Source organism: Paenibacillus methanolicus, assembly GCF_008124765.1.
Lineage (GTDB): Bacteria > Bacillota > Bacilli > Paenibacillales > Paenibacillaceae > Paenibacillus_Z > Paenibacillus_Z methanolicus.
Genome location: NZ_VNHS01000004.1, coordinates 346,029 through 403,254 on the forward strand (window position 1 = coordinate 346,029; position 57,226 = coordinate 403,254).

Here is a 57,226-nt window from a genome sequence, read left to right on the forward strand (position 1 = left end):
GTGCCGTCGGGTTTTTGCGTTGGCGGCGCTTAAAACTCATTGACCATGTTGTTTGATTGCGTTATATTCTACTAAAACCACATAAACAGTCATTATTCAAAGAAAATGGTCAATGGAGGCAGGGCGAATGGGAAGAACGATCGTGCTGGTGCTGGATGGGCTGCGATACGATGTCATGCGGTCATCAATGGGGTATTTGAATCATTTGATAGAGAAGGGGCAGGCGGCGGCATACAAGGTGAAATCCGAGCTGCCCAGCCTGTCGCGGCCGCTCTACGAGGTGCTGCTGACCGGCACGCCCGCGCACGTGAACGGGATCGTCTCGAACGCCGTCGCGCGCCTATCGAATCAGGAGAGCTTGTTCCATCTTGCGCGCAAGCACGGCCTGACGACGGCGGCGGCCGCTTATCACTGGGTCAGCGAGCTGTATCAGAAAGCGCCTTTCGAGTACGCCGACCGCATCCAGCTGAATACGGACCGGCCGATTCAGCACGGCATGTTTTATTTCGACGACCGGTATCCGGACTCGCATCTCGTCGCGGACGCGGAATTTCTGCGCACGTCGTTCGATCCGGATTTCCTGTATATCCACACGATGAACGTCGACGATGCCGGGCATAAATTCACGTCGGATTCGGCTGAGTATCGCGGGGAGGCGCTGCGTCTGGACGGGACGCTGGCGATGGTGCTGCCGGCTTGGATCGCCGCGGGCTACAACATCGTCATCACGGCCGACCACGGCATGAACGAGGACGGACATCACGGCGGAACCGGCGAGGCGGAACGCGATGTGGGCTTAATCGGAATTGGCGAGGCATTCGTCCCGGGCGAGTATACCGATCAATACGTGCCGCAGCTGGCGGTCGCGCCGCTGATCTGCCGGTTGCTCGATATTCAGCCGTCGCAAGCCATGACGACCGATTCGTTCCCGGGTTTGCGGGTGGAAGCGGCAGCGAAATAGCCGGCATTGAGTGGGCGGACTGGATGAATTATTTCCCGGAAAATGATGAGTCGTGTCGAGCGCATGTTCACGGCGGAAGCGAGGACGGGAATGGCGGATTTCAAGGAGCGTGAAGAACAAGCGGGGGGCGCGGATCGAGATGAATGGATCACCAGCGTGGGCGTGGATCTGGGCACGAGCACGACGAAGCTCATCTTTAGCCGGTTGCGCGTCGCCAAAGTATCGGATGCAGCTTCTTTGCCGGCCTATCGAATTGCGGAGCGAGTGATCGATTATGCGAGCGCCATGCACCGAACGCCGCTCGAAGGCGAGGATCGGCTGGATCTTGGGCGAATCGCGGCGCTCCTGGCGGAAGAATACCGACGCGCGGGACGGGGGCTGTCTGACGTCCAGACCGGCGCCGTCATTATTACCGGCGAGACGGCGAACAAAGCCAACGCCGCCGAGGCGCTGCATGAGCTTGCGGGTCGCGCGGGCGACTTCGTCGTGGCGACGGCCGGCGCGGATTTGGAAGCGATGCTGGCGGGGAAAGGGTCCGGCGCCGAAGCGTATTCGGCTCGAACCGGGCAAACCGTCCTCAACGTCGACGTTGGCGGCGGGACGGCGAACGCGGCGTTCTTCCGGAGCGGCGAGCTCGTCGCCACGGTCACGCTTCGCGTCGGCGGGCGGTTGATCGAACTGGACGCGAGCGGCGAAGCGATCAACGTGGCGGCCGCCATCCGCCCCTGGCTGCGGGCGAGCGGATTCGACGTTGCGCGCGGCCAGCGGTGCGCGCTTGGCGAATACGAAGCGGTCGCGGCGTCGATGGCGGACGCCCTGCTCGGCTATTTGACGGGACGAACCGCTAGCGGCTGCGTCAGTACGCTGCTCGTGGGCGAGGCCCCGCCTCTGCTGCCGCCGTTCGATGCGCTGATGCTGTCGGGCGGGGTGGCGGCGCTCGCGGAGCGGGCGAAGCCGGCGTCGATCGCGGAGGCGGCCGCGTACGGCGACATCGGTCTTCTGCTCGCCGATGCGCTCGTTCGCGCCGCCGACCGCATGAACTTGCGCCGCGTTGCGGCCGCGCATACGTCCCGGGCGACGGTGATCGGCGCCGGGACGCGGACGGTCGAGATCAGCGGGGCGACGGTGCACGTCGCGCCGGGCGTGCTGCCGATCCGCAACCTGCCGGTCGTCCGCGTCGCGCTGCCGGATTACCCGGCAGCGGAAGCGATGCGGGTAGAAGCCGAGATCGCGGGAGCGACGGAGGTCGCCATGCGCAGGTACGGCGAAGCGGCCGCGCATGGGGCAGGCGGTTCGACGGAGGGATCGGGCGGCGAGGAGCGTGGCAAGACGATCGGCGAAGGACCGGACGTAGAAGAGCGCGGAAGGACGGTCGGCGAGGGTCTGGATGAGGAGGAGCTCGGCGGGGCCGTAGTCGAAGATTCGGGGCAAGGTCGACCCGACATCCCGGTAGCAGGCGAAGGGGCGAACGCGCAAGCGACGGCGTCAGGCGACGACAACCAAGGCTCGCATGCGCCAGACCATCGCGCCCCGTGTTTCGCCCTATTGTTGGCGAGCGGCAGTTTGTTGTCCTATGCCGATTTACAGATTGTCGCAGATGGGATCGCGTCGGCTAGCCGTATCTATCTTCCCGATGCGGTGCCCGTGATCGTTGTGTGCGAGCGGGATATGGCCAAGGCGCTCGGGCAATCGCTGTCGCTTCGGTTCGGCTCCGAGCGGAAGGTTGTCTGCCTCGACGGCATCTCGGCGGGCGACGGGGATTATATCGATCTCGGCGAGCCGCTGTCCGGACGCGCGATCGTGCCGGTTATCGTCAAGACGCTTGCTTTTGCGGCCGGCCACAGTGAGGAGGAGACGCTTTGAAGCTGAAGACGACGGTCCGGGGGCGGACGTACGCGTTCGCGGACACGAAGGAATTGCTGGCGAAGGCCAACGAAGAGAAGTCCGGCGATCAGCTGGCGGGCATCGCCGCGGCGGATGCCGCCGAACGGGCGGCCGCCAAGCTGGTGCTGGCGGATATGCCGCTCTCCGCGCTGCGCGAGCAGCCGGTGCTGCCGCCGGTGCTGCCGCCGGAGCTGGACGAAGTGTCGGCCGTCATCGATAGCGGCGTGGACGCAACGATTTACGCCGAGATCAAGCATCTGACCGTCGGCGCGATGCGGGAGCGGCTGCTCGCCGAGAGCGGGGGCGAGCTGCTGCGGCTGGGTCGCGGCATGACGAGCGAGATGATCGCGGCGTGCGCCAAGCTGATGAGCAACCTCGATCTGCTGCGCGCGGCGCGGGCGATCGAAGTCGTCGCGCGTTGCAACACGACGATCGGGCAGCGCGGCGTGCTCAGCGGGCGCGCCCAGCCCAATCACCCGGCCGACGACCTGCGCGGCATCGAGGCATCGCTATTCGAAGCGCTCGCTTACGGGATCGGCGACGCGGTGATCGGCATCAATCCGGTTATCGATACGCCGGAGAGCGTGCGGGCGATATTGCAGATGACCCGGGAAACGATGGACCGCTTGGCGGTGCCGACGCAGAACTGCGTGCTCGCGCATGTGACGACGCAGATGCGGGCGATCGAGCTCGGCGCGCCGATGGATCTCATCTTCCAGAGCCTCGCGGGCACGCAGGCCGGCAATGCGGCGTTCGGCATCGATAAGGCGTTGCTCGACGAAGCGGACGCGATGATTCGCGAACGCGGAGCGGCGGCAGGCCCGAACCGCTGGTATTTCGAGACGGGGCAAGGCTCGGAGCTATCCGCCGAAGCGCATCACGGCATCGATCAGTTGACGCTTGAAGCGCGCTGTTACGGGCTGGCCCGCCATTACAAGCCATTCATGGTCAACACGGTGGTCGGCTTCATCGGACCGGAATATTTGTACGACGGCAAGCAGGTGACGCGTGCGGGGCTGGAAGACCATTTTATGGGGAAGCTGCACGGCCTGCCGATGGGCGTCGACGTCTGTTATACGAACCATATGAAGGCGGATCAGAACGATATGGACAATTTGGCGGTGCTGCTCGGTTCGGCGGGCGTCAATTTCCTGATCGGCGTGCCGCTCAGCGACGACTGCATGCTGAATTACCAGTCGACGAGCTATCACGACATCGCGACGGTGCGGGAGCTGCTGGGGCTGCGACCGGCGCCGGAGTTCGAACGATGGCTGGAAGCGAGGGGCCTAATGGAGAACGGCGCGCTGACCGGTGCCGCCGGAGACCCGACCATTTTTCGTTGAAAGGGGACGTGCGGCCATGACTTGGCAACCGAAATCCGCCGAGCTGCTGCGCCGGCTGCAGCGTTCGACGCCGGCGCGGATCGGCGTAGGCCGCGCGGGCAGCCGGCCCACGACGGCGGAGCTGCTCAAGCTGAGGCTTGATCACGCGGCGGCCGTGGACGCGGTGTATAGCGAAGTGCCGGATGAGCTGTTGGCGGATATGGGCTGGTTCGCGGTCGATACGTCAAGCGGCGACAAGGAGACTTACCTGAAGCGGCCGGATCTCGGGCGTAAGCTTACGGCAGAGGCTGAAGCTGTGCTACGCAGCCGCTGCGCGATGCGGCCGCAGGTGCAGATCGTCGTCTCCGGCGGCTTGAGCGCGCAGGCGATCGAAGCGAATATTCGCGATATTTACCCGGCTTTGCTCGATTCGCTGCGCGTGCTCGGCCTGACGTGGGGCACGACTTTCTACGTGCGCAACGGACGGGTGGCGTGCATGGACGCGATCGGCGAGCTGCTGTGGCCGGAGGTCATGGTGCTGCTGATCGGCGAACGGCCCGGCTTGGCGTCGGCGGATTCGATGAGCGCGTATATGGGCTACAACCCCAGGCTGGGCGCCTTGGAGTCCGATCGCAACGTCATTTCCAACATCCACAAGCGGGGCACGCCGCCCGTCGAAGCCGGCGCGCATATCGGCACCGTGCTGCAGGCGATGCTGGACCAGCGGACGAGCGGCACGAAGCTGCGGATTTAATCGGCGGAGGAGAGCCGCGTCACCACGGGTGATGCGGCTTTTTGGCGTGCTCAGGCGTGGCGCTGCGCTGCACGTTTATTTGAAGGCGGTGGGCGAGTGATAATGTTTTGCAGAGCGCTAACGGATGCTTGGGGCGTCGGCGGGCGAGCGATAGTGACGTGTAGAGCGTTAACGGGTGCAGGACGCGGCGAAGCCAGGGCGTGGGGAGAGGGCGAACGTCGAGACTTCATGCGTTTCACCCCGCAGCCTCCGCCATTTTTAAACGAAATTTAACTTCCCATCTGTCTGGCGATTTTCTATGATGAGGGCACGATAAGGCTGACCCGGCGGGCCGGGACTTCCTTCTACTTCCTACTCTTACGAAAAGCTGGTGATCCGCAACATGCGAAGCGTGCTTTATATAGAAGACGATCCTGAAATCGGACGATGGACAAAAGGGGATTTGGAGTCGCGCGGCTATCAGGTGGCGTGGCTCACCTCGGGCGAAGGCGCGGCGGAGCGGGTGCGCGAGGCGGATATCGTCGTGCTCGACGTCATGCTGCCGGGCCTGGACGGCTTCACGGTGGGGCAGCGGCTGAAGCGTGAAGCGCCGGACGTGCCGATTCTGATGCTGTCCGCGCGCAGCTCGGTCGACGATAAGCTGCAGGGGCTGCAGTTCGCCGACGATTATTTGACCAAGCCGTTCCATCCGGACGAGCTGGCCGCCCGGCTCGAAGTGCTCTTGCGCCGCTTCGGGCGGGACGAGGAACGGGACATCCGCATCGGCCACCTCGCGATCGATCCCGCGCAACCGTCGGTGGTCGATACCCGCAGCGGGGAGGAAATCGCGCTGACCGCCAAACAGCTTCAAATCCTGTTGTACTTCCTCAAGCACCCGAACCAGATTGTCACGAAGGAGCAGATTTACGAGGCGGTCTGGGGCGAACCGTACATCGAAGGTGACAAAACAGTGATGGTTCACATCCGCTACCTGCGGGAGAAAATCGAGCTCGATCCCGGGGCGCCGACGATTCTAGAGACGATCCGCGGCTTGGGCTACCGGGTGAAGCGATGAAGGTCTTTCGCTTCTTCAAGCTCAAAGATTCGCTGCTCTCCAAGTACGTGCTCATCATCCTGTGCGCGATGGTGCTCCTGCCCATGATCCTGCCGATCGTCTCGCTGCTGACCTACATGCCGCTCCAGTGGCGGGAGTCGCTCGGCGTGACGGACGACCGCTACCGGGACGCCGCGACGCTGGAGAAAATGTGGCACCAGGAGGCGGCGAAGCTCGAAGACGCAAGCGAGCCAACCATCGCCGCCAGCTTGCGCGCGATTCAGACGCGTTACCCCAAAGCGGCGGTGTTCCGCGTCGACGCGCAGGGGCGGACCGGGTTTCAGCTTCCCGAGGATCCGAAGCGGCCGGCGGTCTGGACGACCGCCTACACGGTCGCGTTCATGAAGGAACGCTTCTACGGCGACCCGTTCACGATCATCGCGTTCGTCGGGGACGATCAGGCGCAAGGCTTCATCGGCTTCGAGCTGCCGCGAAGCGCAATGAACCCGAGCGGAGCCGCGTCGCGGTATGGGTCGGCTTGGCTCGGCATTTCGGTCGTGCTCGGCGGCTCCATGCTCATTCTGGCGGTGTTCCTCTTTATCTCGCTGCTCTTCTTCTACCGCATCCGCAGACGGCTCGTGCGGCTGCAAGCGGCCATGACGGATCCGTCCGCGGAGGGCGGCATTCCCGCGCAGGTCGCCGTGCTGAATCGGGACGAGATCGGCCGGCTGGAGCAGGCGTTCAACGACATGGTCGTGAAGCTGGCGGCAAGCCGCGCCCGCGAGGCGGAGGAGGACGCGCTGCGGCGCGAGCTCATCGCGAAGCTGTCGCATGACCTCCGCACGCCGCTGACGGCCATTCGCGGACACGCGTACAGCTTGCGGGGCGAACGCTTAAGCGAACGCGGCGCGGAGTCCGTCGCGTTGATCGAGAGCAAGACCGGTTACCTCGGCCAGCTGATCGAGAACCTGTTCTCGTATTCCCTGCTGTCGGCGGGCAAATATCCATACCGTCCGGAGCGGGTCGATATCGCGCGGCTGGCGCGCACCTTCTTCATCGGCTGGTACCCGGTATTCGAACAGGCGGGCTTCGAGATCGACCTGGAGCTGCCGGAAGAAGCCGTCAATTGGGAGATTGACCCGCAGTGGCTCGGGCGCGTGCTCGATAATTACTGCCAGAATGCGCTGCGCCATGCCGGGAGCGGGCGTTACGTCCGGTTCGCGCTGCATCCGGATGCCGGGGGCCGCATCGTCATCGAGGATCGCGGGCCGGGGATGAGCGGCAGCTCGCCGGAGCGAGGGGCGGGTCTCGGGCTGTCCATCGCCGCGCTGATGCTGAAGGAGATGGGGCTGCGCGGCGAGGTGCGCACCGGCGAGACCGGCACGCGCATCGCGATCGCGCCCCATTTTTTAAACGAAGCTTAAACGGAGCGGGCATGTTCTTTTAACCTGGCTTCGCTATGCTAGGTAGCGAGGTGAAGAACATGAACGAATGGATATTGCAAACGAACGGGCTGACCAAGAAGCTGGGCGGCAAAGCCGTCGTGAACGACGTCAGCCTACGCATCCGGCAGGGCGATATTTACGGCTTCCTGGGGCCGAACGGCGCGGGCAAGACGACGACGATCCGCATGCTGCTCGGCTTGGCCAAGCCGACGCAAGGAAGCGTGCATATATTCGGCAAGGAACTGAAGCGGGAACGGATGGCCATCCTGCGCAAGGTCGGCTCGCTGGTGGAATACCCTTCTTATTACGGACATATGACCGCTTACGATAACTTGGAGGCGCTCCGCCGCATCCTGGACGTGCCGCGGCAGCGGATCGACGAGGTGCTCGCGATCGTCCGGCTGACGAAGGAAGCGCGGCGGGCGGTGAAAGGCTACTCGCTCGGCATGAAGCAGCGGCTGGGGATCGCGTCCGCGCTGCTCGGACAGCCGGATCTGCTCATTCTGGACGAGCCGACGAACGGCCTGGACCCGGCGGGCATTCTCGAGATACGCGAGCTGATCAAAAGCATGCCGCAGGCGCACGGCGTCACCATTCTCGTCTCCAGCCACCTGCTGTCCGAGATCGACCAGATGGCGAGCCGCGTCGGCATTATCGCGAAGGGGCGGATGATCTTTCAGGACGAGATCGGCGCGCTTCGCCAGCGGTCGCAGGCTCGCATTCGCTTCAGCGTCAGCGAGCCGGAGGCCGCTTGGAAGCTGCTGCTGGCCAGCGGTTATCACGCCGACTGGGACCGCAGCCGGCTGAGCGCCGAAGGCGGCGACGACCGCGCGGTGGCGGCGATGGTGGCGAAGCTCGTGGAGCATGACTTCGCGGTGTACCGGGTGGAAGAGGAGAACGCGTCGCTCGAGCGCATCTTCCTGGAGATGACCGGCGGGGAGGGGAGCCTCTGATGCTCGCGCGCATCCTCTCCGCGGAGTTCCTGAAGATTCGCGGCAAAATGCTCTGGTTCCTCGCGGTGCTCGGCCCGCTCGGCGTGGCGGGGCTGCAGGGGCTGAACTACGGCCTTCGCTACGACTATCTCATGAATCTGTACCAAGACGATCCGTGGGGCGGGCTGATTCGCGACGTGAGCGCCCTCACGCTGCCGACGCTGTTCATCGGGCTGGCGATTCTGGCCTCGATGGCGGCGGGCATCGAGCATCAGACGAACGCATGGAAGCAGACGCTCGCGCTGCCGGTGCCGAAGACCGCCGTGTTCGCGGCGAAGGCGCTGTTGAACGTCCTGCTGTTGTTCGTCTCGAGCACGCTGCTCGCCGTTATGACCATCGCGCTCGGGGCGACGCTCGGGTTCGATCTGGGCGATATTCCGTACGGGGACCTGCTGCAAACGTTGTATTACCCGTTCTTCGCCGCCCTGCCCTTCATGGTGCTGCAGGTGTGGCTTAGCGTGACGCTGGCGAACCAGGCGGTGCCGCTGACGGTCGGCATCATCGGGATGATCGTGGCGATGTTCGGCTCGCGCTTCGACGATTGGGTGCCCTACAAATGGCCGCACCTGCTCAACGGTGCCGGCGAGCCGCTCTACTCCGTCCTAGCCGGCGCGGCGCTCGGCGTCGTGCTATTGCTCGCCGGGATGGCGCAATTCGCCCGAAAGGACGTGAGTTAGCATGCTGCGATTGGTACGATCGGAATGGATGAAGCTCAGACGGACGGTCATCTGGATCGTGGCGGCGGCGAGTCCGCTGCTCGCCGGCGTCGTCGGCTATGCCGGCACGAGAGGGACGGATGGCGAAGGGGCGGAGTGGATGTCGGCGCTTGCCTTGATGGCCGCGCTGCACGCGATGCTGTTCCTGCCGCTGCTCACCGGCGTGTTCGCGGCGCTGCTGTGCCGCTTCGAGCACGCGGGCGGGGGCTGGAAACAGCTGTTGGCGCTGCCGGTGTCGCGCACGCAGCTGTTCGCGGTCAAGTATATGTACGTCATGTTCTTGTTGCTGCTGACGCAGCTGCTCTTCCTGGCGGCGCTGCTCGGCGTCGGCGCCGCGCTCGGCTTCCAGGGGCCGGTGCCGTGGCTCGCGATTCTTCGCTCGGTCGGCGGCGGCTGGGTGGCGTGCCTGCCGCTCGCCGCGCTGCAGCTCGGCGTCTCGACGGCGCTGCCGAGTTTCGCCGCGCCGCTGGCGGTCAACGTCGTGCTGACGATGCCGAATTTGCTCGTCATGAATTCCTCGACGTACGGACCTTACTATCCGTGGGCGCAGCCGCTGCTGGCGATGATCCCGATGGAGGGTCACGGCATGGCGGCGATCAATTTGTCGGCGACGACGCTGTTCGGCGTGATCTTGGGCAGCTTCGTCGTGTTCCTGACGGCAGGCTGGGCGTATTTCATGCGCAAGCCGGTTTGAGGCCGGGAACGAAGCGTCCGAAGGACTGCCTAAGGGAGTGCCGGAATACGGCCTAGGCATGCCTTTCTAACAAGCTCGGTCAAGCACGATTGCGGCCTCGTGCCGCAATCGTGCTTTTTTGCGTCCGGGCTACTGGCAAACTTCGATCTTCCGTTTCGTCAAGTCTTGCCCTTCGCGCCCGGCTTTGGTAAGGTCAGGGCAGATAAGTAACGCGAAGGAGGAAGCGGGCATGAAGCTGGACCGTCTGCTGGCCATCACGATGCTGCTGCTGAACCGCCGCAGAGTGAGCGCCAAGGAGCTGTCGGATCGGTTCGAGGTGTCGCTGCGCACGGTCTACCGGGACTTGGAGACGATCAATCAGGCCGGGATCCCGGTCGTCTCGTATGCGGGGGCGTCGGGCGGCTACGAAATCATGGACCAGTACCGGCTCGATCGCCAGTTCCTGTCGATGGAGGAGCTGCAGTCGATCATCATCGCGCTTCGGGGCATCCGCTCCTCGATGGCGGAGCAGGATATCCCGGCGCTGCTGGACAAGGTCGGAGCGCTCGTGGCCAAGTCGGAGCGCGGGTCCGCCGGTCTGATGAGCGAGCAGGTCGTCATCGATATGAACCCGTGGCAGGGCGGCGCCGCGGTGAAGGAGCTGCTCGCGCGGCTGAAAGACGCGATTCGGGAGACGCGGGTCATCCGATTCGTCTACACGAGCGGGCGCGGCGAAGAATCGGAGCGCGTCTGCGAACCGCTCGGCGTCGTGCTGAAAGGGTACTCGTGGTATTTGTACGGCTACTGCCGGCTGCGGCAGGACTATCGCATCTTCCGGCTGAGCCGGATCGAACGGCTGGCGGCGCTCGAGCAGCGCTTCGAACGCCGCGACTCGGTCCCGGCGGAGATTACGTACGACCGGATCGGAACGGGCGGCGAGGCCGAGGCGCATGTCAACCTGCTGCTTCGCTACCAGCCGAGAGCCAAGGCGACAGTGATGGATTATTACGAGCCTGGCCAAATCACGGTCGAGCCCGAAGGCACGCTGCTCGTCGCCGCGACGCAGCCGGAAGAGCCTTGGCTGTACGGCATGCTGCTGGCGTGCGGGACGGACGTGCAGGTGCTGGAGCCGGAACATGTGGCTCGCGAACTCGCGGCCCGGGCTCGGGCGATCGTGTCGCTGTACGAGCGGGAGTCCAAGCTGGCGGTGCCGCAGGCGGACGCGTGAGACCGGCGGCGGGAACCGATCGGAGCGAACAGGGATGCAGCCGAGGGGCCTGGCTGGCGCGCGGAATATCAAAATTCGCGTGGACGAGTTCGAAACGCTGCCATACTGTTGTCAGTTGAAGTTGGGTATGCTGTTGACGTGCAGGCGGGATGGCCGTCGCAACTACGGACAATAGCAAGGAGGAATTTCCTTATGTTTACATCGATCACAGCCTTCGAGGCCGGCTGGATTCACGAATCGAAAGCGACGCAGCGGGTCATGGACGCGCTGACCGACGCGTCGCTGAGCCAGGCGGTCGCGCCGCAGCACCGTACGCTCGGCCAATTGGCCTGGCATATCGCGTCGACGCCTCACGAGATGCTCACCCGCACGGGACTGGAATTCCCGGCGTCCTGTCACGAGGAGAAGGCGCCGGCATCGGCGAAGGCGATCGCCGATGCCTATCGCGAGACGAGCGCGGCGCTGCTGGCCGCGATCAAAGAACAATGGAACGACGCGAAGCTGCAGGAGACGGTCGACATGTACGGCGATCAGTGGCAGAACGGCTTGACGCTCCACATCGTCATCATGCACGAGGTGCACCACCGCGGCCAAATGACGGTGCTGATGCGGCAGGCGGGCCTGCGCGTGCCCGATCTGTACGGCCCGACGCGCGAGGACTGGATCGAGTGGGGCCAGGAGCCGCAGTTGTAGCCGCGAGGCGACGATGGCGCAGAATCGAGGAGGCCGGGCGGCGAGCCCGGCTTTTTGGCGTTCTTGACGGAACATCCTGGGCGGCGCGGCGTGTTCGGATAGCGAATATTAGTGCCGGCACGTTCGAGACGCTCGCCATATCGGGATTCTCGGCATCGTATTAGGCTCCGGGCGACTAGCCATTCGCAGCCACCCTCGACGTACGAAGACCGCGTCGCTCCCTCTTCCGTCGCTCCTAGGACCGGACAATTTTTATGCGATCACCTCGGTTTGGCGATCCGATTCGCTTCTGTCCGCGTCTATTTATATATAATAGAGGTAATGGCGGTTAGAGGAGGCGGAGGCTAAAGTGGGGAATTGGCTCGCGGAGATTCGGAAAGGGTACGGGCGCAAGCTTGCGCGGCTGCATGCCTGGAACGGCTGGCTCGTCGTGCTGCTTGCGCTGAGCGGATTGGTGCTGTTCGGCGGCTTCTGGCGCGGCGTGCTGGGCGAAGGGCGCGTGTGGGTGCGATGGCTCCACATCGGGGCGGGCATCGCGTCGCTCGCGCCGGTGCTTTACTACCTGCTGCTGGCGGGCAAGCACTGGAAACAGCTGCGAGGCAAATTCGCCCAGAAGGCGAACGTCGTCATCGTGCTGGCGCTGCTGCTCGGATGGCTGATTTCGGGTTTAGCGCTATGGCAATTCCGCCTCGTCGGTCCGTTCTGGTCGAACGCGGCGCTCGCGACGCACGATTTGCTAACGTGGGTCGGATTGCCGTACATCATCTATCATTCGATCACGCGCACGAAGTGGTTGAAGGAACCGCATCGTCGTACGGTCCGAATAGACGGCGGCGGTCCGGCGAACGCGGGATTGCATCCCGCCGCGGGGCCGCAGTCGATCATGACGCGGCGGGCGTTCATTCGGACGGCGATCGGCGCCGGTCTCGCGGTGACGCTCGGTCCTTCGTTCCTCCGCTGGGCGGGCGGCATCCTCGGCTCGGGCGCCGCCAATACGGAGGAGCTGATCCGCAAGGACGCGAACCGGCTGACGCCGGCGCCGCAGCCGCTCCCCGATTCGATCACGCCGATCGGAGGCGGAAGCAAGGGCAGCTTCCGGGTCTACACGGTGACGCCGATCCCTTCCTTCGATAACGCGACCTGGCGGCTTGCGATCGACGGGTTGGTCGAGAAGCCGCTCGCCTGGAATTGGGAGCAGTTCGTTGCGCTGAAGCGGACGGTGCAGGTGAGCGATTTTCACTGCGTGACGGGGTGGTCGGTCTATGCCAATACGTGGGAGGGCATACCGCTGAAGGAATTGCTCCGCATGGCTGGCGTCCGAGCCTCCGCCCGCACAGTCAAGCTGTACTCCGGCGACGGCGTGTATACGGATTCGCTCACGCTCGAGCAGGCCGCGATGGACGACGTCATGGTGGCGGTGCTGCACGACGGCAAGCCGATTTCGAGCGATCTCGGCGGACCGGTGCGGCTGATCGTGCCGAAAATGTACGCGTACAAATCGGTCAAGTGGCTGAACCGCATCGAGCTGATCGACACGGACCATACCGGCTACTGGGAAGAGCGGGGCTACGCGAAGGATGCCTGGGTGTAAGGGCTCGGAGTTGCGGGAAACATAATGCGAAAAACCTCCACGCCTCGTACGCATACGGGAGTGGAGGTTTTTGGCCTGAATGGCGGCTGCCTGAAGCGGCGGTCGTTATTTATCGGTTTTGTTCTTCGTCGTCTGGAAGTTCGTCACGGACTTGGCATCTTCGATCGTGTCGTTCACGAACGCCATGTCCTGGTTCTTGGCGGTCATGTTCGTCGTGCCTTTGTAGTTGCCCGCATGCGTCTTATTCTCCATGCTCTCACCTCCCGTAATCTTGGCCGCGTTAGTATGCCCGGCGCGTCTTCCCGACATACGGACGGCGCTTGCCCGGAGCCCGCTTGCCTTTCCATCGCTGTCCGCTTCGGGTATAATGTCCAAAGAACTGTATTTCGTGAGCTGAGGTGTCTATATAATGGGTTTGAAAGCAGGTATCGTCGGATTGCCGAACGTCGGCAAATCCACGTTGTTTAACGCAATTACGCAGGCGGGCGCGGAGTCCGCGAACTATCCGTTCTGCACGATCGATCCGAACGTCGGCGTCGTCGAGGTGCCGGATCCGCGGCTGGACAAACTGACCGAGATGGTCGTGCCGAACCGCACCGTGCCGACGGCGTTCGAATTTATCGATATCGCCGGCATCGTGAAAGGCGCGAGCAAAGGCGAAGGCTTGGGCAACAAATTCCTTGCTCACATCCGCGAAGTCGACGCGATCGTGCAAGTCGTACGCTGCTTCCAAGACGAGAACATTACCCACGTGTCGGGCAAAGTCGACCCGATCTCGGATATCGAGACGATTAACCTCGAGCTGATTCTCGCCGACGTGGAGTCGGTGGAGAAGCGTATCGAGCGCAGCCGCAAGAACTTGAAGGGCGGCGACAAGAAATACGCGCAAGAGGTCGAAGTGCTCGAGCGGATTAAAGAAGCGCTGTACAACGACCAGCCGGCGCGCAGCGTAGAGCTGACCGACGACGAGAAGCAGCTCGTGCGCGAGCTGCACCTCCTGACGATGAAGCCGATCCTGTACGCGGCGAACGTGAGCGAGAGCGAGGCGGCGAATGCCGACGACAACCCGTACGTGAAGCTCGTACGCGAATACGCGGCAACCGAAGGCGCGGAAGTCGTGCCGATCAGCGCCAAAGTCGAGTCGGAGATCGCGGAGCTCGAAGGCGAAGACAAAGCGATGTTCCTCGAGGAGCTCGGCCTGGAAGAGTCCGGTCTGAACCGCCTCATCCGCGCGGCTTACAAGCTGCTCGGCCTGTACACGTACTTCACGGCCGGCGTGCAGGAAGTGCGCGCATGGACGATCCGTCAAGGCATGAAGGCGCCGCAGGCGGCGGGCGTTATCCACACCGATTTCGAGCGCGGCTTCATCCGTGCCGAAGTCGTGGCGTACGATGATCTCGTGGCGGCCGGTTCCATGAACGCGGCGAAGGAGAAAGGCCAGCTGCGCCTCGAAGGCAAGGAGTATGTCGTGCAGGACGGCGACGTCATGCACTTCCGTTTCAACGTGTAGCGCGAACGCCTCGAAAGGAAGGACCCGGGAAGCCGGGTCCTTTCGGCGTGTGTGCGGACGGGCGCGATCGCCCAGAATTCGCACATTTATGGCGCGGGCTGCGTTATGTTATACTATATAGATACGACACTAACGAAATTATACGATTCAGGGGTGAATGCACGTGTTAGACCGTTTGCAAGCAGTCGCCGACCGGTACGAGAAATTAAGCGAGCTGTTGTGCGATCCCAATATAGCGAGCGATCCGAAACGTCTGCGCGATTTCTCGAAGGAGCAGTCCGATCTGCAGGCTTCGTACGAGGCGTACACGGAATACAAGCAGGTTCTCGAGCAGTTGACCGACGCCAAAGCGATGCAGGGCGAGAAGCTGGACGACGAGATGCGCGAGATGGTGAAGATGGAGATCGACGAGCTGTCCGAGCGCAAAGACGAGCTCGAGGAGCATATCCGCGTGCTGATGCTGCCGAAGGATCCGAACGACGACAAGAACGTCATCGTCGAGATCCGCGGAGCGGCGGGCGGCGACGAAGCGGCATTGTTCGCTTACGAGCTGTACCGGATGTATTCCAAATATGCGGATACGCAAGGCTGGCGCGTCGAGCTGATGGAGTTCAGCGAGAGCGACCTGGGCGGCTTTAAGGAAGTTATCTTCATGGTGGCCGGCAAGGGCGCGTACAGCAAGCTCAAATTCGAAAGCGGCGCGCACCGCGTGCAGCGGATTCCGGTGACGGAATCGGGCGGCCGTATCCATACTTCGACTTCTACGGTTGCGGTTATGCCGGAAGTGGAGGAAGTGGAAATCGAAATCCTCGATAAGGACATTCGGATCGACACGTTCTGCTCGAGCGGCGCCGGCGGCCAGTCCGTCAACACGACGAAGTCCGCGGTTCGCGTGCTTCACGTGCCGACGGGCATCATGGCGACGTGCCAGGACGGCAAATCGCAGAACGAGAATAAGGCGAAGGCGCTGCAAGTGCTGCGCGCGCGTATCTCTGATATCCGCCGCCAAGAGGAAGAGGCGAAATACGCGGGCGAGCGCAAGAGCAAAGTCGGCACGGGCGACCGCAGCGAGCGGATCCGCACGTACAACTTCCCGCAGAGCCGCGTTACCGATCACCGCATCGGGCTGACGCTCCACAAGCTCGACTCGGTCATGAACGGCGACTTGGACGAAGTCATCAACGCGCTGACGCTGACTGCGCAGACGGAGTTGCTGGAGAAAGAAAACCTCGCGTAATCGTTCAACGGAAAGCTGCCGTCCCGCAAGGGCGGCAGCTTTTGTTATGCGTGGCGCGGACGGAGGGAAGGGCGAGGCCGGGCCAAGCGCCTTTGGAGTCCTCATCCCTTTATAGCGGCGGGCGCGTGCAGGAGCGATCGTCGGATCGCCGTCCTTTGCCCGATGGATCGCGGACAGGTGGTCAAAGATAGCCGAAAGGCGGAAGGATGTGAGGTGGACATGACGTCTACGGGGATGACGGGTTATGGCGGAGGAAGCGCCCCGAATGAAACGATCGGCGCGCGGATCGTACAGGCCGTGCGGCTGCTGGCGGAGCAGGGCATCGGTGAGCCGCGCGAGAACGCTGAGCGGCTCATGATGCATCTGCTCGGCGCGGACCGCGCCCGGCTGTTGATGGATTGGGGCGAGCCGCTGCCGCCGGAGCGCGCCGAAGCTTGGCAGGCGCTGGTGGCGCGCAAGGCGGAGGGCGAACCGCTGCAGTATATCGTCGGCGAGCAATGGTTCTACGGCTTGCCGTACGCGGTGACGCCGGCGGTGCTCATTCCGCGCCCGGAGACGGAGCTGCTCGTCGAGGCGGTGCTGGAGGCCGTCGATCGGCTCTGGCCGGGAGCGGCGGGGGTTGATGCCGGGACCGGCCAGGCATCTGATGGGCAAGCCGCGCCGATGCTGTTGGGCTCGGAAGGCGCGGTCCCGTCTGGCGCGGACGCCGCGGCGGAGTCTGCGCCAGACGGGGCCGGTTCGCCGGCGGTGCCGACGGTGCTGGACGTCGGCACCGGCAGCGGCGCGATCGCCGTGACGCTGGCGGCGCTGCGCCCGGCGTGGCGGGTGGTCGCGTCCGACCTGTCGCCGGACGCGCTCGGCGTCGCCCGCGCGAACGCGGCGCGCCACGGCGCGGCGGCGCGCCTGCGCTTCGCGCAGGGCGACCTGCTCGCGCCGTTCCTGGCGCGGCGCGAGGGAGAGGCGGTCGCGGACGGCGGCGACGGGCTCGCCGGCCTGCGGATCGACGTCCTCGTCTCGAACCCGCCGTACATTCCGGCGCGGGATATCGAGGACCTCCAGACGGAAGTGCGCGATTACGAGCCGCGCCTGGCGCTCGATGGCGGCGAGGACGGATTGAATCCGTACCGCGCGATCGTGGAGCAGCTGCCCAAGCTGGCCGCGCTGCCGCGTATCGTCGCCTTCGAGCTCGGGATGGGGCAGGCGGAGGCGGTCGCGGATCTGCTTCGCGGCCTTGGCGCCTGGTCCGAGATTCGCATTATTCGGGATTACGGCGGCATCGACCGGCACGTCATGGCCATCGCCCCTTATCTATAGGTTAGCTGTTCGCCGAACCCCCGCGTCTTTGCGAAGACGCGGGGGTTTTTATATGCGCCCGGGCATTCCCGCAGGCTGCGATGCAGCGATTTCGTGGTTTCGTTCGTGCGCGACCGCCCACGCTAGTGGCTTCCTCGACGGCGTCGGCTGTTCGGTCGCAAGCGATGCGCTTCGCGTTTTCCGACTTGTATACAATCGCGCATTTATGGCAAATATCCAACTATAGAAAGAATGGTCGGAGGCGCTAATGGAAATTACGGTTATTACGGGCATATCCATGCTTTGTCTCCTCACCCTGCCGGTCATCGTGCAGCGCGTGCATCCGTTCGAGGCGTTCCTGGTGTGGGGCTGGGTTCTATTCATGCATAGCAACTATATGTGGCTGATCGGCATGAACGGTGAACTCTTCGCGCTGCCGAAGCTGATGCGGGCGGTCGTCGCCCACGCGCTGGCGGTGCAAATTATTTTTCCGGCCATCGCTCTGCACTGTATCCGCTACGGAACCGATGCCTCTAGCGGCCGTGCCAACCATCCGCTCCTGTTAGCCGTGGCGGCGGTGGCTCTGCTGGCCGGATTCGAGCAGCTTGAGGTGCTGCTCGGCGTTGTTGACTTGAAGGCGAAGTGGCATTGGGGCTATTCGCTAGGGTATTGGTGCGTCTTCGCGCTGTCCGCCTATGGGGTTTGGCGGGTGTCGCGAAGGCTGGCACGGAAGGAAGTCGAGGCATGAAGCTGTATTGGCCGGCGCAATTTGACGCGAATGAATGGTTTCTGCTGCTCTCTCTACTGGCGGTCGGCGGTTTCTCGCTATGGCTTCCGCGCCGGTTTCCGTTGATCATTACGGCTTTGTTGTACGCGATGGGGCCCGTCATGGCGATGAATGCCGACTTTCTGCTCGGCGTGCCGCCGATCGACGTCTACAACATTAACGATTCGGGCCGCTACGAGGTGTTCGATCTGTTGTTCTATCTCGTCTATGCGCCGTTCTCGTATGTGTTCGTGTATTTCTATAACCGATGGCGCGTTCGGGGGCTGGTCGTCAGCCTGTACGTGCTCGGATTCTCCGCATTGGGCGTCGGCTACGAGCAGATCGCGAATTGGTGCCACGTCTTTCAGTATAAGAACTGGAATCTGGGCTATTCCTTCGCGATTTACGTATTCGTTCAAACGTTGTATTTGGCTCTCGCCTGGGGAATTCGGCAAATTTACGAGCACACGAAGCGCGAGGATGCGCCCGAGTGGCCATGATCACCAACGAAAAACCTCCGTTCCCTTTGGGCGCGTGCCGCCAACAGGGAACGGAGGTTTTGACGTTTGCGAGGATGTTATCCTTTGTAGCTGTCCTGCCAACGCAGCAGCCGCGCTTCCAGCACCTTGACGATGGAGTCCGACAGCTTGCCGACGAGGGCGAAGATGGTAATGCCGACGAAGACGATATCCGTCTGCATGAACGAGCGCGCGTCGTTGATCATGTAGCCGATCCCGGTATCCGCGCCGAGCAGCTCGGCGACGACGAGGCACATCCAGGCGAGGCTGAGCGACAGCCGGATCCCAAGCAGAATGTTCGGCAGCGCGGCCGGCAGCACGAGCCGGACCATCTGGCGCAGCCGCGTGAATTCCAACGCCCGGGCGACGTCGAACAGCTTCGCGTCGACGGTGCGGACGCCGAGGAACGTGTTGACGTACAGCGGGAAGAACGCGCCGAGCGCGATGAGCAGCACCTTCGACAGCTCGCCGAAGCCGAACCACATGATGAACAGCGGCGTAATGGCGAGCAGCGGCACGGTGCGCAGCATCTGGACGGTCGGGTTGACCGTCTCCTCGAAGCGGCGGTACATGCCGACCAGCATGCCCAGGATCAGTCCGCAGCTGGCGCCGAGCACGAAGCCGAGCCCCGCCCGCACGATGCTGACGCGCAGGTGATGCGGCAGCTCGCCGGAGCGCGTTAATTCGACGTATTGGTTGAGGATGAGCAGCGGGGAGGAGAACAACTGCTTCGAGATGAAGCCCGTCGCGCTGAACAGCTGCCATAAGGCGAGGATGAGCGCCGGCAGGATGGCCCCCCGGATGAAAATGCCCCATTTGCCTCCGGCCTTGCGCCGTGCCGCCGCCGGTCGCGGGACGGCGGCGAGGTTGCCTTTGGCGGTTATAGGTGCTGCCATGAAAATTCACGTTCCTTTCGTTTACCGCCGCGCCGGCTAGTTCGCCGTAAGCGCGTTCTCGCGGTTGAGGTCACGTTATCGTTAAATGCTGTACGCTTCTTGCTCGTCATGATGCTCCAGCTTCTCCAGCACGAGCGTCCGCAGCTCGGTGAACGAGCGGCCGGTCCGCTTGCGCGGATAAGGGAGATCGATTGGCACGATCGCTTTGATGCGGCCGGGACGCGCGTCCATGACGACGACGCGGGTGGAGAGGAAGACGGCTTCGTCGATATCGTGCGTAACGAGCACCATCGAGGTTCGGTTCGTCTGCCAAATATCGAGCAGCGCCTCCTGCATATGGCCCCGGGTAAACGCGTCCAGCGCCCCGAACGGCTCGTCGAGCAGCAGCACTTCCGGCTTGCGCAGCAGCGCCCTCGCGATCGCCACGCGCTGGGACATGCCGCCCGACAGCTGGCGCGGATAGGCTTTCTCGAATCCGCCGAGCTTGACGAGCCTGATCAAGTCGTCGACTCTGCGGCGAACGTCCGGATCGCGCAGCGACAGGTCGGCGGCGATATTGTTCTCGACATTCAGCCACGGGAACAGCCGATGCTCCTGAAAAATAAACCCTTTCTCTTGCGACGGCTTCGTCACCGCCTTGCCCTTGAGCAGCACTTCCCCCTGAAAATCCTGGTCGAGGCCGGCGATAATCTTCAGCAGCGTGCTTTTGCCGCAACCGCTCGGTCCGATAATCGTCGTGAAGTCGCCGTCGTGCACCGTCAAATCCAGCGTGTCGAGCACATGGGTCGCGCCTTGTTCGCCATGAAAGGTTTTGCTGACGCAATTAATCGCCAGTACGGGTCCTGCCGTCATAAGCCAACTCACTCCTTCGCCCTCGCATATGAGCATAAAAAAAGAGACCGGCAGCGCGAAAAACGCGCTGCCGAATCTCCAGGTAGACTAGTCGATTCGCCCGTCACAGACTGACTCATCCGTTACGTTGTGCCCTATCTTAGCATTGCGGTCGGATCGTCGTCAATACCCGACTAATCGGGTAGGAGAATTATTTTTCGAATGGCGGGATGGAAATCGGAAGCAATGCTCTGGTAAGATAACGGGGATTCGACGTCTTACGGCGACAGGAGGAACAGGAACATATGCCACGAAATACGGAACGAGACCAGCAGCAGCGCGAGGAGCGGCGGAAGCAAATCCTCGACGCCGCGGCCCGCGTGTTCGCCCGCCGGGGCGTCCTGACGAAGATGGCCGACATCGCGGCGGGAGCCGGGATGAGCCATGGGCATTTATACAACCATTTTGCCTCGAAAGAGGAAATTTTGCTTGCCGTCATCGAACGGGGACAGTTGATTTACGGGACGATTCTCCGAAGGGCGCTCGCGATGCCCGGCACCGCGGCCGAGAAGTTCCGCTACATTGCGGTTCGTTCGCTGCCCGGCGTCGGCGATCCCGATATCTATCTGGTGCTGCTGCAAGCGGTGTTCACGGACGTGCTGACCGGCGAGGAGAAGCGGACGATTCTGGAGCGGGCCGGGCACAATCTGGCGCTGCTCATTGAGCTCATCGAGGAAGGCCAACAAGACGGCACGGTCATGGAGGGCGACCCGGTTCAGCTGGCGACGCTGTTCGGCACGCTGATCCAGAATTTGATGCTGCTGGAGATGCGCGGGTACGCGCCGGCTACGCCCGAGACGATCTCGCTGCTGCTGACGATGCTGGCCCCCAAGCAGGAGGCGGAAGCGCCATGCGTTGTCGGGTCATGGGAAAAAGAGGGTTGACAACGTGCTTTGCCCCCTGCTACGATTTGTTCACGCCACAAGCTGAACGGAAAGTCACCCTGTGAGAGGAGCTTGAGGCCGCATATGTACCGATCGCATCGGAATCGACTGGACGACCAGAGATTCGGCCGCAAGCCTGGAATCTGCGCGTGGAGTCTTTTTTTCATACCTAAATCCGATTATTCGGGTAAGAATTTAATTGATTGTGAAGGGGCGTTGGTCATGAGCGTTACGACGACAGACTATTTATCCCGCGATTATCTTCCGACCCGGGAATTCCGGGCAGGTGCCCGTCATTTACAGCGTTTGCCGGAAGGTGCGGAGGAACAGCCGTACACGTTGTTCGCGCTGAAACCGCTCGGTCCGATCATCGGCGCGGAGATCGAAGGCGTCGACCTTGGCCAGCCGGTCGGGCCGGAACTGAAAGCCGAACTGCACCGCGCGTTTCTGGAGTGGAAGGTGCTGTTCTTCCGCAACCAGACGATCGACAGCAGCCAGCAGTTGGCGTTCGCCAAGCTGTGGGGCGAGCTGGAGAAACATCCGTTCCTTCCTAGAGGCAGCGCCGAAGAAGTGACTCGCTTCGAGAAAGGCGCGGACATGACGGGCAACGAGAACGTCTGGCATACCGACGTCACCTGGCGCCTCGACCCGGCGCTCGGCTCGGTGCTGCGGCTGTCCGAAGTACCGCCGCACGGAGGCGATACGCTGTGGGCCGACATGGGAGCGGCGTACGATAATCTGCCCGAGGACGTGAAACGGCGGATCGACGGTTTGACGGCGATCCACGATTTCACCCCGAGCTTCGGCCGCCGCATGACGCCGGACATTCTCGCGGCGAAGCAGGAAGAATTCCCGGCGGCGGAGCATCCGGTCGTCCGCACGCATCCGGAGACGGGACGCAAGACGCTGTTCGTCAATGCGGCGTTTACCGTACGCATCGTGGGGCTTGAGCCGGAGGAGAGCGAGCGGCTGCTGAACTACCTGTTCCGCCAAGCGCAAACTCCGGAGTACCAAGTGCGCTTCCATTGGGAGGCCAACTCGGTGGCATTCTGGGATAACCGCGCGACGCAGCATTACGCGGCGTCCGATTACTTCCCGCACCGCCGCGTAGCCGAGCGGATCTCGATTGCGGGCGACCGTCCTTACTAATGGGGCGGGGCAACACTTAAAGCACAGCTTCCGAAGCGAGTTTTGCTTGAAGCTAAGCTAATACAGAGAAGTACTATCACGCAAAACTTCAGGAGGTTCTACCAATGAAAAGGTTCACGTTATCTTGGGCGGCGATCGTGCTCGTGTTCGCGCTGGTGCTGGCTGGTTGCGGGACATCGAACGAAGCCGCGAACGCGGGCGGCTCGGCCAACGCGCAAGCCAGCGGCGGCGAAACGGAGAAAGCCGCGGCGGGCAATGCGACCGATGACGATGCCGCGAAACCTTCCGGCGAGAAGGCGAAGGTTAACATCGCCATTAACGGCGGATTGAATCCGCTCATCATTGCGCAGGAGAAAGGTTGGCTGGACGAAGCGTTCGGCAAGCTGAACGCGGAGATTTCCTGGAGCAAGTTCACCAGCGGCCCGCCGCTCTTGGAATCGCTCGTCGCCGGACGCGTGGATCTCTCTTTCTTGGGCGACGGCGCCGCGATCACCGGGGTATCGAACAAACTGCCGTTCCGCGTCGTCGGCCTCATCACCGAAGGCGAGCGTCTGAACACGGTGCTCGTCCCCGCGGCTAGCGAGATCGCGAAGATCGAAGATTTGAAGGGCAAGACGGTCGGCCTGGCCAAAGGCACGACGTCGCACGTCTATTTGATCAAAGTGTTGACCGCGCACGGGCTGAAGCAGGAGGACGTCAAGCTGATCAACCTGCAGTTCGACGACGCCCAGGCGGCGTTCGAAGCGGGCAAGTTGGACGCCTGGGTCAGCATCGACCCGTACGTGTCGATGAACGCGGCGCAGAAGAAGGCCAAGGCGCTGGACGCCGGCATCGCCGTGCAGGCGCCGGTCTCGATGATCGCCCATACCGATTTCGCGAAGAATCATCCGGAGATCGTCGTGGAATACCTGAAGCAATACAAGCAAGCGCTCGACTGGCAATATGCGAATCTGGACGAAGCGGTCGCCATTTACGAGAAGCTGACGAAGATCCCGGCGCCGATCTTGAAGCAGGTATTAGAGAATAGCCAGACGGGATTGTCCGCGTACACGCAGAAGGCGTTGGACGCTCAGCAAGCCTCGGCGGACATTTTGCTCGAGAATAAGTTCTTGAAGCAGCCGACGACGTTCAAAGACGCGGTGGACGATTCGTTCGTGAACGAAGCGCTTCAATAACGCCCCATCCGCATCTGTAGCGTCATTGGCAAGCGACTTACCCATATTCGGCGGAATCCGCCCCAAGGAGGAAGAAGAGAATGAGTGAAATCGTGAAGAGCCAAGCGGTAGAGTTGGAAGTCGTGCCCGTCGCGGGCCGAATCGGCGCGGAGATTCGCGGCGTGGAGCTCTCCGCGGACTTAGCCCCGGAAGTGATCGAGGCGATCGAGGAAGCGCTGCTCGCCCACAAGGTGCTGTTCTTCCGCGGCCAGCATCAGCTAGACGACGCCGGCCAAGAAGCGTTCGCCAAGCGGCTCGGCGAGCTCTATGCCCATCCGACCGTTCCGGTGAAGGCGGGCACGAGCGCCGTGCTGGAGCTCGACTCCGAACATGGCGGCCGGGCGAACTCTTGGCATACGGACGTGACGTTCGTCGAAGCGTATCCGAAAGCATCCATTCTTCGCGGCGTCGTCATCCCGCCGGCGGGCGGGGATACGGTATGGGCGAACACGGCGGCGGCTTACGACGATTTGACGCCGGAGCTGCAGGAGCTGGCGAACGGTCTGCGCGCCGTGCACTCCAACGCGTACGACTACGCGGCCGTCATTCGCCGCGAGGCGACGGCGGACGATATTCGCAAGCACCGGGCCGTATTCGCCTCGACGGTGTACGAGACGGAGCATCCGGTCGTCCGCGTCCATCCGCAGACGGGCGAGCGTCATCTGCTGCTCGGGCATTTCGTGAAGCGGATTTCGGGCTTCAAGTCGGCGGATTCGGAGCGAATCCTGGCGATTCTGCAGGAGCACGTGACGCGTCTGGAAAATACGGTCCGTTGGCGCTGGGCGGCAGGCGACGTCGTCATCTGGGATAACCGCGCGACCCAGCATTACGCCGTGAACGATTACGGCAGCGAGCACCGCGTCGTCCGCCGCGTCACGATCGCCGGCGACGTGCCGGTCGGCATCGACGGCCGTCGCAGCGTCTCGCTGCTGCCCTTGCCGGAGGAGAACGAAGAGAAAGCCGTGTAAACCGGCGCGACGCGCAAAAAGCTCGGACTGTTTGGCATTATGCCGAACGGTCCGAGCTTTTTAAATTGGCGGCCATCGAGATAAGGACATAACGTCAGACCGGCCTAGACGAGGTTGCCACAGCATACCTGCGCCGCCCGCGGAGAGGTTGGCTTCCGATCCATTGCCGAGTCAAGCGCCTGCCAACGCTCCGCGCCTGGCCGCATCCGCCCGACTTGTTAGTTCCCCGTCTGCAACAGCGCGGCGATCTCGACCGCAATTTCTTCATGCAGCCGATCGCGGTTCTCCCACGTCACCGGCAGCACGCGCACGCCGGGCAGCGCCTTGAGCGCGTCGGTAGCCGCATCGCGCTCCTCCATAATGCTGCCGAGCACGATGCCTTGCTCCGGACTTGCGAGCAACCCTTGAATGAACGGGAGGAAGTCCGGATCGCTCATCTGCATCCGGCCGATCTCGTCCGCCACGACGATTTTGCCGCTATCTACGGTCTCGGTCAGCGACCGACGCACCTCCTCGTTGAACCACCCGGCGCGCACGCCATAGCGGCCAACCCGGTGCGGGCTGTTCAGCCCGACATGCGCCAGCGGCAGCGATCCGCCGCCGAGCAGCACGCAAGTAAAGCCCATCCGCTCGGAAGCGTCGCGGATTTCTTCCGTATAGAAGCCGCCGAAGCGCTCGGCGCCCACCGTATCGATGATTCGCTTCAGCAGCGTCGTTTTCCCCATCTGAGACTTGCCCGTTAGCAAAAACGTATGCATGATGCATGCCTCCCCGGTATCATAATCGGCATCCGGCTGGATGGTACCATTCTATGACAAACCGCGAATGCCTAACTCTATTATTTAACCGCTAAAGTATTTCGCGCAACACCCTCATTTTGGGAATAGGCCCGGACAAGCCTGGTCATGCGGGCTTTTTCGCGTATCCGAACCTCTCGTCTATCCTCGTTAAATTTCGTAGAACCGCTAGGTTTAAGCGCGAGATTCCCGGACATACTGGGGATATAACGTTCCGGGACGCAAGCCAAGTGCACCGACGGGTGCCGCGAAGGAGCTTGTGTATATGATCCGCACTTATACCCGTTTCCCTTATCAAAAATCGTTTGGTTACCTGTTCGTCATTCTCGCGATTTTGTTCATGAGCTGGGAGAGCCAGCGCGCCGATGCGGCTATTGCCGGCGGCGACATTCCCGAGGAATCCATTCGTCTGCGCATTCTCGCCAATTCCGACAGCGCGATCGACCAGGCGGTCAAACGCCATGTCCGCGACGCGGTCGTCGAAGAGATGGGCCGCTGGGTGAACGCCCGGCATTCCATCGAGGAAGCGCGCCTGACGATTCATGCCCATATGTCCGATATCGAGCGCGTCGTGGCGGAGGAATTGCAAAGCCGCGGCTTCGATTACGGCTTCAAGGCCGAGCTCGGCATCGTGCCGTTCCCGACCAAAATGTACGGCAGCAAAGTATACCCGGCCGGCGATTATGAAGCGCTCCGCATTACGCTGGGTGAAGGCGAAGGCCAAAACTGGTGGTGCGTGCTTTTCCCGCCGCTCTGTTTCGTGGACGCGGTCAGCGGCGAAGCGACGGCGGCGGCCGCGACCGTAACGACGGCAGCGGCGGATGCGCCAACCGGCGGCGAAGGCGCTCAGGCGCAGGCAGCGGCAACGAACGCGGATGCGCAGCAAGCGCCCGAGGTGAAGTTCTTCCTGTGGGAAGTGCTGGAGTCGATCTTCTCGTTCTTCAAAAGCCTGTTCGCATAACGCCATACACCTGCAAGACGACAAGCCCCGTCAGGCGAAGCCATAGCGCCAGGCGGGGCTTTGTCGTGCGGCTAACACGAAGCGGCGCATCGCCTCGTCGAACTTCCGTCTGGACAGGGTGTGGTATACTATATGGCAAAAGAAGAATGCCACAAAGGATTGAACGCAGATGAACAGAACGATAGAATGGCGCGTCGACGCGCGCGCGCCGAAACCCGAGGAGCTGGCGGAAGCGGCTGGTCTACTTCGGGAAGGGGATACCGTCGCCTTTCCGACGGAGACGGTGTACGGTTTAGGCGCCGACGCGCGCAGCGACGAAGCCGTCGCCCGCATATTCGAGGCGAAGGGGCGGCCGTCGGACAACCCGCTGATCGTCCATATCGCGGACCGCGCGCAGCTTGCCGGGCTAGCGCTGCCGTGGGGCGAGCTGGCGGAGCGGCTCATGGACCGCTTCTGGCCGGGACCGCTCACGCTCGTGCTGCCCGCCGCGCCGGGCGCGGTGTCGTCTCGCGTGACGGCCGGCTTGGATACGGTCGCGGTGCGGATGCCGTCCCACCCGGTGGCGCTCGCGCTCATCGCGGCGTCGGGCTGTCCGGTCGCGGCGCCGAGCGCGAACCGCTCCGGCCGGCCGAGCCCGACGCTCGCCGCGCACGTGGCCGCCGATCTGGGCGGACGCATCGCCGGCATCGTGGACGGCGGCGCGGCTGGCGTGGGACTGGAGTCGACCGTCGTCGAGATCGACGGAGAGACCGTGCGCATCCTCCGCCCGGGCGGCGTCACGGCGGAGGAGCTGCGCGAGGTCGTCCCGCGCGTCGAATATGACGCGGTCGCCGCGCCGGGCGCCGGGATGGGAACGGCGACCGCCGCCGGCGATTCTCGGGCTGCGGACTCCGAACGCCTGGCGGCTTCGCCGGGAGATGACGTGCCTGTTCGCTCCGGCTCCGCCGCCGCGTCGTCGCAAGGGCTGCGCCCAACCAGCTTCTCTGCCGATCCGGTTGTCCATCCGGCCACGGTCGCCGCGCAGCCGCCGGGCTTGTCCGCCGACGCCGCGCTGGCGCCGCGCTCGCCGGGCATGAAATACGCGCATTACGCGCCGCGCGGCGTCATGGAGCTGGTGCAGGGCGATGCGGAGGCGCGCCGCGCTTACATCCGGCGCGAGGCGCACGCCGCCCGTGCGCGCGGCGAGCGCGCCGGCATCCTCACGTTCGACGAGCGCGCCGGCGGCTACGACGCCGACGACGTGCTCTCGCTCGGCAGCCTGGCGCGGCTGGAGACCGCGGCGCAGTCGCTGTACGCCGCGCTCCGCGAATTCGACGACCGGGGCACGCAGCGCATCTGGGCCGAATCCGTCCCGGAGACGGGGATCGGCCACGCGCTGATGAACCGGCTCGTGAAGGCGGCGGGCCACCGGGTCGTTCGCGTCTAGCCAGGTCCGGCCCGTCCGGTCAATCATGTTTCGCCCCTTGTCCGCATATGCTCTGAGGAGACTGGGACAGGGGGTGTGGCGATGATCGAGGCGAGCTTGCAGACCGGCCAACTGTTGACGCTTATCATCATGGCGGTGGCGCTCGGGATGGACGCATTTTCACTGGGAATCGGAATCGGGTTGAAAGGAATCCGGCTGCTTGATATTGTAAAGCTAAGCGTCATTATTGGGCTTTTTCATATTATTATGCCGCTGCTGGGCATCTTCACGGGGCAATACGTCAGCACGCTGCTCGGCGGGGTGGCTACGGTCGCGGCGGGCGGACTGCTGTTGCTATTGGGCGGCCACATGATTTACAGCTCGCTGCGGGGCGAGGATGTCCCATCGTTCAACCACCGCTCGGTATTCGGCTTGACCGTGTTCGCGCTGAGCGTCAGCATCGATTCGTTCTCGGTCGGCATATCGCTTGGCATGTTCGCCGCCGACGTGTTGCTGACGGTGCTGCTCTTCGGGTTCATCGGCGGGCTAATGTCAATCATGGGGCTGCTGTTGGGACGCAAAGTGAGCAAGGGGCTAGGCGAATACGGCGAGGCGCTCGGCGGAATTATTTTGTTAACCTTCGGCATCTTGTTTATACTGTAGGCAGCGGAACGAACGCAACGTTAAGGAAGATCGCGCCGGGCGGCGCCGCTTCCGCACGAAGAAGGAGGGGGACCAGCGTTGAAACGGATTTTGTTTGTATGTACGGGCAACACCTGCCGCTCTCCGATGGCGGAGGCGATGCTGCGCGAGCAGGCGCGCCTTCGCTCGCTGCCGATCGAGGTTCGCTCCGCGGGCGTATCGACGGTCGACGGCCTGCCGGTATCCGAGCATGCGCGCGCGGTGCTGCGCGGCCGGAGCATTCCGGACGACGGCAGCTCCACCGCGATCGGCAGCGATTCCGTGGAGTGGGCCGATTTGGTGCTCACGATGACGACCGGGCACAAGCGGCATCTGCTGCAGCGTTTTCCGAACGCGATCGACAAGACGTTCACGCTGAAGGAATACACGCAGACCGACGAGTCGGTCGTGGCGGATATCGCGGAGCTCGAGGCGCTGTACACGGAGTGGCACATGAAGCAGGCGCTCGGCGGACAGCTGTCGCCGGAAGAACGCAATCGGCTGCTGGAGCTTGAACGCCGCATCCCGGGCTTCGATATCGCCGACCCGTTCGGCGGATCGCTCGAGATGTACCGGATTTGCGCGGACGAAATCGCGCAGTCGATGGACAAGCTGATCGCCAAATTGTACGGCGAATCGCCGAAAGCGGATTGATTTTAAGCCTGCGATCAAGTATGATGAAAGCAAATAACGGTTTCCGATGTGACTGGCGACGAAAGTGGATCAAACCACGGTGGAGCATCGGAATATACGGCCGGTCGCCTGGGCAAAGAGCATCGCGTGTTTTTTAGCGCGCCATGCTCTTTTTTCGTCTTTTGGGCGCTAATGGGGTATAATGGGACCATTGTAATTCGACTATTTCCGCCCTTATGCGGATCATGCGGGAGGTAACGTTCCTTATGAAAATCGCTATTGGTGCCGATCACGCCGGCTACCGCTTGAAAGACGAAATTGTGCCGTTCCTGCAATCGCTTGGCCATGAGATCGAAGATTTGGGCTGCGATTGCAATCAATCCGTCGACTACCCGGACTACGCGGTGCCGGTCGCGGAGCGCGTGGCGGAGGGCAAGGTCGACCGCGGCATCCTGATCTGCGGCACGGGCATTGGCATGTCGATCGCCGCGAACAAAGTGCCGGGCATTCGCTGCGCGCTCGCGCACGACATGTTCTCGGCGAAGGCGACCCGCGAGCACAACGACACGAACGTGCTGGCGCTGGGCGAACGCGTCGTCGGACCTGGCCTGGCGCAGGAGATCGTGCGCATCTGGATCGAGACGCCGTTCTCGAACGGGGAACGCCACGTCGGGCGGCTGAACAAGGTGAAGCAGCTCGAAGCCGCGAACGTCGTTCATCCGTAAGGGGGAACCGGCCATGAGCGGACAAGAACAGCTGGCGGCGATCGAGCAAGACGTGCGGCAGGCGGTGCTGGAGCTTGCGGAAGCGGGCGGCTTGCGCCCCGGGCAACTACTCGTCGTCGGGACGAGCACGAGCGAGGTTATCGGGCAGCGAATCGGCACGTCCGGGACGCTTGCGACGGCCGAAGCGATCTTTCGCGGCGTAGAGGCGGCTCGGGAGAAGGTCGGGTTTTATCCGGTGTATCAGTGCTGCGAGCACTTGAACCGGGCGCTCGTGCTGGAGCGGACGGCGGCGGAGCGATACGGGCTCGAGCTCGTATCGGCGATTCCGGTGCCGAAGGCGGGCGGGTCGATGGCGGCCTGCGCGTATCGGACATTGGAAGACGCGGTGCTGGCGGAGACGGTGCAGGCGCACGCGGGCATCGACATCGGCGATACGTTCATCGGCATGCATCTGCGGCAGGTGGCCGTTCCGGTGCGAGGCTCGGTGAAGCGGATCGGCGAAGCCCACGTGACGATGGCCTATGCGCGGCCGAAGCTGATCGGCGGCGAGCGGGCGGTGTATTCGCGGGAGGCGGCCGGACTGGCCCCTGCCGCAAGCGGAGAGACGGTTGGCAAGAGGCAAGCGGATAATGGCATGTGCGACTGACATTTTGACTAGCTTCACGATATAGAGGAGGACACGTCCAATGGAAAATCTGCGCAAACAAGACCCTGAAGTATTGAAAGCACTCGGCCTGGAGCTACAGCGCCAGCGCGACAACATCGAGCTGATCGCATCCGAGAACATCGTCTCCGAAGCGGTACTGGAAGCGGCGGGCACGGTGCTGACGAACAAATACGCGGAAGGCTATCCGAGCAAACGCTACTATGGCGGCTGTGAACATGTGGATATCGTCGAAGATATCGCCCGCCAACGCGCGAAAGAGATTTTCGGCGCGGAGCACGCGAACGTGCAGCCGCACTCCGGCGCGCAAGCGAACATGGCGGTCTATCTGGCCGCCCTCAAGCCTGGCGACACGGTGCTCGGCATGAACCTGGCGCACGGCGGCCACTTGACGCACGGATCCCCGGTCAACGCTTCCGGCCTGCTCTATAACTTCGTGGCGTACGGCGTCGACGAGAACACGTTCACGATCGATTACGAAGAAGTGCGCAAAGCGGCGTTCAAACACCGCCCTCGCCTGATCGTGGCCGGTGCTTCGGCATACCCGCGCATCATCGATTTCGAGAAGCTCGGCCAAATCGCTAATGACGTAGGCGCGCTGTTCATGGTCGACATGGCGCACATCGCGGGCCTGGTCGCGGCGGGTCTGCACCCGAGCCCGGTTCCGCACGCGCATTTCGTCACGACGACGACGCACAAGACGCTGCGCGGACCGCGCGGCGGCATGATCCTGTGCCGTCAGCCGTGGGCGGCGGCGATCGACAAAGCCGTGTTCCCGGGCTCCCAAGGCGGACCGCTCATGCACGTCATCGCGGCCAAAGCCGTCGCGTTCGGCGAAGCGCTCCAGCCATCGTTCAAGCAGTACGCGCAGAACGTCGTCGACAACGCGAAGGCGCTGTCCGAAGAGCTCGTCGCGCAAGGCATTAACCTCGTGTCCGGCGGCACGGACAACCACTTGATGCTGATCGATCTGCGCAACCTGAACATCACGGGCAAGAAAGCCGAGCACGTGCTGGACTCCGTCCAAATCACGGTGAACAAGAACGCGATTCCGTTCGACCCGACGAGCCCGTTCGTCACGAGCGGCATCCGCATCGGCACGCCGGCGGCGACGTCGCGCGGCATGGACGTCGGCGCGATGAAGACGATCGCGCAAGTAATCGCGCTCGTGCTGAAGAACCCGGACGACGAAGCGACGCTGGCCAAAGCGCGCGGCATGGTGTCCGACCTGACGGCGCAATACCCGCTCTACCCAGGCATGACGTACTAATCGAAACGATGGTTACAGCCCCGATGCGTTCCTTGGCGAACGCATCGGGGCTTTCGTTTGTCATACGCACGTCGCTGCATTCGTTTCACTCTGCTTAACTTTACATAAAGTGGATGTGATCCCAGATAGACGCATGGTAGAATGGGTGTACCACGAATAGAGGCAGGTGACGGTACGCATGACGCCGACAGTGTTCATTGTAATTCTAGTAGTCGCATTACTAGTCTCGTTCGTTTTTCGCTCGCAGAGAGGGAGATCTATCCGACCGACGGGAGGCGCGCGCTCTTCGTACGGCGGGCGACCGACGCCGTCCGCTCATCGTACCGGCCCGCCACCGGCGAACCTCGGCGTTCCGCAGGAGCACCCTGCATACCAGGCGGCGCTTCGGCTGGAAGCGGCCGTGCCGGAGGGACTGGAGGCACGCGTGAAGGACCGGGTACAGAAGCGCGAGCCGGGCATGTACGAGCTGGAATGGCAGTGGCGCTGGTTCGAGCTGAAGCGGTATTTCCTGCTGTGCGGCGTGCTGCGGTCGGTCCCGATGTACAGCGAGAAGGTCGACGACGTCTGGCACGAGCTGCTCATGTTCACGCGCGAATACGAGCAGTTCTGCAAAAGCTTCAGCGGAATGCTGATTCATCATGCGCCGCACGGCCCCGGCGGGCAGCCCGAAGCGGGCGAGCGCGCTTGGTTCGATTGGGCCTATGGCGAGCTGTTCGTCCCTTATGCCGCCAGCGCGCGGCTGTGGGGCGCTATGTACCGGACGCCGATGCCGGCCTCGCGCATGGATGAGTTCATTGCGCTGTCCGACGAAGAACTGGTCGCGCGACGGTTCAACGGGCGAGCGGGCGACGCTTACCCCGATCTGCGCGACGTCATCGGCTATTTGATGCATAGAGGGCGGACGCTTTCGAGCGAAGCGCGCCAAGGAGACGCGGCGAGCCGCGACCGTTACCGCGACGAGTATCGCCATCGACGCCATGACGGATGGAGCGATACGATGATGACGACCGGCGTGATGTCCGGTCTATTCTTCACCTCGTCGCTCGCGCCGGACGATCAATTCCAGCGGGAGATGGAAGAGGCGCGGGAACGCGAGGAGCAGAACGGTGCTTATAACGGCGGCTATGCATGCGACGGCAGCGGGGACGACCGTGACGGAGACGGGTTCGGCGGCGGAGACGGCAATTCCCGCGACGGCGGAGGCTTCGGCGATGGGGGCGGCAACGGCGACTCGGGCGGCGGGTATTCAGGCGGAGATAGCGGCGCAGGCGGTTCATCGGGCAGCGACGGCGGCGGAACCGGCGGGGGCTCGTCATGCGGAGGCGGTTCATCCTGCGGAGGAAGCAGCTAGAACGCCTCGATCGAGTTAGCCTTGTCCGGTATTCGGGAGCTTATAATTTACAACGCCTTCAAGTAGGTTCGTTCTCGCCCGAGGACGAACCTATTTTCCTATAATTACATGAATCGCGCGGGCCGTTTCGAGCGTATTTGACAGCAATGATTGCGATACCCGAGGCAATATCGGAAAAAATGGCGAACTTGTGCAATTCCTGCGCGTGTGGTGCTATAATATACAAGATTGAAAATGAAAACGCGTAACTAGGGGATTTTTCCCGGCGCGGAAGCACCATCAGGAGGACGATATTTTGAGCAAATTAACCATTTGCGATCACCCGCTCATTCAGCATAAGCTGACCTACATTCGAGACAAGAACACCAATACCAAAGACTTCCGCGAGCTTGTGGACGAAGTCGCGACGATGATGGCTTATGAAATTACCCGCGACCTCCCGCTCGAGACCATTCCGGTCGAGACGCCGGTTACGACGGCGCAAGGGAAAGTCATCTCCGGCCGCATGCTCGGCCTTGTGCCGATTCTGCGCGCGGGACTTGGCATGGTCGACGGCATGCTGCAGCTCATCCCGGCGGCCAAGGTCGGCCATATCGGACTGTTCCGCGATCCAGAGACGCTCAAGCCGGTGGAGTATTACGTCAACCTGCCTTCCGATGCGGCGGAGCGTCTGCTCATCGTGGTCGATCCGATGCTCGCGACGGGCGGATCGGCGAACGCGGCGATCGAGACGCTTAAGAAGCGCGGCTGCCTGAATTTGAAGCTGATGTGCCTCATCGCGTCGCCGGAAGGCGTCAAGGCCGTGCAAGAAGCCCATCCGGACGTGGATATTTTCATCGCGTCGTTGGACGAGTGTCTGAATGACCACGGGTATATCGTGCCGGGACTAGGCGACGCCGGCGACCGCATGTACGGGACCAAATAATCCGTTTTATGGGAGTGACAGAGATTGGCTAAACTGAAAGTAATGACGATCTTCGGCACGCGCCCGGAGGCGGTCAAGATGGCGCCGCTGGTGCTGGAGCTTCAGAAGTACGAGGACGAGATCCAGTCGATCGTGTGCGTAACGGCCCAGCATCGCCAGATGCTGGACCAAGTGCTCGACTTTTTCGAGATCGTCCCGAATTATGATCTGAACGTGATGAAGGACCGCCAGACGCTGACCGAGACGACCGTGCGCGTGCTGGAAGGGCTTGACCCGGTCTTACGCGAAGCGAAGCCGGATATCGTGCTCGTGCACGGCGACACGCAGACGACGTTCCTGGCGAGCTACGCCGCGTTCCTGCAGCAGATCCAGGTCGGCCACGTGGAGGCGGGCTTGCGGACGTGGAACAAGCTGTCTCCATACCCTGAGGAGATGAACCGTCAGTTGGCAGGGGTGCTGTCCGACGTTCATTTTCCGCCGACGGATTGGTCCGCGGACAATCTGCGCAAGGAGAACAAGGCGGAGTCGAGACTGTACGTCACGGGCAACACCGCTGCGGACGTGTTCCAATACACCGTCGATCCATCCTTCTCGCACCCGGTGCTCGAATGGGCGAAGGGCAAGCGCATGATCCTCATGACGGCGCACCGCCGCGAGTCGCTCGGCGAGCCGCACCGGAATATTTTCCGCGCGGTGAAACGAATCGCCGACGAGTTCGAGGACGTCGCGATCGTCTACGCGGTGCATCCGAATCCGGCCGTCCGCGAACCGGCGAACGAAGTGCTCGGCGATCACCCGCGCATTCGCCTGATCGATCCGCTCGACGTCTTCGAGTTCCACAACTTCTATCCGCATACGTACATGATCATGACCGATTCGGGCGGCATGCAGGAAGAGGCGCCTTCATTCGGCGTGCCGACGCTTGTGCTGCGGGATACGACCGAGCGTCCGGAAGGCATCGAGGCGGGTACGCTGGAGCTGGTTGGCACGAATGAAGACTTCGTTTACGAACGCGCCCGCGCGCTTCTGACGGACGCCGCGCTCTACGAACGGATGAGCAAATCGGCCAATCCGTACGGCGACGGACAAGCTTCCGCCCGCATCGTGCAGGCGATTCTCCATCACTTCGGCCGCAGGTCCGAAAAGCCGGAGCCGTTCACAAAACGTTCATAGTTGACGCGTTAAAGCGGTCAAGTGCTTGAAGTTCACAGCATACAGTGATGCTGTACGGTTTTGAAGAGGCGAAAACCCAGTGAAATCAAGGGTTTGGAGGATGCAGTTCACGGAAAGTTTTATTTTATCTGAATTGACAAACCTTCTCAAGCTTCGATAAAATGTATGAGGATTGACAGGGGACAAACCATGAAACCAAAGAGCAGTGGGGATAACCCGTGGCGAGCACTCGCCTTGGTCGGCGCACTAGGCTTTGAAGTCGCAATCTGCACCTTGCTCGGCTACTGGATCACCAAGTGGATCTTCGGAACGACGGGTTGGATGATCGCCGGTATTTTCACCGGTCTCGCCGCCGGCATTCTGGCTGCCGTTTGGCTGGTTAGGAAGGCGTTGGAGGGTTCAGATGAATGAGGTTTTACAGAAAGCGGCGCGGATCTCGGTCTTCGTGATTTCGTTATCGCTGCTGGTATGGGCTTTTGCGCCGGAGTGGCGCGCCGTTGCGGCTGGCATCATGTTGGGTGTGTCGGCAAGTATGATGAATGCGCTCTTATTGCGTAGAAGGGTCGATTGGCTGGGCAAGGTGACGATCGAGCAAGGCCCGCGGAGAGTGGGGCTTGGGATGGGCGGCAGGCTTGCAACCGTGCTGATTGCGGCGCTAATCGCGCAACGTTTCCCGGAGCACTTTCATACGCCAACGACACTGTTCGCATGCTTCTTCATGCCCTTTGCAAGTTTGATATTCGCTTACATGCAAAGCAAGAGACAACCTTAGCGGAAAGGGGTGAAACACGGTATGCATTTATTCCCGGTCATTACCATCGGGGGGATCCAGTTCGATCTGTCATCGCTCATCGCCATTACGGTGTCCGCGCTCATTACGCTGGTGCTCAGTATGGTGGCGGTGCGGAGGTTGTCGGTCGATAATCCTACCAAAATCCAGAACTTCCTGGAGTGGGTCGCGGAATTCGTCCACAATACGATCGCGAGCACGATGCCGATGAACAAGGTGAAGTCGTTCATGACGCTCGGCATGACGCTGATCATGTTTATTTTCATCTCCAACCTGCTCGGTCTTCCGTTCGGTATTGTGACGGAGACGCATCAAGTCAACGAGACGCTCGGCATCACGCAAGCGGATCTTGATAAGCATCACGGAGAGGCGCACATCGCATGGTGGAAATCGCCGACGGCGGACTTGTCCGTTACGGCCGGCCTTGCGCTCATCGTATTCGTTCTCGTTAACTTCCTGGGCTTGAAGATGAACACCAAAGGATATCTGAAGTCTTACTTCCAGCCATTCTGGTTCTTCTTCCCGCTGAAAGTCATCGAGGAGATCGCGAAACCGCTTACGCTTGCGCTTCGTCTTTACGCCAACATTTTCGCGGGCGAGGTTCTCATTGCCACGATTCTGATGCTTGGCGTCGTCGGTACGCCTTTCCTAATCGCATGGCAGGGCTTCAGTTTGTTCGTCGGCGCGATTCAGGCGTTCTTGTTCACAATCTTGACGATGGTGTACATTTCCCACGCAATCGTCTCGCACGACGAAGAGCATGAGCATCATTAATGCATCAGCAATAAACTTCGTGACGGTTCGGACGTACGGACGCATCGGGCGCGGAGATTATGGTATACCCATTTCAAATACTTAACTACCCTTGAGGAGGATTTCAAAAATGGAAGTATTGGCAGCAGCAATTGCAGTCGGTTTGGCAGCGCTTGGCGCAGGTATCGGTAACGGTCTGATCGTAAGCAAAACGGTAGAAGGCATCGCTCGTCAACCAGAAAACGCAGGCAAGCTCCAAACAACGATGTTTATCGGTGTAGGTATCGTCGAAGTTGTACCTATCATCGGCGTCGTAATCGCATTCCTGGCGTTCTTTGGCTAATAGAAAGTATTGACGGAACGATGGCGGGGAAGGCCTTAGCCCTCCACGCCATCGTTTTGATTAAGAGGAATTCTGCGGACGGAAAGGAGTTGCAGCTATGGCTTTGTATTGGACATCGACAGTCTACGCGATTGTGGCGTTCGTAATCCTGTACCTGCTGTTGAATAAATTTGCGTTTGGTCCATTGTTCAGCATCATGGAGAAACGCCGCCAGCTCGTGCTGGAACAGATGAGTATGGCGGAAACCGCGCGCAAGCAAGCTTCCGCTCAGATGGAAGAGCAGAAGCAAGCGCTGCAAGAAGCGCGCAAAGAGGCTTACGAGATCATCGAGAAAGCAAGGGCGACAAGCTCGAAGCAAGCCGACGATATCGTGCAAACGGCCAAGAACGAAGCAAACCGCCTGAAAGAAGAAGCGGTGCGCGACATCGAGAGCGAGAAGGACAAGGCGATCGCATCGCTGCGCGGCCAAGTGGCTGGCATGTCCGTCATGATCGCGTCGAAGATCATCGAGAAACAAATCGACGAGAAGTCGCAAGAACAACTCGTTGATCAATACCTGAAAGAGGTTGGAAGCAAATGAGCCGGGCGACTGTCGTAGCGAAACGCTATGCGCAAGCGCTGTACGAGGTGGCTGCGCAGCAGAACATCGTCGCCGAAGTTCTCGAACAGCTGGGTCTCGTTGTGAAAACCTTGCAAAGCGATGCGGATATCGTGAAGTTTCTTTCCTTCCCGAGCATCGAGGAGAACGTCAAAATCGAGCTGATTCGCAAAGCTTTCGCAGATCAGATTTCGGCCACGCTTCTGAACACGCTGGAGATGCTCATCGCCAAAGGGCGCCAGAATCTCCTAGGTCATATTTATACAAGTTACGTCAAAATCGCCGGTGAAGGCCTCGGCCAAGCGCAAGCTACCGTGTACACGGCTAAGCTGCTGACGGCGGAAGAACTCAAGAACGTGGAAGCGACTTTCGGCGCATTGGCTGGCAAGCGCATTGTGGCCGATCAAGTGGTCGAACCATCGCTGCTCGGCGGCGTGCAGGTTCGCATCGGCGACCGTCTGTACGACGGCAGCCTGTCCGGCAAGCTGGCACGTCTTGAGAAATCGTTGAAAAGTCAAGCACTGTAGATAGGGGTGAGCGGAATTGAGTATCAGACCTGATGAAATCAGCACGCTGATTAAGCAACAGATCGAACAATATAAATCCGAGATTCAAGTCGTGGATGTCGGTACGGTCATTCAAGTCGGTGACGGTATCGCTCGCGTGCACGGCCTCGAGAACGCTATGGCCGGCGAGTTGCTCGAATTCGCCAACGGCGTTGTAGGCATGGCCCTCAACCTCGAGGAAAGCAACGTCGGTGTCGTTATCATGGGTCCTTACACGGGTATCCGCGAAGGCGACCAAGTTAAGCGCACGGGCCGCATCATGGAAGTACCGGTCGGCGAGGCATTGCTCGGCCGCGTCGTGAACGCGCTGGGCGAACCGGTTGACGGCAACGGTCCGATCAACACGACGAGCTTCCGTCCGATCGAATCGCCGGCACCAGGCGTAATGGCCCGTAAATCGGTCCATGAGCCCATGCAAACCGGCATCAAAGCGATCGACGCGATGATTCCGATCGGCCGCGGCCAACGGGAATTGATCATCGGCGACCGCCAAACAGGCAAAACGCAAATCGCGATCGACACGATCGTCAACCAAAAAGGCAACGGCGTAATTTGTATCTACGTTGCCATCGGTCAAAAGCAATCCACGGTTCGTACGGTCGTCGAGTCCCTGCGTAAGCAAGGCGCACTCGATTACACGATCGTCGTAACGGCGAGCGCTTCCGAGCCGTCCCCGCTCCTTTACATCGCGCCTTACACAGGCTGCTCGATGGGCGAGTACTTCATGTACAACGGCAAACACGTCCTGGTTATCTATGATGACCTTTCGAAACAAGCGGCAGCATACCGCGAACTTTCCTTGCTGCTCCGCCGTCCTCCGGGTCGCGAAGCTTATCCGGGCGACGTATTCTACCTGCACTCCCGTCTGCTGGAGCGCGCTGCGAAGCTGAACGACGAGCTCGGCGGCGGTTCCCTGACAGCACTGCCGTTCATCGAGACGCAAGCGGGCGATATCTCCGCTTATATCCCGACGAACGTTATCTCCATCACGGACGGCCAGATCTTCCTGGAATCCGACCTGTTCTACTCGGGCCAACGTCCGGCGGTTAACGTCGGTAACTCCGTATCCCGCGTAGGTAGCTCGGCGCAAATCAAAGCGATGAAGAAAGTTGCGGGCACGCTGAAGCTTGACCTGGCGCAATACCGCGAACTCGCGGCATTCGCCCAATTCGGCTCCGATCTCGATAAAGTAACGCAATCCCGCTTGAACCGCGGCGAGCGTACGCTTGAAATTCTGAAGCAAGGCGTTAACCAACCGCTTGCCGTAGAACGTCAAGTCGTATCCCTCTTCACGGTAACAAGAGGACATGTGGACGATATTCCGGTACAAGACGTTCGCCGCTTCGAAGCTGAACTTTTGGCTTACGTGGATGCCAACAAACCGGAGATCTTCACTTCGATCCGCGATACGAAAGACCTGACTTCCGATAACGAGAAAGCGCTCGTCGATGCGATTGCCGCATTCAAGCGCGGATTCTCCACATCGGTATAATAAACGCGTCTAATGTGCCGGGGTTGTCCTTTGCGAAGGGCAAGCCCGGTAATAAGGTGGTGACAACGATTGGCTAAAGGAATGCGCGAAATTAAACGCCAGATTAAGAGCAAACAGAATACGAAGCAAATTACGAAGGCGATGGAGATGGTCGCGGCAGCCAAGCTGAGACGTTCGCAGGACGCGGCGCTGGCAGCACGCCCATACACGGAGAAAATCCGCGAGGTTGTAGCCTCGATCGCATCGAGCGGCGGATCCATCAAGCATCCGATGCTGGAGACTCGCGAAGTCAAACGCACCGCGTACCTCGTGATTACTTCGGACCGTGGCCTTGCTGGCGGCTATAACGTCAACGTACTTCGCAAAGTGTCGACTGCCTTGCGCGAACACAAGTCGGCCAACGAATACTCGATCTTCGTCATCGGCCGCAAAGGCCGTGATTTCTTCAACAGACGCGGTATTCCGATTGCGGAAGAAGTAACGGGATTATCCGATTCGCCGAGTTTCTCCGACATCAAGTCGATTGCTGCAGCCGCGGTACAAGGCTTTGAAGCCGGGAAATACGACGAACTCTATATCGTTTATAACCAGTTCCACAATGCCATTACGCAAACGCCGGTTCTGAAGAAGCTTCTTCCTCTTGCCGACCTCGAATCTACCGGTTCGAAGACGTCGTACGAGTATGAGCCGACCCCGGAAGACGTGCTTAACGTGTTGCTTCCCAAATACGCGGAGACGGTCATTTACAGCGCGATTTTGGAAGGCAAAGCGAGCGAGTTCGGCGCGCGTATGACGGCAATGGGCAATGCGACGAAGAATGCGACGAAGATGATCGCAGGCTTGACACTGACGTACAACCGTGCGCGTCAAGCGGCGATTACCCAGGAAATCGCGGAGATCGTCGGCGGAGCGAACGCACAGCAATAACCGAAGGTTTGGCCCTCGAAGCCAATCCGACTTTTAGGAGGGACACACATGAGCAACGGGCGCGTTGTCCAGGTTACAGGTCCAGTTGTCGATATTGCATTCGACAATGGCCATTTGCCGGACATCCTTAATGCGATAAGAATTGAGAAGAAAGCTCAAAACGCTAGCGAACGCGATATTCAACTCACAGTCGAAGTGGCCACTCACCTCGGCGACAATATGGTTCGCTGCGTAGCGATGTCTTCCACGGACGGTCTCGTCCGCGGTACGGAAGCAATCGATACAGGCAAGCCAATCACGGTACCGGTTGGTCCAGCTACGCTGGGTCGCGTATTTAACGTACTGGGCGAGCCAATCGACAACAACGGCGACGTCGATCGTACGATCGCGAACCCAATCCATCGTCAAGCTCCGGTATTCGAAGAGCTGTCGACGCAACAAGAGATCCTGGAAACAGGCATCAAAGTTATCGACTTGATGGCGCCTTACTCCAAAGGCGGTAAAATCGGTCTGTTCGGCGGCGCGGGCGTAGGTAAAACCGTAACGATGCAGGAATTGATTCACAACATCGCGCAAGAGCACGGCGGTATCTCCGTATTCGCCGGCGTCGGCGAGCGTACTCGTGAAGGTAACGACCTTTACCACGAGATGAGCGATTCCGGCGTTATCGCGAAGACGGCGATGGTATTCGGTCAGATGAACGAGCCGCCGGGCGCGCGTCTTCGCGTAGCCCTGACGGGTCTGACGATGGCTGAGTATTTCCGTGATGAAGAAGGCCGCGACGTTCTACTGTTCGTCGACAACATCTTCCGATTCACGCAAGCCGGTTCCGAAGTATCCGCTCTCCTCGGCCGTATGCCATCTGCCGTAGGTTACCAGCCAACGTTGGCAACCGAGATGGGTCAGCTGCAAGAGCGTATCACTTCCACGAAGAAAGGCTCCGTAACGTCGATCCAAGCGATCTACGTACCAGCGGATGACTATACCGACCCGGCTCCGGCTACGGCGTTTGCCCACTTGGACGCAACGACGAACCTGGAGCGTAACATCGCTGCAATGGGTATCTTCCCGGCCGTTGACCCGCTGGCTTCGTCCTCGCGGATTCTGGCTCCGGAAATCCTTGGCGAAGAGCACTACCAAGTCGCGCAAGGCGTTAAGAAGCTTCTTCAGCGCTACAAAGAGCTTCAAGACATCATCGCGATCCTCGGTATGGACGAGTTGTCCGAAGAAGACAAACAAGTCGTTCTTCGCGCGCGTCGCGTTCAATTGTTCCTGTCGCAGCCGCTGCACGTTGCCGAAGCATTCAACGGTATGCCAGGCGTATACGTGCCGGTTAAAGACACGGTACGCAGCTTCAAAGAGATTCTCGAAGGTAAGCATGACGATCTTCCAGAACCGGCATTCCACAACGTCGGATCGATTGAAGGCGCAGTCGAAAAAGCGAAGAAACTCGCTCAAGGGCTGTAATAAGCCGCTGATGGAGGTATCCGCATGAGCACCTTTACATTGGAAATCGTAACGCCTGAGCGTAAGGTCTACGCTGAGGACGTCAACATGGTCATCGTGAAAGGCACGGAAGGCGAGCTGGGTATTCTGGCAAACCACGTTCCGATGGTAACGCCGCTGCGCATTTCATCGATTACCATTAAGAAAGACCGTACCGAGGAAATCATCGCCGTAAGCGGCGGATTTGTCGAAGTACGCAAAGATAAAGTCGTTATTCTGGCCGAGAGCGCCGAGCTCCCGCATGCGATCGACGAGGCTCGTGCACAAGCCGCGAAGAAACGCGCGGAGCAGCGCCTGGGCGGCAAAGCCGACGAATACGACTTCCGCCGCGCGGAGCTTGCGCTCCAGCGCGCCATGAACCGTCTGGCTGTGAAGCAGCGCGGTTAAGGGAAGGAACGAACACCGCTGTGGACTTATGCTGGTGCATAAGGCTGCGGCGGTGTTTTTGATTTTAGCGAGATAAGTTATGATCTATCATTCGTTATCTTTGATAGTAGTAGAGTAATGTGGATACTGTGGGTGAAATGTGGACAACTATGTGGATAAGATGAATAGACTCGTTTATCCCCATGTGGATATGCATGCTAATGACTCCAACGAACATGAGATATAGCGGGGGGAGTATAGCGGTCTGTAAATACCTTCTTGCTACTAATTACCACCCGTGAAATCATTGTGAAAAATCCCAGTACTTGTAGCTGCTGTGCTATAATACGGGAACAGAGAACCGAAGTAGGAGGAAAGTATGATTGACATACATACGCATATCCTGCCAGGGATCGATGACGGGGCACCCGACTGGGAAGCATCGCTCGCAATGGCGCGCGCAGCCGTAGCAGAAGGCATAACTGGCCTTGTTGCCACGCCTCATCATGCGAATGGAAAATACGACAATCCGAAGTCGATCGTGAGTGAACTTGTATGGGAGCTTCAAAATCGCTTGAAGGTGGAAGGGGTTCCACTGACTGTCTATAGTGGACAAGAGATTCGCGTGCATACGGATTTGCTAGAAGGCATCGAGACGAAAGAGCTTCTGTCGCTAGCCGGATCCGCATATGTTTTGCTAGAGATGCCTTCGTCGACGATTCCAGAGCGAATGTCAGAATGGGTATATGAGCTGAATCTACTTGGCGTGAAAGCAATCATTGCACATCCCGAAAGAAATGCAGAGGTACTGCAACATCCTGATAGGTTCCAACGTTTGGTAGATGAGGGTGCATATGGGCAGGTTACGACACATTCTCTACTTGGTGCGTTCGGCAAGAAGATTGAAAGCTTTAGCTGGAAGATGTGCAGCGATGGGCTCGTTCATCTTGTGTCTTCGGATGCGCATAATCTTGGCGTGCGCGGATTTCGCTTGGCAGAAGCTTATGAAAAAATTAATCAAAAATTAGGGCTCGAGTACGTCCAAACCTATCGAAATAATGCTATAGCAGTCATAGAGAACGGTGAAATTCAGATTCCGCACATTTTCGACAAAACAGATCCTAGAAAATGGAATTTTTTCCGAAAGTTATTTGCAAATCGTTGACCAAAAATAAACAAACATGATAAAATTACTAGTGATTTGTGCCCAACTAGTATACATATCAACCTATTATCTAATCGAGGTGGACCTAAAGTGAAATTGAAGAAGAAAATTGTCGTAACAACCGTCGCAGCAAGCGTTGTAGCATCGGCTTTCGCAGGTATTCCGTTCAGTGACAAAGGTCTGGCGGCACAACTGGGCATCGTGAACGTAGCTTCGGCTGCGGATGCTAGTTTCGTAGATGCGACGACGTTGGATCGTCTGCAAAAGCTCCATGCCGAACTGGCCAAATCGGCTTCCACGTTGGAAACAATCCGTAAAGCGCGTAAAGTCATCCAAGACGAGCTGGACAAGCAAATTGCGGCGAACGACTACTCGGTTGTTAAACCGCTCGTTGATAAGATTAACGCTGAGTATCCAGGTCTGCTGACTGACGAGGACGCCAAATACCTGCTGACGTTGGTTACTAGACTTGTAAATGTAGCCTATTATGATCCGCAAGCGAAAGAGCTTGAGAATCTCCGTAACGACGAAGTGATTCGCAAGCTGGTACAGAAACTGGCGAATCCGAACAATCCGGATAACAATAAACCCGGCGTTGCTTATGTAGATGTGAAGGTTTCTGACTTCACAGCGTTTGTTCTTGCAGTAGAAGCGGAACTGAAGAAAGCAGCCGGCACGAAGACATTCACGCAATTCGCGGCCGAATATATGGATGGTGCAAAAGCAACCGAACTGGCTAAGACGGTTATTAGCACGGTTCTCTCCAACAAATCGTTGACGTTCAGTAAGATTGCTGATCAGTATGACTTGGAAAGAGAGACGCTTGACGAGGTATATGACCTGTATCAGGATAAGATTCCGACAGTTGACAGAGGTAAGCTGAAGGCAGCTGCTTTGTTGATCGCGGACGCTTATTATAATCTGTTCCTGAAAGAAACGACAACGCCTATCTTCCCAGGCGGTGGCATCATTCCTACGACGCCTTCCGTAAGCGCGGATGCAGCTGTTAAAGCAATCGAAGCGTTGAAAGACGCGATTGCAAAAGCAACAGGCGTAGAGAAAGAGAAACTCATCGAGCAAGCTGCCCAAGAGGCTGCTAAAGCTATCGCAGCTCTAGCGACTGTGGATGTTTCCAAAGATGTTAAAGTTGTTGATGGTAAAGCGACGCTGGCGCTTTCGAAAGCGGCTGTCGAGCAAGCGATCAATGACATTGCGAAAGTTGTGAAAGCCCTCGAAGCAGTTGCGCCAGAAGCTAAAGCTAAGCTACCTAAAATCAACGTAGCCGTCAATCTGGGTGCAGTCACAGCGACTAGCACGGCTGTAACGCTGACTTCCGATGCTGGCAAACTGGCTGCGGATAACGGTATCGCAGGTTTCGCGCTCAACATTGGAAACTTCTCGGCTACGCTCCCGGTTGGCGGTTCGTTCACGGGTGAAGTGGTGTTTGGTGTTTCCAACAAAGCGGCAGACAACACAACGACCGGAACGTTGAAGTCGGCCTCCGACGTTTATGATTTCTCGCTCACCATTGGTGGCAAAGCTACGACGCAGTTCGATAAACCAGTTGTCGTGAAAATCCCGCTGAAAAATATCGAAGGCCTGGATAAAGAGCTTCTTTCCATTGCGAAGCTCAATAGCAGCAAGTTGCTCTTCAAGGGCGGCGTAGTAGATGGTAACACAATCACGGAGGCGCGCGATACGTTCTCTTCCTATGTTGTAGTCGAGAACAAAGTCTCCTTCACGGATACGGCTTCGGTTAAAGCATGGGCAGGTCGTCAAATCGAAGTAATGGCTGCTAAAGGTGCTATCGAAGGCCGTGGCCAAAGCAACTTTGCGCCGAAAGACAATGTAACGCGTGCAGAGTTTGCGAAAATCCTTGTTAGCGCGCTCGATCTGGAAACGAACGGCGCTAAAGCAAGCTTCAGTGACGTGAAGGGAACGGAATGGTTCGCGCCGTACGTAGCTGCAGCAGCAGAGCAAGGTATCATCAAAGGTCGCAGTGCGACGCAATTCGCGCCGAACGCGACGATTACGCGTGCTGAGATGGCGACGATGGTTGCACGCGCGCTTGAGGCTTCCAAAGGCCTGGACACTACAGTCGATGCGGCAGTCGAGCTGAAAGATTTCTCCGATGCTAACTCGATCCAAGCTTCCCTGAAAGACGGCGTAGCTTTCGCGGCTAGCAAAGGTCTGGTCATCGGCAACAATGGTAAATTCTCGCCAACGGCGAATGCATCCCGCGCTGAGGCGGCAGTTATCATTTATCGCGCTTTCAACTTCAAAGGATAGTACAACTAGATAGTCGTACTTCATCACTGCATAGACATCCCCTGCTCATTACTGGGTAGGGGATATCTAATGCGCTTAGAATGTCGAAAAAACGTTAAAACGTGGTTCTCATGAAGGCTGACTTGTTAAATGTATGGAGGAATATAGTGTGCAAATGGAATTGGAACTCCGGGATTACATCCAGATTATCCGTAAGCGGATATGGCTGATTGTTGCGACCGTACTGCTATGTTCGCTCGCTGCCGGAGTATTTAGCGTGTTCTTTATTGATCCGACCTATGAAGCTAGCACCAAGATTATCGTCAATCGCACCGCTTCCGAAGCCCAACCGAACAACCTGGATTTGAATGAAATCAACTCGAACTTGAGCTTGATTAACACATATAAAGAGATTATCAAGACACCGGCGGTTATGGACGCGGTGGTGCAACAATATCCTCAATTCAACATGACGGCGGACGAATTGATTAAGCAGGTAAGCGTAAGCTCGGTTAATAATACACAGGTCATGACGCTTGTGGTGCAAGATGGCTCTTACCGCAAAGCGGCGGAGATCGTCAATGCGGTTTCGCAGGTGTTCAAAGAACAAATTCCATCGATTTTCAAAGTCGAAAACGTTTCTATTCTTAACTTAGCTAATCTGGAGCCAAAGGTGGCGCCGGGGCCGGTTAAACCAAATACGGTGCTAAATATTGCAATTGCCTTCGTGGTATCGCTTGTTGTCGCTGTAGGCATTGCGTTATTACTCGAGTATTTGGATGATTCCGTCAAAACGGAAGCGGACGTCAAACGGCTGCTGGGCGTTCCGGTTATTGGACAAATTATTCGTTTGGATACGGAAGAACTTCAAGAATCGACAGCTACGAAAAGTATTTCTAAAGCGGGGGAAATGAACCATGTCCAAGTCGGAAAATAAGCGACCGCTAATTTCTCTTCTTAACCCGAAGTCCCCGGTAACCGAAGCCTACCGTTCCATTCGCACGAATATTGATTTCTCTTCGTTAGATAACAAGGTACAGGTCATTATGTCGACATCAGCCACGCCGGGCGAGGGCAAATCGACGACAATTAGTAACCTGGCGGTGGTGTATGCGCAGTCGGATAAGAAAGTCGTGCTGATTGATGCGGATCTGCGCAAGCCGACCATGCATCATACATTTAAGTTGTCGAATCGACATGGATTGTCTTCCTTGCTTACCAGACAAGTGGATTTGGCGAATGCAGTTCAGGACACCGCGGTATCGAATTTGTCGGTTATCACCTCGGGACCGATTCCGCCTAATCCATCCGAGATGGTGGCATCCGGACGTATGAGCGCTTTAATTGAAGAGCTTCGAGATCAGTTTGACATTGTGTTGATTGATACGCCTCCTATGCTGGCGGTTACCGATGCTCAGATTATCGCGACGAAGAGCGACGGAGTCGTATTGGTGCTCGACAGCGGCCGCGTGAAGAAGGATATGGCGCTTAAGGTGCAAGAGCAGCTGAATCAAGTGAATGCGAAGATTCTGGGCGTTGTGTTGAATAATGTGAAGAAGAAGAATGGCTCGGGTTACTACTATTACGAGTATAGTTGAAGTTAACCTAAAATTTGAGCAATACTGGTTTGAATGGGCAGATTGACCTATTTTAGTGTATGAAGTATTGTCGAAAACTGCTAAACTGGTATTTGGAAATACTTCATTTTACTAGAATTTTTGGCATATGGGGGCTTATCAATGATTCTCAATCGTCGGTCGATGTTGCTGCTAGTCGTGGACGTCATAATTATAGCGCTAAGCATCTGTACCTCTTATTTATTGGAGTCAAGCGGTACGATTCCGAACGGCCAGCTTGATCAAATGCTCATCTACTTTATCGTGACGGCGGTTATAAGCGGAGTTACCATGACGTATTTCCGCTTATATAATCGGTTATGGCAGTATGCGAGCATAGAGGAGATTTTGGCGATCGCCGCTTCCGTTGTATGGAGCTGCGTCGTGTCTCACGTATTAATGGCAGCCATTTTCAGAGAGCGTATCCCGCTTGCGATCTCGCTTCGTACAATGGAAACGATGCTGTTAGCGATAGGGGCAATCCGATTTGGGTGGCGGGTATTTAATAAATACCGTAGAAGCACCAGCAACAAACGCAAAGCCATCATTATTGGCGCCGGAGATTGCGGCGTGATCATTGCGAAAGAAATTATGAATAACCCCAATGCGGAGCTGCAAATTGTTGGCTTTATCGATGATGATGCCATGAAGATGAGAACGCGGGTCTTTGGAATTCCTGTTCTTGGGGACCGTAACCAAATTGCCGCAGTAGTGAAGAGCACGAACGCGGAAGAAATCATTATCGCAATGCCATCGGTCGGTAAAGACCAAGTATCGGAGATTATTGACTTGTGCAAAGCCACATCGGCTAAGACGAAGATCATCCCAGGGTTGAGCGACTTGATAACGGGCAAAGTATCCGTTACTTCCTTGAGAGATGTCGACGTGGAGGATCTGCTGGGCCGCGAGCCGGTGCGTCCGGACCTCAATGGGATTGCAGAGTATGTGGAACATAAAATCGTGCTGGTCACTGGCGCTGGCGGTTCAATCGGCTCGGAGCTAAGTAGACAGATTGCATCGTTTAAACCGAAAAAACTACTTTTATTGGGTCATGGCGAGAATAGTATCTATTCAATTGAAATGGAGCTTCGGTTTAACTATCCGAGTTTGCAGCTGGAGACGATTATTGCGGATATTCAGGATCGATCGCGGATTGACGAAGTATTCCGTTTACATAACCCTCGGGTCGTTTTCCATGCGGCAGCACATAAGCATGTCCCTTTAATGGAGAGAAATCCAGCGGAAGCTGTTAAGAATAACGTATTCGGCACCAGGAATGTTGCCGATGCAGCTGATAAATACCAGGTGGAACGTTTTGTTCTGATTTCTTCGGATAAAGCGGTCAACCCTTCGAGCATTATGGGCGCTACGAAGAGGATGGCCGAAATGTACATTCAAACGCTGGATGCCAGCAGCCAGACGAAGTTTGTCGCGGTGAGATTCGGCAACGTGTTGGGAAGCAGAGGTAGCGTAATTCCGCGGTTCCGCGAGCAGATCATGAATGGAGGACCTGTAACCGTAACGCATCCGGATATGGTGCGCTATTTTATGACCATTCCCGAAGCCGTTCAGCTCGTTATCCAAGCCGGTGCCTTTGCACAGGGCGGCGAGATATTCGTACTGGACATGGGCGCCCCGGTGAAGATTCTGAACCTGGCCGAGGATGTCATTCGTTTGTCGGGCTACGAACCGTACCGAGAAATTGATATCGCATTCACGGGAATGCGTGAAGGCGAGAAGCTGTTTGAAGAGCTGCTGCTGAATGAAGAAGAAATTACAAAGACCCGACATAATCGAATCTTTATCGGTCATCCGCTGATGATCAACCGCGGTGAGCTGGAGCTGCAGTTCAAGCGTCTGGAACGCGCGATTGGTGAAGGACAACAAGCGGTCCGCGATGTGATTGAGTATGTCGTGCCCATGTATAAGGTTCCGATCGCAACCTAGCTAAAGAAGAGAAGGGAATGAGCAGCCATATGAAACGTTGGAAGAAAGTTGTCATCTGGGTTGTCTCTATTTTAATGGCTATTACAATCGGTGGCGTCATTATAGCTAATTACGCTGTCAATAAGGTTCTGAAATCTCTTACCGTGGAACAGAGCGTGAGTACTGCAGATGAACAAGCCGAAGAAAACACGATGAAAGAAAACGATATTCTACCACAAGGTGTAACAAAATCAAATGAAGTAATATCAACCCCTACTAATGAACCTGAAGAAAAAAGCGATAGTCCAAAACAGAATGGGAGCAATGTCGGGAGCAAGATTACGAAGCCAACTAATAATGAGAAGCCAGGCCTTAACCATGATTCAAGTATCATCAACAAAAATGAAGCCTATGAGTATACACCAGATATAACTGCTGAGAAAGCGAAGAAAATTGAAAAAAACGTGACTGTGGCCGAGAAGGCAGAAGTAACCTCGATTCTATTAAAAGAGTTAAGCATAGCAGATATTAAGAAGATCCAAGGGTTAGCTAGTGGAGGCTTGACCCAAGAAGAGAAGAAGGAAGCGCGAAGGATTCTTATTGAGAGTATGTCATCCGAACAATATAATGAGTTATCTCAAATTGCCAAAAAATACGGCATGAGTGAGGGTAGGTCATATGACGAAATAAAGTCCGAGGAGAATAAGGGTCAGCAATAGTAGTTCCTATTATTCCCGAAAGACGTTACTAATAACAATGTAGCGTCTTTTTAAATTGTAGTGGTAGTTTAACTGAATTGAGGTAGGTATGTTATGTATGAGAAATATTTAAAAAGAGCAATTGATGTAGCATTGTGTATTCTCATGACCCCGATTATTATTCCTGTAATTGGGGTGTGCGCACTATTTGTAATTCTCGAAGACAGGGGTCCCGCATTCTATTGCGGAGAACGCCTGGGAAAAAAAGGTGACATTTTTAAAATGTTTAAACTTCGTTCAATGAAAGTTGACGCACCCGACATTCGCAACTCTGATGGAACTACGTATAATTCTGAAAATGACCCAAGAATGACTAAGGTTGGGAGAATATTAAGGAAAACCAGTCTTGACGAACTACCTCAGTTTATTAATGTCTTAATTGGTGATATGAGTTTTGTGGGGCCGCGACCAGACCTTCCCGAGCATGTAAATTACTATCAAAATGATGAAGTTAGAAGACTCGATGTTTTGCCTGGAATCAGTGGTTATAATCAGGCTTATTTTAGAAATAACATTGAGTGGAAGGAAAGAATAAAAAATGATATCTACTATGTGGATAACATCTCGTTTAAATTCGATGTTAAAATATGCATGGTTACAATAATTAACATAATAAGGAGAAAAGGGGTCTATTCAAGTCGAAGTATTCAATCTGATGGTAAAGGAATGAAGCAGAATGTACAAGCCGACCAATAGCATCGGCAAAAGTAAGAATACATCGTTTGAAGCATTTCATTTGCTATGGGATAGCGAATACTTTGGAATTCATGCTGCAAAAGTGATATTGGAACAAGAAGTACCAGTCAATGAGCAAAGAGAGATAATGGAATTTATTAATGGGCACAAGTTTGATTTCCTGACAATTGTAAACAAACATAATATCAGTGAAAACAACAGGTGGTTGGGGATTGAAACAAACGCCTTTATAACGGATGTAAACGTTCAATACTCGAAAAAGTTACGGAGAGGTTCATCTCCAGTCGATTATGGGATTTCAATTAGCATTTCAAATTGCGTACAGAGAAATAATAGACTACTGGAGATCGCAAAAAAAACATTCAAGCATTCTAGATTTTTCAATGATCCATGGTTGTCGCAGCAAAAAGCAAAAGATATTTACTCGCAATGGACAAACAATGCATTTAATCAATTAGAACGTTACTTCGCTGTAGCGGAGCTGGATAATAATAGTGTTGGTTTTTTGCTTTTTTCAATTGTTTCTAAACAGCATGCAATTATCGAACTTATTGCCGTTGATGAAAACTATAAAGGAAAACGTGTTGGTAAAGCGCTTATTGATGCTTTTGAATCATATGTAGCATTAAGAGGTGTCGAATATATACGAGTAGGCACTCAGATGGATAATATTAGCGCGGGTAGGTTTTACGTATCTTGTGGTTATCAACTGGAAAGCTGCAATTCTATCTTTCATTACTGGCCCAATAAAAAACTTGCAGATTAATACAACTTGAGGAGATCAATATGCAAACTATGATAAGAAAAGGTTACTTGCCATATTGTTTACCGGATATCACTGAGGAAGAAATTAATGAAGTAGTGGATACATTAAAGTCTGGCTGGCTAGCCAAAGGACCTAAGACCATAGAGTTTGAAAAACAATTCGCTGATTATGTCGGTGCAAAATATGCAGTAGGCATGAACTCTGCTACTGCGGCCCTCCATATTGCTTTATGCGCCGCAGGAGTCGGACCAGGTGATGAGGTGATAACAACTTCAATGACTTTTGCCGCTTCTGTCAATACAATTGTTCATACTGGAGCTACGCCTGTCTTTGTGGATATCGATTCAAATACTGGTTGTATAGACCCGGAGCAAATTGAGGCTAAAATTACTTCAAAAACTAAAGCGATAGTTCCGGTGCATTACGCGGGTCAAGCATGTGATTTGGATCGTATATATGAGATAGCTGACAAGTATAACCTATTTGTTTCAGAAGATGCTGCACATGCAATTTTTACTCAATATAAAGGACGCATGATTGGCTGCAAGCCAAAAGGCACGGTATCTTATAGCTTCTATGCTACCAAAAACCTAGCTACCGGAGAAGGCGGCATGTTGGTTACTGATGATGAAGAGATTGCTAACAAGGCTCGTATATTAGTTACGCACGGGATGAGTAGAAACGCATGGAATCGTTACGCAAAAGGCGGCTCGTGGATGTACGATATTGAAGAGCCTGGTTATAAATATAATATGTTTGATTTACAAGCTGCTCTGGGAATGGTGCAATTAAATCGACTCCAGGAGATGCAAAGTAGACGAGAGACACTAGCGAAAATATATACGTCTGGCTTGAAGGATGTTAAAGCTATAACTCTCCCATCGATTCCAGAATTCACAACGACGCACAGTTGGCATTTATTTGTTATTACACTTAACACGAATCTCATAAGTAGGAACGATTTTATTGATAAGCTTAATGATAGAAACATCGGGACGAGTGTTCACTTTATCCCGGTACATCAGATGACTGCCTATAAGCGAATGCTAGGTGGTCAAATCCTGGAGTTGCCCAACACGGAGAAGTGGTTCGAAAATATTGTTTCACTTCCGTTATATCCCACAATGACTGATGAAGATGTTAATTACGTGGTGAATGAAGTGAAGAATATTTTAGAAGGTGTTTAGATATGTCTAGAGTTTTAGTTATAGCGCATTTAGGGAGACATTTTAGGATTTTCGGTCATTATGACTTTAAAGTATTGGTTGAGATGGGCCATGAGGTACACATTGCAGCAAATTTTAATGAAACCATTGATAATTTCGAAGATAGCAATATAGTCAAGCATCAAATTGATTTTTCAAGAAATCCTTTTTCAATCCAAAATATAAAAGCATATACACAGTTAAAAGAATTATTTTCCAACTACAATTTTGGTGTTATACACTGTCAATCTCCATCTGGAGGGGCAGTAACGCGTCTAGCATCAAAAAAACTAAGAGCTAAAGGCACCAAAGTGTTGTATACAGCACATGGACTTCACTTTTACAAGGGAGCACCCGCAATAAATTGGCTGATGTACTATACAATTGAGAAACAACTGGGTAGGTTTACTGATTGTATCATTACGATAAATGAAGAGGATTATCAACTATCCAAAAAGTGGCTTAGAACCATACCGTCTGTCAAGTATATCCATGGAGTGGGCATAAATACAACAAGGTTTTCCAAGCCAAATGCAACTCAAAAAAGTGATTTGCGTAAAAAGTACGGATATAACCATAACGACTTTATTCTTTTTTACGCAGCTGAGCTTAATCAAAACAAAAACCAGGAATTCTTAATAAGAGGCTTAGCTCTTTTAATTAAGGAAATACCTCAAATTAAACTTTTACTGGCTGGACAAGGTAGAGCATTCAAGCAACTAGAGCATATTGTAGAGGAAATGAAGCTTCAGAACCATGTAGAGTTCCTAGGCTATCGGAAGGATATTCCTGATTTGTTGAAGATTGCTGATGTCTCTGTATCGTCGTCCCGAAGAGAAGGGCTTCCGTTGAATACCTTGGAGGCGATGGCGACCGGTCTCCCGCTTGTATTAACAAATTGTCGCGGCAATCGAGACTTGGTCATCAAAGATGTTAATGGGTATGTTGTTGAGCAAAACGATTTGGTTAATTTCTCTGAAGCTATTAAGGATCTATATGCGTCAGAGGAGTTAAGGGGAAAGTATGGGCGTGCAAGTTTAGAAATGGTACGTCAATATTCGTTAGATAACGTAAAAAAAGAAATGAAGGAAATATACAAGTTGTATCTAGAGGGGTGAATAAATGAAAGTTATGCATGTCCTGCAGAGTCATTTTTATTCAGGTGCTGAGAATGTTGCATGCCAGATCATTGATCTTTTTAAAGACGAATATGAGATGGCATACACAAGTGCGAATGGCCCCATAGCAGAGACACTGAAGACAAGAGGGATCAAGTTTTTTCCGCTTAAGCAGTTAACATTTTTCGAGCTGAAGCGTGTAATTGATATGTATCAGCCTGACGTTATACATGCTCATGATGTGCGGGCCAGCATATTATCCGCTTATTTTTCAAAGAATACAAAAGTCATATCTCATTTACACGGTAAAACATTTGATATGGGAAGATTATCAATCAAGTCATTACTGTATCGGGTGAATCTAAAAAAGTATTCAAAAACGATTGTGGTTTCGAAGAGCATTTTGGATGAGTTTTATTTTAAGAATAAACTAAAAGAAAACTGTTTGTTATTAGGTAATGTCGTAGATGAAAAAGCACTGCTTAATAAGGTTGAAGAGGCGCCATACGAAGATTATGATTTTGATCTAATATATGTTGGCAGACTAGTTTATGCCAAAAACCCACACAGACTAATTGAAATAATTAAAAGGGTCAATCAGTTACTTCCTTCATTGAAAATTGGAATCGTCGGTGACGGGGAGTTAAGACAAGAAGTTGAAGATATAGCAAAGAAATCGAAAATTACTAATCTAGAATTCGTTGGGTATAAATCAAATCCTTATAAAATACTGAGTAAATCAAAGGTTATGATTATGACCTCACGCATGGAAGGAACGCCGATGGTGCTTCTTGAATCTATGCTGCTTAAGGTTCCAGTAGTGTCCACGCCTATAGATGGAATAAAGGAAATTGTAGCAAACGGCGAGGATGGGTTTTATACAGATAATGATGATGAGATGGTTGAAATAATCGTTGCTCTGTTATCAAATGAAGTGCTTCGAAGTCAGATCGCAAAGAATGTTTATAATAAAGCCCTCATTATAAACAATATGTCCAATTACGCTAATAAACTTAGGGCAGTATATGAAAATTAGTTGATTTTGCGTGGGGGGATATCTTGCATCTTTACTTATTTAATGCAGTGACAATATTATTTTACGGCTTTATTATCGGTCTGTTTAATAACAAACGGAATAAAGTCATTATAGCTGCAATTGCTTTTGTTCAGTTACTCGTTATTATGGTTTTACGGAAAGACACGGTGGGAGCAGATGTTCGAACCTATTATCAATATTTTCTGCTTATTTCAAATTTGAAATTTCCTGCATTTGAGTTTGTTAATATGGAATCTGGTTATGTGTTTTTCAACTCGTTAATTTCCTTTTTCACCATTAATAAACAATTATTTATTGTTATTATATCGGCTGTAATTTTGACTGGATATTTTCTTTTCTTATACAAGAATTCTGAAGATATTACACTAAGCATTTTTTTATTTATAACTTTAGAGTTTTATTCCTTATCATTTAGCATGGTCAGACAGTCAATTGCTATTATTATAATTTTATTTAGTTACGAGTTCATTAAGAAAAGAAAGCCCCTGAAATTCGTGCTTTGCGTATTGCTAGCGACGCTGTTCCACAAAACCGCAATAATATTTATCGTTTTTTATGTTGTTACGAAAATCAAAATTAGTTATAAGTATATAAGTTTTGTACTATTAGGATCCCTAGTAGTTTTTATGCTCGGAGGCAGCCTAATAAATTATTTAGTTCATAAGTTTTATCCTTATTATTCCGAGTTAGTCGTTTCCGGCGAAGGGGTGACTATGCTCATTTTATTAACAGGTATATTACTGGGAATGCTACCACTCCACAAGGAACTTATCACCAAAAACTCAGTGAATAGTATGTTGTTTCACGCTTTGATTGTTGCTGTAGTACTTCAAATTATGTCCATCCAATTTTCTTTGTTTAATCGTATGACGCTCTACTTTACAATCTTTTTAACCATTTTGATCCCTTCTTATATCAAAATGATTGAAGATTCTAGAATAAGATTATTGGTTAAAATTGGCGTCGTGTCATTGTCTCTAATTCAATTGGGACTGGCATTAAAGAATAACCTATTATCGATTGTGCCTTATTTTTTTTACTGGCAGTAAGGGGCGGCAATATATGTGTTTGAGAGTACTTCATTTTGTAGGTAGCATGGACTGTGGCGGGCAGGAAACCATGATTATGAATTTTTATCGGAATATAGATCGTTCAAAAGTTCAGTTTGATTTTGTCGTTAATGACGGAGGTCCGTATTTCTATGAAGAAGAGATAAAGACGTTAGGCGGTAATATGCATAGAGTAGCGCCTAAAGGGAGGACATTTGTAAAAAATTTATTGTCAATAAAAAAAGTAATTGCTGATGGTGGTTATAACATCGTACATCTGCATACTTCCCACGCTATTAGCGTGATCAATTTATTGTTATTTCGACTGGCTGGTGTGAAAGTAATTATTGCACATAGTCATACCAACTTTGGTACTCATGTATTTATTCATAGAATGATAAGACCTTTAATTAAGTACGTAGCAAACCACTATTTCGCTTGTTCCGACGAAGCCGGCACTTGGCTTTTTGGAAAGCAACTAGCCGATTTGAAGATTCTTAAGAATTCTATAGATAGCCAACATTTTACTTACAGTGAGCAGAAGCGAAAAGAGATAAGGCAAAAGTTGGGGATCGATAGTAAGTTTGTCGTTGGTCACATAGGCCGATTGACTCGAGCAAAAAACCATTTTTTTATTCTTGAAACATTTAAGGAAATATACAATAAAAACAATAATGCTATTTTGCTTTTGTGCGGAGAAGGAGAATTAAAGGAGCAGTTGCTAGAAAAAACGGAACAACTTGGTTTAGCCAGGGCGGTGTTTTTTTTGGGATTGCGCTCTGATACAGCTGAACTTCTTCAATCGATGGATGTTTTTCTATTTCCCTCTCTTTATGAGGGGCTTGGAATTGCCGCTATTGAAGCGCAAGCAGCTGGGTTAAAGGTTATCGCTTCTGAAAACGTTCCGAGAATAGTGAAAATAACAAACCTTGTTGATTTTATTTCACTGAAGCAACCTCCCGAAACATGGGCCGATGCCGCAATTAGAGCTATAGGAAGGGAAAGGCCAAATACGCACGAGGACATTGTAAAAGCTGGTTATGATGTAAAGGATAGTG

Annotated in this window: 58 protein-coding genes and 1 riboswitch (1 of these 59 running past the window's edge); of the genes, 54 read left to right on the forward strand and 4 right to left on the reverse strand. The window is 56.4% G+C overall.

The window, feature by feature from the left end; translation table 11 throughout:
• The first annotated feature begins 127 nt into the window (after window positions 1–127).
• The 12 genes from BCM02_RS13050 (at window position 128) to BCM02_RS13105 (ending at window position 13,292) form a co-directional block, all read left to right on the forward strand.
• On the forward strand, window positions 128–961 hold the full coding sequence (locus tag BCM02_RS13050; RefSeq protein WP_148929531.1) for an alkaline phosphatase family protein: 834 nt from the start codon (window positions 128–130) through the stop codon (window positions 959–961).
• A 90-nt stretch (window positions 962–1,051) separates the two neighbouring features.
• Complete coding sequence (locus tag BCM02_RS13055) at window positions 1,052–2,824, forward strand: ethanolamine ammonia-lyase reactivating factor EutA (RefSeq protein ID WP_187434189.1); 1,773 nt, start codon at window positions 1,052–1,054, stop codon at window positions 2,822–2,824.
• Window positions 2,821–4,188, forward strand: coding sequence for an ethanolamine ammonia-lyase subunit EutB (eutB, locus tag BCM02_RS13060; RefSeq protein ID WP_148929533.1), 1,368 nt, complete (start codon window positions 2,821–2,823; stop codon window positions 4,186–4,188). The genes BCM02_RS13055 and eutB overlap by 4 nt, the downstream gene beginning before the upstream one ends.
• Before the next feature lie 16 nt (window positions 4,189–4,204).
• Complete coding sequence (eutC, locus tag BCM02_RS13065) at window positions 4,205–4,921, forward strand: ethanolamine ammonia-lyase subunit EutC (RefSeq protein ID WP_148929534.1); 717 nt, start codon at window positions 4,205–4,207, stop codon at window positions 4,919–4,921.
• A gap of 382 nt (window positions 4,922–5,303) precedes the next feature.
• Window positions 5,304–5,975, forward strand: coding sequence for a response regulator transcription factor (locus BCM02_RS13070; protein WP_148929535.1), 672 nt, complete (start codon window positions 5,304–5,306; stop codon window positions 5,973–5,975).
• Window positions 5,972–7,378, forward strand: coding sequence for a sensor histidine kinase (locus tag BCM02_RS13075; RefSeq protein ID WP_148929536.1), 1,407 nt, complete (start codon window positions 5,972–5,974; stop codon window positions 7,376–7,378). Before BCM02_RS13070 ends, BCM02_RS13075 begins: the two co-directional genes overlap by 4 nt.
• Window positions 7,379–7,437: 59 nt before the next feature.
• Window positions 7,438–8,352 (forward strand): ABC transporter ATP-binding protein, encoded by a 915-nt coding sequence (locus BCM02_RS13080; protein ID WP_148929537.1) that lies wholly within the window; start codon window positions 7,438–7,440, stop codon window positions 8,350–8,352.
• Window positions 8,352–9,068, forward strand: coding sequence for an ABC transporter permease (locus tag BCM02_RS13085; RefSeq protein ID WP_148929538.1), 717 nt, complete (start codon window positions 8,352–8,354; stop codon window positions 9,066–9,068). Before BCM02_RS13080 ends, BCM02_RS13085 begins: the two co-directional genes overlap by 1 nt.
• A 1-nt stretch (window position 9,069) precedes the next feature.
• A complete protein-coding gene (locus BCM02_RS13090; RefSeq protein WP_148929539.1) occupies window positions 9,070–9,801 on the forward strand; it encodes an ABC transporter permease in 732 nt (243 codons plus the stop codon).
• A gap of 229 nt (window positions 9,802–10,030) precedes the next feature.
• Window positions 10,031–11,008: a helix-turn-helix transcriptional regulator gene (locus tag BCM02_RS13095; RefSeq protein WP_148929540.1), complete on the forward strand. Its 978-nt coding sequence runs from the start codon at window positions 10,031–10,033 to the stop codon at window positions 11,006–11,008.
• A gap of 192 nt (window positions 11,009–11,200) precedes the next feature.
• Window positions 11,201–11,701, forward strand: a complete 501-nt coding sequence (locus BCM02_RS13100; protein WP_148929541.1) for a DinB family protein — start codon at window positions 11,201–11,203, stop codon at window positions 11,699–11,701.
• 349 nt (window positions 11,702–12,050) lie between these two features.
• A complete protein-coding gene (locus BCM02_RS13105) occupies window positions 12,051–13,292 on the forward strand; it encodes a molybdopterin-dependent oxidoreductase (protein WP_148929542.1) in 1,242 nt (413 codons plus the stop codon).
• Window positions 13,293–13,397: 105 nt separating this feature from the next.
• On the opposite strand, the gene BCM02_RS35260 is transcribed toward BCM02_RS13105, so the two are convergent.
• Window positions 13,398–13,544 carry a hypothetical protein gene (locus tag BCM02_RS35260; RefSeq protein ID WP_187434190.1) on the reverse strand — a complete coding sequence of 49 codons (147 nt, stop codon included), beginning with the start codon at window positions 13,542–13,544 and terminating at the stop codon, window positions 13,398–13,400.
• A 157-nt stretch (window positions 13,545–13,701) separates the two neighbouring features.
• Between BCM02_RS35260 and ychF the strand changes: the two genes are divergently transcribed.
• From ychF to BCM02_RS13135, 5 genes are all read left to right on the forward strand, one after another.
• Entirely contained in the window at window positions 13,702–14,802 is a 1,101-nt protein-coding gene (gene ychF, locus BCM02_RS13110; protein WP_148929543.1) for a redox-regulated ATPase YchF, read from the forward strand.
• Window positions 14,803–14,965: 163 nt separating this feature from the next.
• Window positions 14,966–16,039, forward strand: a complete 1,074-nt coding sequence (gene prfA, locus BCM02_RS13115) for a peptide chain release factor 1 (RefSeq protein WP_148929544.1) — start codon at window positions 14,966–14,968, stop codon at window positions 16,037–16,039.
• 219 nt (window positions 16,040–16,258) lie between these two features.
• On the forward strand, window positions 16,259–17,353 hold the full coding sequence (locus BCM02_RS35970; protein ID WP_246183356.1) for a N5-glutamine methyltransferase family protein: 1,095 nt from the start codon (window positions 16,259–16,261) through the stop codon (window positions 17,351–17,353).
• Between the two features lie 247 nt (window positions 17,354–17,600).
• Window positions 17,601–18,080 carry a hypothetical protein gene (locus tag BCM02_RS13130; protein ID WP_148929545.1) on the forward strand — a complete coding sequence of 160 codons (480 nt, stop codon included), beginning with the start codon at window positions 17,601–17,603 and terminating at the stop codon, window positions 18,078–18,080.
• The gene (locus BCM02_RS13135; RefSeq protein ID WP_148929546.1) at window positions 18,077–18,598 is read left to right on the forward strand and encodes a hypothetical protein; all 522 of its coding nucleotides are present in this window, start codon (window positions 18,077–18,079) and stop codon (window positions 18,596–18,598) included. The genes BCM02_RS13130 and BCM02_RS13135 overlap by 4 nt, the downstream gene beginning before the upstream one ends.
• Window positions 18,599–18,675: 77 nt before the next feature.
• Here the strand turns inward: BCM02_RS13135 and BCM02_RS13140 are convergent, their stop codons facing one another.
• Window positions 18,676–19,512 carry an ABC transporter permease gene (locus BCM02_RS13140; protein ID WP_148929547.1) on the reverse strand — a complete coding sequence of 279 codons (837 nt, stop codon included), beginning with the start codon at window positions 19,510–19,512 and terminating at the stop codon, window positions 18,676–18,678.
• Window positions 19,513–19,593: 81 nt separating this feature from the next.
• Complete coding sequence (locus BCM02_RS13145) at window positions 19,594–20,364, reverse strand: ABC transporter ATP-binding protein (protein ID WP_148929548.1); 771 nt, start codon at window positions 20,362–20,364, stop codon at window positions 19,594–19,596.
• Window positions 20,365–20,648: 284 nt separating this feature from the next.
• Here BCM02_RS13145 and BCM02_RS13150 point away from each other — a divergent pair, with 284 nt between their 5' ends.
• The 4 genes from BCM02_RS13150 to BCM02_RS13165 all read left to right on the forward strand — a co-directional run bounded on the left by BCM02_RS13150 (window position 20,649) and on the right by BCM02_RS13165 (window position 24,618).
• Window positions 20,649–21,287 carry a TetR/AcrR family transcriptional regulator gene (locus tag BCM02_RS13150; RefSeq protein WP_148929549.1) on the forward strand — a complete coding sequence of 213 codons (639 nt, stop codon included), beginning with the start codon at window positions 20,649–20,651 and terminating at the stop codon, window positions 21,285–21,287.
• 222 nt (window positions 21,288–21,509) lie between these two features.
• Window positions 21,510–22,436 (forward strand): TauD/TfdA dioxygenase family protein, encoded by a 927-nt coding sequence (locus BCM02_RS13155; protein WP_148929550.1) that lies wholly within the window; start codon window positions 21,510–21,512, stop codon window positions 22,434–22,436.
• A gap of 104 nt (window positions 22,437–22,540) precedes the next feature.
• Window positions 22,541–23,611, forward strand: a complete 1,071-nt coding sequence (locus BCM02_RS13160; protein ID WP_148929551.1) for an aliphatic sulfonate ABC transporter substrate-binding protein — start codon at window positions 22,541–22,543, stop codon at window positions 23,609–23,611.
• 80 nt (window positions 23,612–23,691) lie between these two features.
• The gene (locus BCM02_RS13165) at window positions 23,692–24,618 is read left to right on the forward strand and encodes a TauD/TfdA dioxygenase family protein (RefSeq protein ID WP_148929552.1); all 927 of its coding nucleotides are present in this window, start codon (window positions 23,692–23,694) and stop codon (window positions 24,616–24,618) included.
• A gap of 218 nt (window positions 24,619–24,836) precedes the next feature.
• On the opposite strand, the gene BCM02_RS13170 is transcribed toward BCM02_RS13165, so the two are convergent.
• Window positions 24,837–25,376, reverse strand: coding sequence for a nucleoside-triphosphatase (locus BCM02_RS13170; RefSeq protein ID WP_148929553.1), 540 nt, complete (start codon window positions 25,374–25,376; stop codon window positions 24,837–24,839).
• A gap of 304 nt (window positions 25,377–25,680) precedes the next feature.
• On the opposite strand from BCM02_RS13170, the gene spoIIR reads away from it, so the two are divergent.
• The 33 genes from spoIIR to BCM02_RS13335 form a co-directional block, all read left to right on the forward strand.
• Complete coding sequence (spoIIR, locus tag BCM02_RS13175; RefSeq protein WP_148929554.1) at window positions 25,681–26,376, forward strand: stage II sporulation protein R; 696 nt, start codon at window positions 25,681–25,683, stop codon at window positions 26,374–26,376.
• A 169-nt stretch (window positions 26,377–26,545) separates the two neighbouring features.
• The gene (locus BCM02_RS13180; protein ID WP_148929555.1) at window positions 26,546–27,802 is read left to right on the forward strand and encodes an L-threonylcarbamoyladenylate synthase; all 1,257 of its coding nucleotides are present in this window, start codon (window positions 26,546–26,548) and stop codon (window positions 27,800–27,802) included.
• A gap of 81 nt (window positions 27,803–27,883) precedes the next feature.
• A complete protein-coding gene (locus tag BCM02_RS13185; RefSeq protein ID WP_148929556.1) occupies window positions 27,884–28,444 on the forward strand; it encodes a manganese efflux pump MntP in 561 nt (186 codons plus the stop codon).
• 78 nt (window positions 28,445–28,522) lie between these two features.
• Window positions 28,523–29,116: a low molecular weight protein arginine phosphatase gene (locus BCM02_RS13190; RefSeq protein ID WP_148929557.1), complete on the forward strand. Its 594-nt coding sequence runs from the start codon at window positions 28,523–28,525 to the stop codon at window positions 29,114–29,116.
• A gap of 38 nt (window positions 29,117–29,154) precedes the next feature.
• Window positions 29,155–29,237: riboswitch (ZMP/ZTP riboswitch) on the forward strand.
• A gap of 124 nt (window positions 29,238–29,361) precedes the next feature.
• Window positions 29,362–29,820, forward strand: a complete 459-nt coding sequence (rpiB, locus tag BCM02_RS13195) for a ribose 5-phosphate isomerase B (RefSeq protein ID WP_148929558.1) — start codon at window positions 29,362–29,364, stop codon at window positions 29,818–29,820.
• A gap of 13 nt (window positions 29,821–29,833) precedes the next feature.
• Window positions 29,834–30,466 (forward strand): TIGR01440 family protein, encoded by a 633-nt coding sequence (locus BCM02_RS13200; protein WP_148929559.1) that lies wholly within the window; start codon window positions 29,834–29,836, stop codon window positions 30,464–30,466.
• Window positions 30,467–30,506: 40 nt separating this feature from the next.
• Entirely contained in the window at window positions 30,507–31,754 is a 1,248-nt protein-coding gene (gene glyA / locus BCM02_RS13205) for a serine hydroxymethyltransferase (RefSeq protein WP_148929560.1), read from the forward strand.
• Window positions 31,755–31,932: 178 nt separating this feature from the next.
• Window positions 31,933–33,105 (forward strand): glycine-rich domain-containing protein, encoded by a 1,173-nt coding sequence (locus tag BCM02_RS13210; protein ID WP_148929561.1) that lies wholly within the window; start codon window positions 31,933–31,935, stop codon window positions 33,103–33,105.
• 295 nt (window positions 33,106–33,400) lie between these two features.
• A complete protein-coding gene (upp, locus tag BCM02_RS13215; RefSeq protein WP_148929562.1) occupies window positions 33,401–34,030 on the forward strand; it encodes a uracil phosphoribosyltransferase in 630 nt (209 codons plus the stop codon).
• Between the two features lie 24 nt (window positions 34,031–34,054).
• Window positions 34,055–35,203: a non-hydrolyzing UDP-N-acetylglucosamine 2-epimerase gene (wecB, locus tag BCM02_RS13220; protein ID WP_148929563.1), complete on the forward strand. Its 1,149-nt coding sequence runs from the start codon at window positions 34,055–34,057 to the stop codon at window positions 35,201–35,203.
• A 189-nt stretch (window positions 35,204–35,392) separates the two neighbouring features.
• Complete coding sequence (locus BCM02_RS13225; RefSeq protein ID WP_148929564.1) at window positions 35,393–35,614, forward strand: AtpZ/AtpI family protein; 222 nt, start codon at window positions 35,393–35,395, stop codon at window positions 35,612–35,614.
• Complete coding sequence (locus BCM02_RS13230; protein ID WP_148929565.1) at window positions 35,607–35,975, forward strand: ATP synthase subunit I; 369 nt, start codon at window positions 35,607–35,609, stop codon at window positions 35,973–35,975. Before BCM02_RS13225 ends, BCM02_RS13230 begins: the two co-directional genes overlap by 8 nt.
• A 21-nt stretch (window positions 35,976–35,996) precedes the next feature.
• Window positions 35,997–36,767: a F0F1 ATP synthase subunit A gene (gene atpB / locus BCM02_RS13235; protein WP_148929566.1), complete on the forward strand. Its 771-nt coding sequence runs from the start codon at window positions 35,997–35,999 to the stop codon at window positions 36,765–36,767.
• Window positions 36,768–36,876: 109 nt separating this feature from the next.
• Complete coding sequence (gene atpE, locus BCM02_RS13240; protein WP_148929567.1) at window positions 36,877–37,089, forward strand: F0F1 ATP synthase subunit C; 213 nt, start codon at window positions 36,877–36,879, stop codon at window positions 37,087–37,089.
• 97 nt (window positions 37,090–37,186) lie between these two features.
• Complete coding sequence (atpF, locus tag BCM02_RS13245; RefSeq protein ID WP_148929568.1) at window positions 37,187–37,669, forward strand: F0F1 ATP synthase subunit B; 483 nt, start codon at window positions 37,187–37,189, stop codon at window positions 37,667–37,669.
• Entirely contained in the window at window positions 37,666–38,214 is a 549-nt protein-coding gene (locus BCM02_RS13250) for a F0F1 ATP synthase subunit delta (RefSeq protein WP_148929569.1), read from the forward strand. The genes atpF and BCM02_RS13250 overlap by 4 nt, the downstream gene beginning before the upstream one ends.
• A 16-nt stretch (window positions 38,215–38,230) precedes the next feature.
• Window positions 38,231–39,745, forward strand: a complete 1,515-nt coding sequence (gene atpA / locus BCM02_RS13255; protein ID WP_148929570.1) for a F0F1 ATP synthase subunit alpha — start codon at window positions 38,231–38,233, stop codon at window positions 39,743–39,745.
• A gap of 69 nt (window positions 39,746–39,814) precedes the next feature.
• Window positions 39,815–40,672, forward strand: coding sequence for an ATP synthase F1 subunit gamma (atpG, locus tag BCM02_RS13260; protein ID WP_148929571.1), 858 nt, complete (start codon window positions 39,815–39,817; stop codon window positions 40,670–40,672).
• A gap of 48 nt (window positions 40,673–40,720) precedes the next feature.
• A complete protein-coding gene (gene atpD / locus BCM02_RS13265; protein ID WP_148929572.1) occupies window positions 40,721–42,139 on the forward strand; it encodes a F0F1 ATP synthase subunit beta in 1,419 nt (472 codons plus the stop codon).
• A gap of 24 nt (window positions 42,140–42,163) precedes the next feature.
• On the forward strand, window positions 42,164–42,565 hold the full coding sequence (locus tag BCM02_RS13270) for a F0F1 ATP synthase subunit epsilon (RefSeq protein ID WP_148929573.1): 402 nt from the start codon (window positions 42,164–42,166) through the stop codon (window positions 42,563–42,565).
• A 358-nt stretch (window positions 42,566–42,923) separates the two neighbouring features.
• Window positions 42,924–43,709 (forward strand): tyrosine-protein phosphatase, encoded by a 786-nt coding sequence (locus tag BCM02_RS13275; RefSeq protein WP_187434191.1) that lies wholly within the window; start codon window positions 42,924–42,926, stop codon window positions 43,707–43,709.
• Window positions 43,710–43,799: 90 nt separating this feature from the next.
• A complete protein-coding gene (locus tag BCM02_RS13280; RefSeq protein WP_148929574.1) occupies window positions 43,800–45,998 on the forward strand; it encodes an S-layer homology domain-containing protein in 2,199 nt (732 codons plus the stop codon).
• Between the two features lie 154 nt (window positions 45,999–46,152).
• Window positions 46,153–46,914: a YveK family protein gene (locus tag BCM02_RS13285; RefSeq protein ID WP_148929713.1), complete on the forward strand. Its 762-nt coding sequence runs from the start codon at window positions 46,153–46,155 to the stop codon at window positions 46,912–46,914.
• Window positions 46,895–47,575 (forward strand): CpsD/CapB family tyrosine-protein kinase, encoded by a 681-nt coding sequence (locus BCM02_RS13290; protein ID WP_148929575.1) that lies wholly within the window; start codon window positions 46,895–46,897, stop codon window positions 47,573–47,575. Before BCM02_RS13285 ends, BCM02_RS13290 begins: the two co-directional genes overlap by 20 nt.
• 141 nt (window positions 47,576–47,716) lie before the next feature.
• Complete coding sequence (locus tag BCM02_RS13295; RefSeq protein WP_148929576.1) at window positions 47,717–49,540, forward strand: polysaccharide biosynthesis protein; 1,824 nt, start codon at window positions 47,717–47,719, stop codon at window positions 49,538–49,540.
• Window positions 49,541–49,557: 17 nt separating this feature from the next.
• Window positions 49,558–50,238 carry a hypothetical protein gene (locus BCM02_RS13300; RefSeq protein ID WP_148929577.1) on the forward strand — a complete coding sequence of 227 codons (681 nt, stop codon included), beginning with the start codon at window positions 49,558–49,560 and terminating at the stop codon, window positions 50,236–50,238.
• A 93-nt stretch (window positions 50,239–50,331) separates the two neighbouring features.
• Window positions 50,332–50,973: a sugar transferase gene (locus BCM02_RS13305; protein WP_148929578.1), complete on the forward strand. Its 642-nt coding sequence runs from the start codon at window positions 50,332–50,334 to the stop codon at window positions 50,971–50,973.
• The gene (locus tag BCM02_RS13310; RefSeq protein WP_148929579.1) at window positions 50,954–51,739 is read left to right on the forward strand and encodes a GNAT family N-acetyltransferase; all 786 of its coding nucleotides are present in this window, start codon (window positions 50,954–50,956) and stop codon (window positions 51,737–51,739) included. The genes BCM02_RS13305 and BCM02_RS13310 overlap by 20 nt, the downstream gene beginning before the upstream one ends.
• Before the next feature lie 20 nt (window positions 51,740–51,759).
• Complete coding sequence (locus tag BCM02_RS13315) at window positions 51,760–52,926, forward strand: DegT/DnrJ/EryC1/StrS family aminotransferase (RefSeq protein ID WP_148929580.1); 1,167 nt, start codon at window positions 51,760–51,762, stop codon at window positions 52,924–52,926.
• Between the two features lie 2 nt (window positions 52,927–52,928).
• The gene (locus BCM02_RS13320; RefSeq protein ID WP_148929581.1) at window positions 52,929–54,062 is read left to right on the forward strand and encodes a glycosyltransferase family 4 protein; all 1,134 of its coding nucleotides are present in this window, start codon (window positions 52,929–52,931) and stop codon (window positions 54,060–54,062) included.
• A 4-nt stretch (window positions 54,063–54,066) separates the two neighbouring features.
• Window positions 54,067–55,098: a glycosyltransferase gene (locus BCM02_RS13325; RefSeq protein ID WP_148929582.1), complete on the forward strand. Its 1,032-nt coding sequence runs from the start codon at window positions 54,067–54,069 to the stop codon at window positions 55,096–55,098.
• A gap of 23 nt (window positions 55,099–55,121) precedes the next feature.
• Window positions 55,122–56,168, forward strand: coding sequence for an EpsG family protein (locus BCM02_RS13330; protein ID WP_148929583.1), 1,047 nt, complete (start codon window positions 55,122–55,124; stop codon window positions 56,166–56,168).
• Between the two features lie 13 nt (window positions 56,169–56,181).
• Window positions 56,182–57,226, forward strand: the 5' portion of a protein-coding gene (locus tag BCM02_RS13335; RefSeq protein WP_148929584.1) for a glycosyltransferase family 1 protein. It continues 44 nt past the right edge of the window; 1,045 of the gene's 1,089 nt are visible here — the first part of the coding sequence; the start codon lies at window positions 56,182–56,184; its stop codon lies off the right edge, out of view.

Coding starts and splice junctions, on each gene's coding strand:
- BCM02_RS13320 (WP_148929581.1), top strand. CDS start 52,929: ATGTCTAGAGTTTTAGTTATAGCGCATTTAGGGAGACATTTTAGGATT.
- BCM02_RS13080 (WP_148929537.1), top strand. CDS start 7,438: ATGAACGAATGGATATTGCAAACGAACGGGCTGACCAAGAAGCTGGGC.
- BCM02_RS13170 (WP_148929553.1), bottom strand. CDS start 25,376: ATGCATACGTTTTTGCTAACGGGCAAGTCTCAGATGGGGAAAACGACG.
- BCM02_RS13310 (WP_148929579.1), top strand. CDS start 50,954: ATGTACAAGCCGACCAATAGCATCGGCAAAAGTAAGAATACATCGTTT.
- eutC (WP_148929534.1), top strand. CDS start 4,205: ATGACTTGGCAACCGAAATCCGCCGAGCTGCTGCGCCGGCTGCAGCGT.
- BCM02_RS13070 (WP_148929535.1), top strand. CDS start 5,304: ATGCGAAGCGTGCTTTATATAGAAGACGATCCTGAAATCGGACGATGG.
- BCM02_RS13155 (WP_148929550.1), top strand. CDS start 21,510: ATGAGCGTTACGACGACAGACTATTTATCCCGCGATTATCTTCCGACC.
- BCM02_RS13230 (WP_148929565.1), top strand. CDS start 35,607: ATGAATGAGGTTTTACAGAAAGCGGCGCGGATCTCGGTCTTCGTGATT.
- atpF (WP_148929568.1), top strand. CDS start 37,187: ATGGCTTTGTATTGGACATCGACAGTCTACGCGATTGTGGCGTTCGTA.
- BCM02_RS13305 (WP_148929578.1), top strand. CDS start 50,332: ATGTATGAGAAATATTTAAAAAGAGCAATTGATGTAGCATTGTGTATT.
- BCM02_RS13185 (WP_148929556.1), top strand. CDS start 27,884: ATGATCGAGGCGAGCTTGCAGACCGGCCAACTGTTGACGCTTATCATC.
- BCM02_RS13130 (WP_148929545.1), top strand. CDS start 17,601: ATGGAAATTACGGTTATTACGGGCATATCCATGCTTTGTCTCCTCACC.
- BCM02_RS13315 (WP_148929580.1), top strand. CDS start 51,760: ATGCAAACTATGATAAGAAAAGGTTACTTGCCATATTGTTTACCGGAT.
- BCM02_RS13135 (WP_148929546.1), top strand. CDS start 18,077: ATGAAGCTGTATTGGCCGGCGCAATTTGACGCGAATGAATGGTTTCTG.
- spoIIR (WP_148929554.1), top strand. CDS start 25,681: ATGATCCGCACTTATACCCGTTTCCCTTATCAAAAATCGTTTGGTTAC.
- BCM02_RS13050 (WP_148929531.1), top strand. CDS start 128: ATGGGAAGAACGATCGTGCTGGTGCTGGATGGGCTGCGATACGATGTC.
- BCM02_RS13225 (WP_148929564.1), top strand. CDS start 35,393: ATGAAACCAAAGAGCAGTGGGGATAACCCGTGGCGAGCACTCGCCTTG.
- BCM02_RS13160 (WP_148929551.1), top strand. CDS start 22,541: ATGAAAAGGTTCACGTTATCTTGGGCGGCGATCGTGCTCGTGTTCGCG.
- BCM02_RS13140 (WP_148929547.1), bottom strand. CDS start 19,512: ATGGCAGCACCTATAACCGCCAAAGGCAACCTCGCCGCCGTCCCGCGA.
- BCM02_RS13285 (WP_148929713.1), top strand. CDS start 46,153: ATGGAATTGGAACTCCGGGATTACATCCAGATTATCCGTAAGCGGATA.
- BCM02_RS13290 (WP_148929575.1), top strand. CDS start 46,895: ATGTCCAAGTCGGAAAATAAGCGACCGCTAATTTCTCTTCTTAACCCG.
- glyA (WP_148929560.1), top strand. CDS start 30,507: ATGGAAAATCTGCGCAAACAAGACCCTGAAGTATTGAAAGCACTCGGC.
- BCM02_RS13200 (WP_148929559.1), top strand. CDS start 29,834: ATGAGCGGACAAGAACAGCTGGCGGCGATCGAGCAAGACGTGCGGCAG.
- BCM02_RS13300 (WP_148929577.1), top strand. CDS start 49,558: ATGAGCAGCCATATGAAACGTTGGAAGAAAGTTGTCATCTGGGTTGTC.
- BCM02_RS13085 (WP_148929538.1), top strand. CDS start 8,352: ATGCTCGCGCGCATCCTCTCCGCGGAGTTCCTGAAGATTCGCGGCAAA.
- BCM02_RS13095 (WP_148929540.1), top strand. CDS start 10,031: ATGAAGCTGGACCGTCTGCTGGCCATCACGATGCTGCTGCTGAACCGC.
- ychF (WP_148929543.1), top strand. CDS start 13,702: ATGGGTTTGAAAGCAGGTATCGTCGGATTGCCGAACGTCGGCAAATCC.
- BCM02_RS13270 (WP_148929573.1), top strand. CDS start 42,164: ATGAGCACCTTTACATTGGAAATCGTAACGCCTGAGCGTAAGGTCTAC.
- BCM02_RS13100 (WP_148929541.1), top strand. CDS start 11,201: ATGTTTACATCGATCACAGCCTTCGAGGCCGGCTGGATTCACGAATCG.
- atpB (WP_148929566.1), top strand. CDS start 35,997: ATGCATTTATTCCCGGTCATTACCATCGGGGGGATCCAGTTCGATCTG.
- rpiB (WP_148929558.1), top strand. CDS start 29,362: ATGAAAATCGCTATTGGTGCCGATCACGCCGGCTACCGCTTGAAAGAC.
- BCM02_RS13250 (WP_148929569.1), top strand. CDS start 37,666: ATGAGCCGGGCGACTGTCGTAGCGAAACGCTATGCGCAAGCGCTGTAC.
- BCM02_RS13090 (WP_148929539.1), top strand. CDS start 9,070: ATGCTGCGATTGGTACGATCGGAATGGATGAAGCTCAGACGGACGGTC.
- BCM02_RS13295 (WP_148929576.1), top strand. CDS start 47,717: ATGATTCTCAATCGTCGGTCGATGTTGCTGCTAGTCGTGGACGTCATA.
- BCM02_RS13210 (WP_148929561.1), top strand. CDS start 31,933: ATGACGCCGACAGTGTTCATTGTAATTCTAGTAGTCGCATTACTAGTC.
- BCM02_RS13075 (WP_148929536.1), top strand. CDS start 5,972: ATGAAGGTCTTTCGCTTCTTCAAGCTCAAAGATTCGCTGCTCTCCAAG.
- BCM02_RS13180 (WP_148929555.1), top strand. CDS start 26,546: ATGAACAGAACGATAGAATGGCGCGTCGACGCGCGCGCGCCGAAACCC.
- atpE (WP_148929567.1), top strand. CDS start 36,877: ATGGAAGTATTGGCAGCAGCAATTGCAGTCGGTTTGGCAGCGCTTGGC.
- BCM02_RS35970 (WP_246183356.1), top strand. CDS start 16,259: ATGACGTCTACGGGGATGACGGGTTATGGCGGAGGAAGCGCCCCGAAT.
- BCM02_RS13055 (WP_187434189.1), top strand. CDS start 1,052: ATGGCGGATTTCAAGGAGCGTGAAGAACAAGCGGGGGGCGCGGATCGA.
- atpD (WP_148929572.1), top strand. CDS start 40,721: ATGAGCAACGGGCGCGTTGTCCAGGTTACAGGTCCAGTTGTCGATATT.
- BCM02_RS13145 (WP_148929548.1), bottom strand. CDS start 20,364: ATGACGGCAGGACCCGTACTGGCGATTAATTGCGTCAGCAAAACCTTT.
- BCM02_RS13325 (WP_148929582.1), top strand. CDS start 54,067: ATGAAAGTTATGCATGTCCTGCAGAGTCATTTTTATTCAGGTGCTGAG.
- BCM02_RS13275 (WP_187434191.1), top strand. CDS start 42,924: ATGATTGACATACATACGCATATCCTGCCAGGGATCGATGACGGGGCA.
- BCM02_RS35260 (WP_187434190.1), bottom strand. CDS start 13,544: ATGGAGAATAAGACGCATGCGGGCAACTACAAAGGCACGACGAACATG.
- BCM02_RS13165 (WP_148929552.1), top strand. CDS start 23,692: ATGAGTGAAATCGTGAAGAGCCAAGCGGTAGAGTTGGAAGTCGTGCCC.
- BCM02_RS13150 (WP_148929549.1), top strand. CDS start 20,649: ATGCCACGAAATACGGAACGAGACCAGCAGCAGCGCGAGGAGCGGCGG.